General features: G+C 66.3%; 48 protein-coding genes (2 of these 48 cut by a window edge). 17 read left to right on the top strand and 31 right to left on the bottom strand.

Translation table 11 applies throughout. From position 1 onward, the window contains the following. Positions 1 to 551 carry the 5' portion of a type I glyceraldehyde-3-phosphate dehydrogenase gene (gene gap / locus F7O44_RS00465; RefSeq protein ID WP_162448244.1) on the bottom strand. 451 nt of this gene lie to the left of the window's left edge, so the window shows 551 of its 1,002 coding nt (coding positions 1–551); it begins with the start codon at positions 549 to 551; its stop codon lies beyond the left edge, outside the window. A gap of 218 nt (positions 552 to 769) precedes the next feature. Between gap and F7O44_RS00460 the strand changes: the two genes are divergently transcribed. The 3 genes from F7O44_RS00460 to F7O44_RS00450 are packed head-to-tail and all read left to right on the top strand — an operon-like array spanning position 770 to position 4,821. Beyond that, positions 770 to 2,407 carry an SLC13 family permease gene (locus F7O44_RS00460; RefSeq protein WP_222850919.1) on the top strand — a complete coding sequence of 546 codons (1,638 nt, stop codon included), beginning with the start codon at positions 770 to 772 and terminating at the stop codon, positions 2,405 to 2,407. 48 nt (positions 2,408 to 2,455) lie between these two features. Continuing rightward, positions 2,456 to 4,147, top strand: a complete 1,692-nt coding sequence (locus F7O44_RS00455) for a sensor histidine kinase (RefSeq protein ID WP_162448242.1) — start codon at positions 2,456 to 2,458, stop codon at positions 4,145 to 4,147. Further along, positions 4,144 to 4,821 carry a response regulator gene (locus F7O44_RS00450; protein ID WP_162448241.1) on the top strand — a complete coding sequence of 226 codons (678 nt, stop codon included), beginning with the start codon at positions 4,144 to 4,146 and terminating at the stop codon, positions 4,819 to 4,821. Before F7O44_RS00455 ends, F7O44_RS00450 begins: the two co-directional genes overlap by 4 nt. Positions 4,822 to 5,104: 283 nt before the next feature. On the opposite strand, the gene F7O44_RS00445 is transcribed toward F7O44_RS00450, so the two are convergent. From F7O44_RS00445 to uvrC, 7 genes are all read right to left on the bottom strand, one after another. Continuing rightward, a complete protein-coding gene (locus F7O44_RS00445; protein WP_162448240.1) occupies positions 5,105 to 5,998 on the bottom strand; it encodes a hypothetical protein in 894 nt (297 codons plus the stop codon). Then, positions 5,995 to 6,639 (bottom strand): sigma-70 family RNA polymerase sigma factor, encoded by a 645-nt coding sequence (locus F7O44_RS00440; protein WP_162448239.1) that lies wholly within the window; start codon positions 6,637 to 6,639, stop codon positions 5,995 to 5,997. Before F7O44_RS00440 ends, F7O44_RS00445 begins: the two co-directional genes overlap by 4 nt. 257 nt (positions 6,640 to 6,896) lie before the next feature. Beyond that, entirely contained in the window at positions 6,897 to 7,619 is a 723-nt protein-coding gene (locus F7O44_RS00435) for a hypothetical protein (RefSeq protein ID WP_162448238.1), read from the bottom strand. Continuing rightward, positions 7,616 to 8,596, bottom strand: coding sequence for a DNA-binding protein WhiA (gene whiA, locus F7O44_RS00430; RefSeq protein ID WP_162448237.1), 981 nt, complete (start codon positions 8,594 to 8,596; stop codon positions 7,616 to 7,618). The genes F7O44_RS00435 and whiA overlap by 4 nt, the downstream gene beginning before the upstream one ends. Next, entirely contained in the window at positions 8,587 to 9,618 is a 1,032-nt protein-coding gene (locus F7O44_RS00425) for a gluconeogenesis factor YvcK family protein (RefSeq protein ID WP_162448236.1), read from the bottom strand. Before F7O44_RS00425 ends, whiA begins: the two co-directional genes overlap by 10 nt. An 18-nt stretch (positions 9,619 to 9,636) precedes the next feature. Continuing rightward, positions 9,637 to 10,530: an RNase adapter RapZ gene (rapZ, locus tag F7O44_RS00420; protein ID WP_222850918.1), complete on the bottom strand. Its 894-nt coding sequence runs from the start codon at positions 10,528 to 10,530 to the stop codon at positions 9,637 to 9,639. 103 nt (positions 10,531 to 10,633) lie between these two features. Further along, positions 10,634 to 12,646: an excinuclease ABC subunit UvrC gene (gene uvrC / locus F7O44_RS00415; protein WP_162449233.1), complete on the bottom strand. Its 2,013-nt coding sequence runs from the start codon at positions 12,644 to 12,646 to the stop codon at positions 10,634 to 10,636. A gap of 357 nt (positions 12,647 to 13,003) precedes the next feature. Between uvrC and F7O44_RS00410 the strand changes: the two genes are divergently transcribed. From F7O44_RS00410 to F7O44_RS00380, 7 genes are all read left to right on the top strand, one after another. Then, the gene (locus F7O44_RS00410; protein ID WP_162448235.1) at positions 13,004 to 13,750 is read left to right on the top strand and encodes a mechanosensitive ion channel family protein; all 747 of its coding nucleotides are present in this window, start codon (positions 13,004 to 13,006) and stop codon (positions 13,748 to 13,750) included. A gap of 358 nt (positions 13,751 to 14,108) precedes the next feature. Continuing rightward, positions 14,109 to 15,473: an ABC transporter substrate-binding protein gene (locus F7O44_RS00405; protein ID WP_162448234.1), complete on the top strand. Its 1,365-nt coding sequence runs from the start codon at positions 14,109 to 14,111 to the stop codon at positions 15,471 to 15,473. Between the two features lie 21 nt (positions 15,474 to 15,494). Then, the gene (locus F7O44_RS00400) at positions 15,495 to 16,457 is read left to right on the top strand and encodes a carbohydrate ABC transporter permease (RefSeq protein ID WP_187361033.1); all 963 of its coding nucleotides are present in this window, start codon (positions 15,495 to 15,497) and stop codon (positions 16,455 to 16,457) included. Between the two features lie 10 nt (positions 16,458 to 16,467). Continuing rightward, on the top strand, positions 16,468 to 17,391 hold the full coding sequence (locus tag F7O44_RS00395) for a carbohydrate ABC transporter permease (protein ID WP_162448232.1): 924 nt from the start codon (positions 16,468 to 16,470) through the stop codon (positions 17,389 to 17,391). After that, positions 17,388 to 18,815, top strand: a complete 1,428-nt coding sequence (locus F7O44_RS00390) for a GH1 family beta-glucosidase (RefSeq protein ID WP_162448231.1) — start codon at positions 17,388 to 17,390, stop codon at positions 18,813 to 18,815. The genes F7O44_RS00395 and F7O44_RS00390 overlap by 4 nt, the downstream gene beginning before the upstream one ends. A gap of 7 nt (positions 18,816 to 18,822) precedes the next feature. After that, entirely contained in the window at positions 18,823 to 19,869 is a 1,047-nt protein-coding gene (locus tag F7O44_RS00385; protein WP_162448230.1) for a substrate-binding domain-containing protein, read from the top strand. 26 nt (positions 19,870 to 19,895) lie between these two features. Then, complete coding sequence (locus F7O44_RS00380) at positions 19,896 to 20,216, top strand: L-rhamnose mutarotase (RefSeq protein ID WP_162448229.1); 321 nt, start codon at positions 19,896 to 19,898, stop codon at positions 20,214 to 20,216. A 39-nt stretch (positions 20,217 to 20,255) separates the two neighbouring features. Here F7O44_RS00380 and F7O44_RS00375 read toward each other — a convergent pair whose 3' ends face one another. The 3 genes from F7O44_RS00375 to uvrA all read right to left on the bottom strand — a co-directional run bounded on the left by F7O44_RS00375 (position 20,256) and on the right by uvrA (position 24,809). After that, entirely contained in the window at positions 20,256 to 20,798 is a 543-nt protein-coding gene (locus tag F7O44_RS00375; protein ID WP_162448228.1) for a dihydrofolate reductase family protein, read from the bottom strand. Positions 20,799 to 20,869: 71 nt separating this feature from the next. After that, entirely contained in the window at positions 20,870 to 21,928 is a 1,059-nt protein-coding gene (locus F7O44_RS00370; RefSeq protein ID WP_222850917.1) for a sigma-70 family RNA polymerase sigma factor, read from the bottom strand. A 16-nt stretch (positions 21,929 to 21,944) separates the two neighbouring features. After that, a complete protein-coding gene (gene uvrA / locus F7O44_RS00365; RefSeq protein WP_162448227.1) occupies positions 21,945 to 24,809 on the bottom strand; it encodes an excinuclease ABC subunit UvrA in 2,865 nt (954 codons plus the stop codon). A 133-nt stretch (positions 24,810 to 24,942) separates the two neighbouring features. Here uvrA and F7O44_RS00360 point away from each other — a divergent pair, with 133 nt between their 5' ends. Together F7O44_RS00360 and F7O44_RS00355 are read left to right on the top strand one after the other, a co-directional pair. Then, the gene (locus tag F7O44_RS00360) at positions 24,943 to 25,674 is read left to right on the top strand and encodes a maleylpyruvate isomerase family mycothiol-dependent enzyme (protein ID WP_246220652.1); all 732 of its coding nucleotides are present in this window, start codon (positions 24,943 to 24,945) and stop codon (positions 25,672 to 25,674) included. Continuing rightward, positions 25,674 to 26,330, top strand: a complete 657-nt coding sequence (locus tag F7O44_RS00355; RefSeq protein WP_162449231.1) for an MBL fold metallo-hydrolase — start codon at positions 25,674 to 25,676, stop codon at positions 26,328 to 26,330. The genes F7O44_RS00360 and F7O44_RS00355 overlap by 1 nt, the downstream gene beginning before the upstream one ends. Positions 26,331 to 26,337: 7 nt before the next feature. Here the strand turns inward: F7O44_RS00355 and F7O44_RS00350 are convergent, their stop codons facing one another. From F7O44_RS00350 to F7O44_RS00330, 5 genes are read right to left on the bottom strand one after another with little or no spacing between them, the layout of a single operon-like run. After that, positions 26,338 to 27,918 (bottom strand): ABC transporter ATP-binding protein, encoded by a 1,581-nt coding sequence (locus tag F7O44_RS00350; protein ID WP_222850915.1) that lies wholly within the window; start codon positions 27,916 to 27,918, stop codon positions 26,338 to 26,340. Next, positions 27,915 to 28,826: an ABC transporter permease gene (locus F7O44_RS00345; protein ID WP_222850914.1), complete on the bottom strand. Its 912-nt coding sequence runs from the start codon at positions 28,824 to 28,826 to the stop codon at positions 27,915 to 27,917. Before F7O44_RS00345 ends, F7O44_RS00350 begins: the two co-directional genes overlap by 4 nt. Next, positions 28,823 to 29,770, bottom strand: a complete 948-nt coding sequence (locus F7O44_RS00340; protein WP_222850913.1) for an ABC transporter permease — start codon at positions 29,768 to 29,770, stop codon at positions 28,823 to 28,825. Before F7O44_RS00340 ends, F7O44_RS00345 begins: the two co-directional genes overlap by 4 nt. Continuing rightward, entirely contained in the window at positions 29,767 to 31,389 is a 1,623-nt protein-coding gene (locus F7O44_RS29505; RefSeq protein ID WP_162448224.1) for an ABC transporter substrate-binding protein, read from the bottom strand. Before F7O44_RS29505 ends, F7O44_RS00340 begins: the two co-directional genes overlap by 4 nt. Further along, entirely contained in the window at positions 31,386 to 32,675 is a 1,290-nt protein-coding gene (locus F7O44_RS00330; protein WP_162448223.1) for an MFS transporter, read from the bottom strand. Before F7O44_RS00330 ends, F7O44_RS29505 begins: the two co-directional genes overlap by 4 nt. Positions 32,676 to 32,750: 75 nt before the next feature. Between F7O44_RS00330 and F7O44_RS00325 the strand changes: the two genes are divergently transcribed. Continuing rightward, entirely contained in the window at positions 32,751 to 33,656 is a 906-nt protein-coding gene (locus F7O44_RS00325) for a LysR family transcriptional regulator (RefSeq protein ID WP_162448222.1), read from the top strand. A gap of 109 nt (positions 33,657 to 33,765) precedes the next feature. Here F7O44_RS00325 and F7O44_RS00320 read toward each other — a convergent pair whose 3' ends face one another. From F7O44_RS00320 to pdxR, 9 genes are all read right to left on the bottom strand, one after another. Further along, complete coding sequence (locus F7O44_RS00320) at positions 33,766 to 36,810, bottom strand: alpha-mannosidase (RefSeq protein WP_162448221.1); 3,045 nt, start codon at positions 36,808 to 36,810, stop codon at positions 33,766 to 33,768. 69 nt (positions 36,811 to 36,879) lie between these two features. Further along, positions 36,880 to 37,764, bottom strand: a complete 885-nt coding sequence (locus F7O44_RS00315) for a carbohydrate ABC transporter permease (RefSeq protein ID WP_162448220.1) — start codon at positions 37,762 to 37,764, stop codon at positions 36,880 to 36,882. Between the two features lie 2 nt (positions 37,765 to 37,766). After that, a complete protein-coding gene (locus tag F7O44_RS29855; protein WP_162448219.1) occupies positions 37,767 to 38,729 on the bottom strand; it encodes a carbohydrate ABC transporter permease in 963 nt (320 codons plus the stop codon). Between the two features lie 3 nt (positions 38,730 to 38,732). Next, the gene (locus tag F7O44_RS00305; protein ID WP_222850911.1) at positions 38,733 to 40,091 is read right to left on the bottom strand and encodes an extracellular solute-binding protein; all 1,359 of its coding nucleotides are present in this window, start codon (positions 40,089 to 40,091) and stop codon (positions 38,733 to 38,735) included. A gap of 227 nt (positions 40,092 to 40,318) precedes the next feature. Next, positions 40,319 to 41,569, bottom strand: a complete 1,251-nt coding sequence (locus F7O44_RS00300; protein ID WP_162448217.1) for an ROK family transcriptional regulator — start codon at positions 41,567 to 41,569, stop codon at positions 40,319 to 40,321. 121 nt (positions 41,570 to 41,690) lie between these two features. After that, the gene (locus tag F7O44_RS00295; protein ID WP_162448216.1) at positions 41,691 to 42,698 is read right to left on the bottom strand and encodes a TerC family protein; all 1,008 of its coding nucleotides are present in this window, start codon (positions 42,696 to 42,698) and stop codon (positions 41,691 to 41,693) included. A 218-nt stretch (positions 42,699 to 42,916) separates the two neighbouring features. Further along, positions 42,917 to 45,025 (bottom strand): excinuclease ABC subunit UvrB, encoded by a 2,109-nt coding sequence (gene uvrB, locus F7O44_RS00290; protein WP_162448215.1) that lies wholly within the window; start codon positions 45,023 to 45,025, stop codon positions 42,917 to 42,919. A gap of 111 nt (positions 45,026 to 45,136) precedes the next feature. Continuing rightward, positions 45,137 to 46,672 carry a golvesin C-terminal-like domain-containing protein gene (locus F7O44_RS00285; RefSeq protein ID WP_162448214.1) on the bottom strand — a complete coding sequence of 512 codons (1,536 nt, stop codon included), beginning with the start codon at positions 46,670 to 46,672 and terminating at the stop codon, positions 45,137 to 45,139. A gap of 153 nt (positions 46,673 to 46,825) precedes the next feature. Continuing rightward, on the bottom strand, positions 46,826 to 48,268 hold the full coding sequence (gene pdxR, locus F7O44_RS00280; protein ID WP_162449228.1) for a MocR-like pyridoxine biosynthesis transcription factor PdxR: 1,443 nt from the start codon (positions 48,266 to 48,268) through the stop codon (positions 46,826 to 46,828). A gap of 70 nt (positions 48,269 to 48,338) precedes the next feature. Between pdxR and F7O44_RS00275 the strand changes: the two genes are divergently transcribed. Beyond that, the gene (locus F7O44_RS00275; RefSeq protein ID WP_162448213.1) at positions 48,339 to 49,049 is read left to right on the top strand and encodes a pyridoxamine 5'-phosphate oxidase family protein; all 711 of its coding nucleotides are present in this window, start codon (positions 48,339 to 48,341) and stop codon (positions 49,047 to 49,049) included. A 103-nt stretch (positions 49,050 to 49,152) separates the two neighbouring features. Here the strand turns inward: F7O44_RS00275 and F7O44_RS00270 are convergent, their stop codons facing one another. Together F7O44_RS00270 and coaE are read right to left on the bottom strand one after the other, a co-directional pair. After that, a complete protein-coding gene (locus F7O44_RS00270; protein WP_162448212.1) occupies positions 49,153 to 49,623 on the bottom strand; it encodes an NUDIX domain-containing protein in 471 nt (156 codons plus the stop codon). Continuing rightward, positions 49,620 to 50,801, bottom strand: coding sequence for a dephospho-CoA kinase (gene coaE, locus F7O44_RS00265; protein WP_162448211.1), 1,182 nt, complete (start codon positions 50,799 to 50,801; stop codon positions 49,620 to 49,622). The genes F7O44_RS00270 and coaE overlap by 4 nt, the downstream gene beginning before the upstream one ends. 171 nt (positions 50,802 to 50,972) lie before the next feature. Here coaE and F7O44_RS00260 point away from each other — a divergent pair, with 171 nt between their 5' ends. Genes F7O44_RS00260 through F7O44_RS00250 form a run of 3 tightly spaced genes read left to right on the top strand, consistent with a single transcriptional unit; the run spans position 50,973 to position 53,052 of the window. Next, a complete protein-coding gene (locus F7O44_RS00260; protein ID WP_162448210.1) occupies positions 50,973 to 51,590 on the top strand; it encodes a hypothetical protein in 618 nt (205 codons plus the stop codon). A 6-nt stretch (positions 51,591 to 51,596) separates the two neighbouring features. After that, the gene (locus F7O44_RS00255) at positions 51,597 to 52,460 is read left to right on the top strand and encodes a S26 family signal peptidase (RefSeq protein ID WP_162448209.1); all 864 of its coding nucleotides are present in this window, start codon (positions 51,597 to 51,599) and stop codon (positions 52,458 to 52,460) included. Continuing rightward, positions 52,453 to 53,052 carry a hypothetical protein gene (locus tag F7O44_RS00250; RefSeq protein WP_162448208.1) on the top strand — a complete coding sequence of 200 codons (600 nt, stop codon included), beginning with the start codon at positions 52,453 to 52,455 and terminating at the stop codon, positions 53,050 to 53,052. Before F7O44_RS00255 ends, F7O44_RS00250 begins: the two co-directional genes overlap by 8 nt. Here F7O44_RS00250 and F7O44_RS00245 read toward each other — a convergent pair. From F7O44_RS00245 to polA, 4 genes are all read right to left on the bottom strand, one after another. After that, positions 52,988 to 53,638, bottom strand: coding sequence for a hypothetical protein (locus F7O44_RS00245; RefSeq protein WP_162448207.1), 651 nt, complete (start codon positions 53,636 to 53,638; stop codon positions 52,988 to 52,990). The two genes, F7O44_RS00250 and F7O44_RS00245, sit on opposite strands and share 65 nt — an antisense overlap. A 219-nt stretch (positions 53,639 to 53,857) precedes the next feature. Beyond that, on the bottom strand, positions 53,858 to 55,348 hold the full coding sequence (gene rpsA / locus F7O44_RS00240) for a 30S ribosomal protein S1 (protein ID WP_162448206.1): 1,491 nt from the start codon (positions 55,346 to 55,348) through the stop codon (positions 53,858 to 53,860). Between the two features lie 432 nt (positions 55,349 to 55,780). After that, positions 55,781 to 57,127, bottom strand: a complete 1,347-nt coding sequence (locus tag F7O44_RS00235; RefSeq protein WP_162448205.1) for a lytic murein transglycosylase — start codon at positions 57,125 to 57,127, stop codon at positions 55,781 to 55,783. 347 nt (positions 57,128 to 57,474) lie between these two features. Then, a protein-coding gene (gene polA / locus F7O44_RS00230) for a DNA polymerase I (protein ID WP_222850910.1) crosses the window boundary here: on the bottom strand, positions 57,475 to 57,671 show its 3' end. 2,488 nt of this gene lie beyond the right edge of the window; only the last 197 of its 2,685 coding nucleotides appear in the window; its start codon lies off the right edge, out of view; its stop codon occupies positions 57,475 to 57,477.

The raw sequence follows: 57,671 nt of genomic DNA, 5'->3' as shown, positions 1-57,671 counted from the left end.
TCAGCGGTGTACGCGTGGATCGTGGTCATCAGGCCGCGCTCCAGCCCGAACGAGTCGTTCAGCACCTTCGCCATCGGCGCGAGGCAGTTCGTGGTGCACGACGCCATGGAGACGACGTGGTGCGCGGCGGGGTCGTAGTCCTGGTGGTTCGCGCCGAGGACGAACGTGCCGTCTTCGTTGGACGCGGGCGCAGAGATGATGACCTTCTTGGCGCCGGCGTCGAGGTGCGCCTTCGCCTTGGTGGCGTCGGTGAAGAACCCGGTGGACTCGATCACGATGTCAACGCCGAGGTCTTTCCACGGCAGGTTGGCGGGGTCACGCTCAGCCAGCACCTTGAAGGTCTGACCGCCGGCACTGATCGTGTCGTCTCCGGCGGTCACGTCCTTCTGAACACCCAGAATGGAGTCGTACTTGAACAGGTGCGCCAGCGACTTGGCGTCGGTGAGGTCGTTGACAGCGACGATCTCGATGTCCGAGCCCTGCGCCAGCAGAGCACGGGAGTAGTTGCGTCCGATTCGTCCGAATCCGTTGATCCCTACACGAACGGTCACGGTGGATCACTCTCCTTCTCACGTCTCAGGGTGTTTTACGTGCCGTGGTCGTCCACCCCGTCGTGGTGACCCGCAACAGACCTTAAGGCATACCCGCAAAGCATGCGTCATCACGGGTCACACCAACTTCTCACGACCGTTAAGAACACAACCACGACACTCTAGTGTGACCTGGGCAACATCTGCGGCATCCGTTCAGTAACTCCCAGGTGAACACGATGTTGCCCCGGAGGGTCATCATGGCTATCGGCACGAGGACGACCAGCCCGACAGAGGACCACCCGCTCGATGCCCAGCACGACACACCCGAAGACGTGGAGACACAGGCGCGCGCCTCGGCGGGACCCCGGCCCGGCGCCAACGAATCCCAGCTGTCCCCGCGGCGGCTCTGGATCGGCCGGGTTCTGGGCCCGGTATTGGCCGTGATGACCTACGTGCTGCTGCCAGTAGACGCGGACCTGTCGAACCCGGCCCGCACGACCGCCGCAGTTGCGGTGCTCGTCGCCGTGTGGTGGATGACGGAGGCACTTCCGCTGGCCACCACCGCACTTGTTCCGCTCGTCGCGTTCCCGCTACTCGGCGTCCTGGAAATGGAAGACGCAGCGGCGCCGTACGCCTCGCCGACCGTGTTCCTGTTCATGGGCGGATTCATGATCGCGCTCGCGATGCAGAAATGGAACCTGCACAAACGGATCGCGCTGCACGCGATGCGCATCGTCGGCACCAAACCCCGCCAGATCGTGCTCGGCGTGATGATCGCTACGTGGTTCCTGAGTATGTGGGTCAGCAACACCGCCACCACGCTGATGATGATCCCGATCGGGATCAGTGTGCTGGCGTTGGTAGGAACCGGCGATGGCAGCGAGGAGTCGAGAAAGAACGTCCGCAACTTCGGCGTCTGCCTCATCCTCGCGATCGCGTATGCCGCCACCATCGGCGGTACGTCGACGTTGATCGGCAGCCCGCCGAATCTGATCATGGCCGGCTTCGTGGAACAGAACTACGGCTTCTCGATCAGCTTCGCGGACTGGATGAAGATCGGCGTGCCATTGTCGGCCGTCTTCCTGGCGATCGCCTGGGTCCTGCTCACCCGGGTGTTCTACCCGACGAAGATTGCCGAGATCGCCGGGGGCCGGCAGGTCATCCAGAGTGAGCTGAGCAAGCTGGGCCGGATGTCACGCGGCGAGTGGAACGTGCTGGTCATCTTCGTCGGCACGGCCGCTCTGTGGGTGTTCCGGGAGCAGATCACCGGCTTCGAACCGCTGACCTCGGCGTTGCCGTTCATGGCCAACCTGAGTGATGCCAGTATCGCCATCGCAGCCGCCGTCGCTCTGTTCTTGATCCCGACGTCGTTCCGGCGAGCCGAAGGAACACTCGACTGGCGCACGGCTCAAGCCGGCATTCCGTGGGGCGTGCTGCTGCTGTTCGGCGGCGGCCTGAGTTTGGCCAAAGCAGTCCAGGACACCGAACTGAGCACGTACATCGGCATCAAGGTCGGCGAACTCGGTGGGCTGCCCACGGTCTTGCTCATCGCGGCCATCTGCCTCGTCGTGCTTCTCTTGACAGAACTGACCAGCAACACCGCCACCGCAGCAACCTTCCTGCCGGTCCTGGGTGGAGTGGCGGTCGGACTGGGCCTCGACCCGCTCCTTCTGCTGGTGCCCGCAGCCATCGCCGCTACCTGCAGCTTCATGCTTCCGGTCGGCACCCCGCCGAACGCGATCATCTTCGGAACCGGCCGGGTGACGATGGGCCAGATGATCCGGGCCGGGTTCTGGCTCAACCTGATCGGTGTCGTGCTGATCACCGGCGCTGTGATGCTGCTGGGCGCTTGGGCGATGGGAATCAGCTTCTGAATCGAGAAGCCGGACCCCGTGTGCCCGCTTCCTGCCACACTTGAACGCATGAACACGCGGCTCAGGGATCGCGTCCCCGGACGGGCGCGGTCCCTGCTCCCGAGGAGCCTGGCGCAACAGCTCTTCGCCCTCCAACTGGCGCTGATTCTCCTCCTTGTCATCGCCGGAGGGGTTCTCGCCTACCTCAACGCCCGCCATGACAGCGAGGCGGAAGCAGAGCGTCGTGCCCTGAGTTTGGCTCACGCACTGGCCGAACTCCCGGACGTGCACACGGCTCTCGCCGACGGCAATCCGGCCGCCTCGCTGCAACCGCTGGCCGAGTCGGTCCGGGTGGCCACCGGCACCGACTTCATCGTGTTCATGGGCACCGACCGCACCAGATACTCGCACCCGACCCCGGACCGAATCGGCGAGCAGTTCCTCGGCACCGTGGAGCCCGCGCTGGCCGGACAGAGTTTGACCGAGACCTACCAGGGAACACTCGGTCCGTCCGTTCGCGCCGTCGTTCCGATCTACCTCGAGGCCGACGCCGAGCCGGCGGCCCTGCTATCCATCGGGATTCTCCAGGACAGGATCTGGGACGAGCTCCGCCCCAGACTGTTCTCCATCATCGGCATTGCGCTGCTCGCACTCGGCGTGGCCGCGCTCGGTTCACTGGCTATCAGCCGCCGGCTCGACCGGCAGACGCTGGGACTAGGACCCGTGGAGATCACCCGGATGTACGAGCACCACGAGGCGGTATTGCACTCGGTCCGGGAGGGACTGCTCGTGCTCAACGCCGATGCCGAGGTGGTGCTCGCCAACGACGAGGCCGTCCACCTGCTTGGCCTACCCGACGATCACGAAGGCCGAACCGTCCGAGAACTCGGAATCACCGGCGCGTTAGCCGACACACTCACGGCGGGCGAGCCGGTCAGCGACCAGCTCCACGTCTTCGGTGACCGCGTGCTTGTCGTCAACCAGCAGCGCACCTCGAAGGACGGCCGGGAACTCGGGGCCGTCGTCACGCTGCGTGACCATACCGAGCTGGAATCGCTGACGGGTGAACTCGAATCGGCGCGCGGATTCGCCGACGCGCTCCGGGCTCAGGCCCATGAAGCCGCCAACCGATTGCACACCGTCATCACCATGGTCGAAATGGGCGAGCCGGAACGCGCCGTCGAATTCGCCACGGCCGAACTCGAGTCCACCCAGCAACTCGCCGATCAGCTCATCGGCGCGGTGACCGAACCGGCGCTGTCCGCACTGCTTCTCGGCAAAGCCGCGCAGGCACATCAGCGCGGCATCGATTTCACGGTCACTCCCGACACTGTGGTCCCGGATACGTTTCTCCCGTCCCGGGAGCTGGTCACACTCGTCGGCAACCTGGTCGACAACGCGATGGATGCCGCGGCTACCGGACCGCCCCCGCGCGCGGTGACCGTGACCGCGCGGCTCGACGAGGCCGAACTGGTGATCAGGGTTGGCGATTCCGGCCCAGGGTTCGACCCTGCGAATCTCGACGATGCGTTCGCCTGGGGCTGGTCGACCAAGGACACCGGCCATACCCGCGTCTCACCCGGCCGCGGCCTGGGGTTGGCGCTCGTTCGGCAGATCGTCACCCGATACGGCGGTCAGGCGTATGTCGAACACGAAAGCGGCTCCGCCGTCATCGTCCGCCTGCCCCGTCCCCACGACGATCGGCCGGCAGCCGCACCTGAGCCGCCGGCCCTGGACCAAACACTGGAGCGAGGGCCATGATCGCCACGTTGGTGGTGGAGGACGACCCACGAATCGCCGACGCACACGCACGCTACGTCCAGCGCGTGCGCGGTTTCACCGTCGCGGGTATCGCGCACAGCGGCGCCGAGGCACTGCGATTCCCCCGCCTGGACGACGTCGACCTCGTGCTGCTGGACTTCTATCTGCCGGACATGACCGGCCTCGACGTGTGTCGCACCCTGCGTGCGCACGGCCGGACAGTGGACATCATCGCCGTGACGTCCGCGCACGACATCGAGATCGTCCGGTCCGCCGTCGCACACGGCATCGTGCAGTACCTGCTCAAGCCGTTCACGTTCGCCGCGTTCCGCGACAAGCTGGAACGTTATGCCGAATTCCGGCAGCGCCTCCAGTCGGGTGGCCGCACCGCTGCCCAACAGGATGTGGATCGCGCGTTAGCCGCCCTCCGGGGCACCGCCGGCGGGCCGTTGCCGAAGGGCATGAGCACGGAAACGCTCGAGGCGGTGACAACGCAACTCCGCCGAGCCTCACACGGCCTCTCGGCCAGCGAAATGGGCGAGCTGCTCGGGACCGCGCGTGTCACGGCCCGGCGATACCTCGAGTTTCTCGTCGAGAAGGGCTCGGTCTCCCGGGAGCCGCGCTACGGGCAGACCGGCCGTCCTGAGCAGCTTTACCGATGGACCGCCTCCTGAACCAACCCCACATCACCCCCACCCCACATCACCCCCACCCCACATCACCCCCACCCTCGTCGGTGATCGACAGTGCGCTGTGGTCGCTCATTGGTGATCGACAGTGGAGTGTGGCTGCGGCCCAACGACCACAGCGCACTGTCGATCACCGACGAGGGTGGGGTGGGTCGATGGGAGGTAAGGGGTTGCGGCCCCGGCCCAAGGGGATAAACCAGGGCCGCAACATGACCCGACGCGTGGTGGGGGTTAGCGCGTCGGGCGTTGGTCGCCGTCCTGATCGGGGTCAACTCCCCCGGTCAGGACGGTCGGTCTTGTGTGGTGGTGACTCCGGGATACCGCCCTGGTTCTGCCGGCCGTTCTCCTCCGAACCAGCTGGCCGGTTCTCCCGGCCATGCTCACCCGGATCCTCCGGCCGATTTTCCCGGCCATGCTCACCCGGATCCTCCGGCCGGTTCTCCCGACCATGCTCACCCGGATCCTCCGGCCGGTTCTCCCGACCATGCTCACCCGGATCCTCCGGCCGATTTTCCCGACCATGCCCACCCGGATCCTCCGGCCGATTTTCCCGACCATGCTCACCCGGATCCTCCGGCCGATTTTCCCGACCATGCTCACCCGGATCCTCCGGCCGATTTTCCCGGCCATGCTCACCCGGATCCTCTGGTCCCGAACCATCTGGTGATCCCGCGGGGTTCTTCCCCGGCGCTTCGGTGATGTCGCCCGTCTCGTTCTCCGCGATCTCGCCGCCCGTGTGTTCCCCGTCGGTGAATTTGATCGGCGTGACGGCCTCGACGACGGTTTGGACCCGGTCCTGCACGGCATCCGGGAAAGCACCCGCTGCCACCGCCCCTGAGAGCCCGGTGAAAACGATTGCCACGCCGGCGGCCCAGCGTGCTCGCGGACCTGCTGCCGCCACAATGTCGCGCACCCATCCGCGGCGCCGGGCCGGATACCGCGCAGCGGCGACATCGTGGAACTGACCCGAGGCCATCCGCCGGGCGAGCTCAGCACTGGGCCGGACCGGCTGGTCCGCGGTCCGGCGAATCGCCCGCGCGGCCTCCGCCAACGACGAGTGTTCGGGCGCCACTGTGTCGCCGCTGAGGATGACCTCAGCGGTGGCGTCGTCGATCACCGGGAATGAACGCATCTCGTTAACGTCATCGCTGGAGCGGCTCATAGGGTTACGCCCTCCCGCGACAACTTCTTCCGGAGCGCGGTGAGCCCTCGCCGCTGCAACGCTTTGATCGCACCAGGCGACTTGCCCACGACCTGGGCGACCTGTTCGACCGTCAGGTCGGCAACGACGCGCAGCAGCAACACCTCGCGCTGATCGCCGGACAGTTCCGCGCACAATGCGTGCACGCGACGTTTTCCGAGCACGTCGAGCGCATCTTCCTCGACGTCGCCGCCCGGGCGGTCGAAGGCCTCCACGTCGGCGATGGGTGTGCTGTGCCGACGTGACCTGCGCCGCCGTTCGTCGACCAAACGGCGGTGGGCGATGGTGAACACCCAGGACCGGAACTGTTTCTCGGATCCGGAGAACGACGGGAGGCCCGCGAAGACCCCCATGAACACGTCGCTGCACAGGTCTTCCGGCTCAGCGGAGCCTTGCATCCGGGCATAGCCGGCAACGGCGGGTGCCAAATCACCGTAAATGCGCTCAAATGCCCACGGCGCGCCTGTGCGCGCCGCGCCGAGCACAGCATCGAATTCTTCGCCGAGCGACAGCTGAGCCTCCCCTTGAGCGCTGCTCTGCCTGAGAGATCGACCAATGAGGGAGTCGTCGGGCTCGTGTGCCCGGACACCCTGGATGGCCACGCCGAAAGTCAGTCGTCACACGAACCCCCCGTGCGACGCCCAGCCTTTGCCTCGCCCTCCAGGCGTCCGACCCCACTCACGATCCAACGCCCTATTGCGCGAACTCTCATTCGAGTAATCGCACAGGATGTCCCGAAGGGTACGGATTGCTGGAAGAAACATTCAACAAGCATCTATCGTCCATATTCTGGACCATATTGCGAACGCGGAGGACCGCGGCAGCGAGTAGCTGACACCCACGCCAGCGGAAATGCCGCCTACGGGCGCAGTTCCTTGATCAACGCATCCGCCTCGGCTACGTTGCCGGCCAGTCGCCGGGCCAGCTCGTCAGCACGCTGATGCACTGTCGCCTCGTGGCCGCGGATATACAGAAACCCCAGGACGTCGCCTGCCGGAATCGCGACGATCAGTCCTGGCGCCTTGGCGCCTTCCGGATAGGTCCACTCGTCTTCGAGCGCAACCGCGCCCGCCGGAAACGATGCCGGCAGCTGAGTAGCAGCGAAGGTCGCGGTGGTTCCACTGGCATAGTGGGCCTCGGGGCACCGCTCGGGGACCTGGCCGAACGCCTCCATGGTCTGCTCGACGCCACCCGGCTCGTAGTAGACGATCTCCACGCCAACGGTATATCCGCCTTCATCAGGCCACGGCCAGGCGTCGTTCTTCCACCACCGCTGCGTGCGCGCCAGACGTAGCTGATCCACGGGGTCGGCGTGGTCGCCGCAGTACGCGAACGTGGGGGTCTGCAGCCCCGACTCACGCCGGTAGGACTCGTCGGCAGCCATGCCGAGCTGCTGCTCGGTCAGCCGCGCGTCGTCGAGAACCTGTTGTACGTGCTCGATCGGCGGCGCCGTACTGGTAGGCAGTACACCGCCATCCGGATTGGAGGAGGCGCCGCCAGGTTGCCCGTCCGCGGGCTCGTCGCCGGTACATCCGGTCAGCGCCAGCCACGCTGTGACGAGCACCGCGAGCCACGGTCTCATGGTGCAAGCATGTCCGACGTCAGGCTCGATTCGGTGCCGGGTATACCCAGATCGGATGCTTTTCGATCAGCCATCGCCAGCAGCCGCCGGATCCGCCCGGCCACCGCGTCCTTCGTCATCGGCGGGTCCGAGAGCTGACCGAGCTCTTCCAAACTCGCCTGTTTGTGTTTCAGGCGCAGCTCACCGGCTTTGCGCAGATGATCGGGGACATCGTCGCCGAGTACTTCGAGCGCACGCTCGACCCGAGCGCCGGCCGCCACGGCTGCCCGAGCCGAGCGCCGCAGGTTCGCGTCGTCGAAATTGGCGAGCCGGTTGGCGGTAGCCCGGACCTCCCGGCGCATCCGCCGCTCTTCCCAGGCCAGCACGCTGTCATGGGCTCCGATGCGGGTCAGCAGCGCTCCAATGGCCTCGCCGTCGCGCACCACCACCCGGTCGGTCCCCCGCACATCCCGGGCCTTGACCTGGATACCCAGGCGCCGGGCCGCGCCCACCAGCGCCAGCGCCGCCTCCGGTCCCGGACAGGTCACTTCCAGCGACGACGAACGGCCCGGCTCGGTCAGCGACCCGTGGGCCAGGAACGCGCCCCTCCACGCCGCCTCGGCGTCACAGGTAGCACCATTCACCACCTGCGGTGGCAGGCCCCGGACCGGTCGCCCGCTGCCGTCGATCAGGCCGGTCTGGCGAGCCAGGTGCTCACCGTCGCGGGCCACTCTCACCATGAAGCCAGTCCCCTTGCGCAATCCCCCCGCGGCGACCGTCGCCAACTCGCTTTCATGTCCGAACACGTCGGCTATGTCACGCCGCAGCCGGCGGGCCACGACCCCCGTATCAAGCTCTGCCTCGATGACGATCTTGCCGCTGACTATGTGCAGTCCACCACCGAAACGCAGCAGTGCCGACACCTCTGCCTTCCGGCAGCACGTCTTGGTCACGTCGAGGCGAGCCAACTCGTCCTTCACCGAAGCTGTCATCGCCATGGTTCGATCCTGCCACGCCCGAGGGTCTGAACGAACGTCCCTCCCAGCAACTCGGGGTCGTGTCTGGATGAGCCGTCCGGCGCCGCGACGTCGGCGATCACCAGTTCGGCTCCCATCTCGGCGGCTACCCGGCGCAGCAACGGCTCGTCCGGAACCGAACCGCGGTCGGCCACGACGAGATCGATCCGCAGGTCCGGGGCGTAGGCGCCGAGCACCTCGAGGTGCATCTCCGGGGTGAAGTTCGAGGTCTCACCACCCTCCGGCGTCAGGTTCAGCGTGATCGCTCGTAGTGCAGGCGTGGTCACGAGCGCCTCCCGCAACTCGGGGACGAGCAAGTGAGGTATCACGCTGCTGAACCAGGATCCAGGCCCCATGACGACCCACTCGGCCTCAGCGATCGCGGCCAGCGTCTCCGGACAGGCCGGTGGATCCGGCGGCGTCAAACCGACCGCGACCACATCGCCGTCCACGGTGGCTACCGCGTGTTGCCCGGAAACGGTCCGGATATCACGGTAGCCGTTGGCCGACCGGCGCGAACTTCCCACCAGCGCTTCGATGTTCATCGGAACCAGCGCCATCGGCAGTACCCGGCCCTGGGCCCCGAGGAGCCTCGCGACCCAGTCCAGTCCCTCGATCAAATGGCCGCTGGAACCGGCGAGGCCATCTTCGGGTGGCCGGCGTGCCGTCCCGTACTGACCACCCAGCAGATCCCACAGAGCGACGATCAGCAGGTTTCCGGCAGCGTGATTGTGCAGCTCACCGCCGCTGAAGCGGTGCTGGAGCACCCTGGCCCAGGTGCGGCCCCAGTCGTCGTCGCCGCACAGCGCCGCCAGCGCCATCCGCAGATCCCCCGGCGGAAGAACACCGAGCTCACGCCGCAACCGGCCGCTGGATCCGCCGTCGTCGGCGACGGTGACCACCGCGGTCAGCCGTCCGGCCATCCGGCGCAGTGCGGCCAGCGAAGCCGCCAGGCCGTGACCGCCTCCAAGGGCGACAACCTTCGGACCTGCCAGTGTGTCCATGGTCAGGACGGGGTCCTATCACTCGCGGCCGAGATCGCGGTGCGCGACCAAGGTCTCGACTCCTCGCTGACGCAGGCGGATCGCCAGCGCCTCGCTCATCGCGACGCTGCGGTGTTTCCCGCCGGTACATCCGATGCCGATGGTCACGAATCGCTTTCCCTCGCGCAGGTACCCCTGTGACACAACGCCGACGAGTTCGCTGTAGCGGTCGAGGAAGTCTTCAGCCCCGGGCTGATTCAGGACATAGTCGCTCACGTCGGCGTCCAGGCCCGTCTGCGGCTGCAGTTCGGGAACCCAGTGCGGGTTGGGCAGGAACCTCATGTCCGCGACCAGATCGGCGTCGACCGGCAAGCCGTACTTGAACCCGAACGACACGATCACCGCTCGCAACCCCAGTTCCTCACCGGCGAATGCCGTGCGAATCCGTGCGCCGAACTCGTGGATGTTGAGCAACGACGTGTCGATGACGACGTCGGCCCCACCGCGCAGCGTGGCCAGCTCTGCCCGCTCTCGTTCGATCGCCTCCACCACACGTCCGCCCCCTTGAAGCGGATGCGGGCGACGCGCCGATTCGAACCTGCGCACCAGGACTTCGTCGCTGGCTTCCAGGAACAGCACCGAAGGCCGCACACCTTGCTCGGTCATCGCTTCCAACGCGCCGCGGAGTTCACCGAAGAAGGCGCCGCCGCGTACGTCGGCGACGACGGCGAGACGGCGGATGTCCTCGTCTTTGCCCACCATCGACACGAGGTCCATCAACAACGCCGGCGGCAGGTTGTCGACCACGAACCACCCGAGGTCGTCGAGCGCCGCCGTCGCGGCGGTCTTACCGGCCCCGGACATTCCGGTCACGATCAGCACCTCGGGCACGGCAACGGCACCCACTTCCTGAGGCTCATCCTTCTCTGCCACCTAATTCCTCCCCCGTTATCAACCATACGAACCGCAGGCCGCCATGATTCCAGCTTCCACCGCCACGCGCACGACGCGGTCGTGATCCAGCACGGCGGCCCGCTCAGCCCTCGCTGATCTCACCAGTGGCGGTGTTGACCGAACGTGCGGGCTGGCTTCGAGCGAGTGCGTGGGCGATGTTCTCAGCCAAGGCAGGACCGATGCCCTTCACCTGACTGATCTCCTCGGGACCGGCGGCGCGGAGCTTCTTCAGCGAGCCGAAATGCGCCAGGAGCGTCTTTCGCCGGGCCGGGCCAAGGCCGGGAATGCCGTCGAGCAGGCTATCGGTCATCGACTTCGAACGTCGCTGCCGGTGATACGTGATGGCGAAGCGGTGCGCCTCGTCGCGCACTCGCTGCAGCAGATACAGCCCTTCGCTCGTCCGCGGCATGATGACGGGATCTTCGGTGTCCGGCAGCCAGACTTCTTCCAGGCGTTTGGCCAGGCCGACGACCGGTATATCAGGAACGCCCGACTCGTCCATGGCCTGGCGGGCGGCATTGACCTGGGGCTGCCCACCGTCGACGATGACCAGACCGGGGGTGTACGCGAATCTCTGCGGCCGGCCGGTCTCAGGGTCGATCCTCGACGGCCCCCGGTTTTCCCGGGCGTCGGGCTCCGATATTTCACCGTCCTCGACGGACACGCCCGGATCGCCGGCATCGTTGACGGCCGCGACGTGCTGCCGGCGGAATCGGCGCCGCAACACCTCCCGGATGGATGCGACGTCGTCGATCCCCTCGGTTCCCCGAACGCCGAACTTGCGATACTCGCTCTTGCGCGGCAACCCGTCCTCGAACACCACCATGGACCCGACCACCTCGGTCCCGGCCAGATTCGAGATGTCGTAGCACTCGATCCGCAGGGGCGGCTCGTCCAGTTCGAGCGCCTCCTGCACCTCTTCAAGCGCCCGGCTCCGGGTGGTCAGATCGCTGGCGCGCTTCGTCTTGTGCAATTTCAGGGTCTGAGCGGCGTTACGCGAGACTGTCTCGAGCAGCGCCCGCTTGTCGCCACGTTGCGGGACTCGCAGATCCACCTTGCCACCACGCAACTCGGCCAGCAGCTCGCGCAGCGCATCGGCCTCATCCGCGTCCTCCGGCAGTTCCGGAACGATGATCTCGCGCGGGACGGTTTCACCACCGGCCTCACCATAAAGCTGCAGCAAGAACCGCTCCAGCAGCTCGCCCGCAGGAACGTCCTCGGCCTTGTCCGCCACCCATCCTCGCTGCCCACGCACCCGGCCGCCGCGTACGTAGAAGATCTGCACCGCGACCTCGAGAGGGTCATCCGCGAGAGCCACGACGTCGGCGTCGGTACCGTCACCGAGCACCACCGCGTTGGCCTCCATGGCGCGCTCGAGCGCGGCGATGTCGTCACGTAACCGGGCTGCTCGCTCGAAGTCGAGTTCGGCGGAGGCGGCTTTCATCTCCCGCTCGAGGCGTTTGATGTACGTGGCGGTCTTGCCCTCCAAGAACGCGACGAGATCCTCGACGATCTCCCGGTGCTCCTCAGCGCTGACCCGGCTCACGCACGGGGCCGAACATTTGCCGATGTACCCGAGCAGACACGGCCGCCCGATCTGGCGCGACCGGTTGAACACACCCTTCGAGCAGCTGCGGATCGGGAAGACACGCAGAAGCTGATCGAGAGTCTCCCGGATGGCCCAAGCGTGTGCGTACGGGCCGAAGTACCGGACGCCTCGCTTCTTGGCCCCGCGCATGACGAGCGCCCGGGGATATTCCTCGTTAAGTGTGATGGCCAGGTACGGATAGGACTTGTCGTCCCGGTAGCGCACGTTGAACCGCGGATCGTACTCCTTGATCCACGAATACTCGAGCTGCAGGGCTTCGACTTCGGTGCGCACGACGGTCCACTCGACCTTCGCGGCGGTGGTCACCATCGCCAGCGTGCGCGGATGCAGCGCCGAGAGGTCCTGGAAATACGACGAGACGCGCGAGCGCAGGCTCTTGGCCTTGCCGACGTAGATCACCCGGCCGTCGCCGTCACTGAACCGGTAGACGCCGGGCTCGACCGGGATGGAGCCGGGCGCGGGGCGGTAAGTCGAAGGGTCGGCCACGTGTTCCAGCCTACGAGTCAGCACAGACACCCCCGCACCCAAGGTGTTGATCATGGGCGGATGACACCTATTGGGCGCCCGATAGGTGTCATCCGCCCATGATCAACACCTTGGGTGCGGGGGTGTGGGTGGGGTTGTCAGGCCGGGCGGGTGGGGTTGTCAGGCCGGGCGGGTGGGGTTGTCAGGCCGGGCGGGTGGGGTTGTCAGGCCGGGTGTGGGGATATTTACCAATTCGTGCCGAAAACAAGTGCCTGCTGAGTTCTCAATTCGCGTGTTCTCCCCGACACACAAGGTCATCCTCGGTTATCTTCGTGACACGCCATGGGCCGAGTTTTACCAAGAGGATGTGAGCGGTAAATGACTGTCAACTTATCTAATGTCGATTTTGTCGATGAGCTTGTCGATTCTTTCGCTGAGCTCGGGCGGGATGTCGGCGAATTCATCCCCCGCCTGATCGTCGCCCTACTCCTACTCCTGGTCGGGCACTGGATCGCCAAGCTGATCCGTCGCCTGCTGATTTCGGTGCTCGAACGGGTCGGCGCAGGCCGCCTGACCGAGGCGGCTGGCCTTGAGCCGATGCTGCAACAAGCCGGAACATCCGGAATACGGCTAATCGGCCAGGTCGCCTACTTCCTCATCTTCCTGATATTCATCCAAATCGCTGCCGAAGTTCTCGGAATCGAACAGCTCACGCAGCTACTCAGCGACCTGATCGCATACCTGCCACTTGTTCTCATCGCGCTTCTTGTCCTGTTCGTCGCGGCCGCGATTGCCAATTGGGCATACGGCGTGGTCCGGCCATTTGCCGAGAGCCGCAATATGGGCTGGGTGGCTACCGCGGTCCGCATCGGTGTTCTCGTCGTCGGTGTTCTGGCCGCTCTCGACACACTGAACTTCGCCCCTTCGGTCACCGACAAGATCGAGAACACACTGCTCCAGTTCCTGCCACTGTCGATCCTCCTGGCCGGCGTCATCGCATTCGGCATCGGCGGAATCGACACGGCGAAGAAGTGGTGGACGAAACTCGCACCCCGTCCGGGAGGCGGCGGCCGCGAGCCGCAGAACACCCCCGAACCGCCGCGACAGGACCCCCCGTCCTTCTGATTCGGGACAAGTTTCGTAGCTTCGGACGACCCCGGGGCGGTCGCACCCAACATGGTGCGACCGCCCCGTTTTCGTGCGCCATCTCGCTGTCTCCGCAGATCCGGGCGCGAACTTCACTCGTGCCGGCCACCCCGGCCGATCAGGGATGAACCGGGCCAGGACCGGACTCCGGTAGCCCGTGGGCACCGGACCGGTCGGTTATAACAGATTGGGAACGCTCCCAAGAATGCTCTTGATCTCGTGGTAATCCTGCGGCAACGCTAATGGGAGCGCTCCCGTACGGCACGAGGGACGCTTCGCCTGCGGCCGACGGTCCGCGCCGGACGCATGCCGACATCACACGACCTGGAGGGTCAGGATGAGCGTCAGACCAACCCGAACCCGAACTATTCTTGCCACCCTCGGTGTCGCCACGCTGCTCCTCGCTGCCTGCGGCGGCGACGACAGCGAGCCTGAGGCCTCCGACGCCGAAGCGCCGGAAGCGGCAGCCGAGGACGACGACGGAGACGACGCCGACACCACCGACGCCGAACAGATCACGCTCGTGGTCGACGTCTTCGGCGAGCAAGGCTTCGGCTACGAGGCTCTGTACGAGCAGTACATGAGCGAAAACCCGCACATCACCATCGAGGAACGCGGCGCCGGCCTCGGCCTGGGCGACTACAACGACCGGCTGGTCCAGCAGATCACCGCCGGATCCGGCGCCGGAGACGTCGTCGCGCTCGAAGAGGGCACCATCGTTCAGTTCTACGCACAGCTGGACAAGTTCGTGAACCTCGCCGATCACGGCGCGGCCGAGCTGGAGAGCAACTTCCTGCCGTGGAAGTGGGAGCAGGGTGCCCCGGGCGGCTTCGTACTCGGCCTCGGCACCGACGTCGGCTCGATGGCCATGTGTTACCGCAGCGATCTCTTCGAGGAGGCCGGCCTCCCCACCGACCGGGACGAGGTATCCGCGCTGTGGACCACCTGGGAGGACTACATCGCCGTCGGCGAGGAGTTCGAGGCAGCCGACACCGGTCAGGGGTTCCTGGACGCGGCCACCAACGTCTACAACACGATGCTGATGCAGATCGCCGGCAACAACTCCGGCTACACCTACTACGACCCGGACAACAACCTCGACCTCGACAATCCGGACATCAAGGCTGCCTGGGATCTCACCATCGAGATGATCGAGAAGGGTCTCTCCACCGGACTCAACTCGTTCTCGGACGAGTGGAACGCCGGGTTCCAGTCCGGTAGCTTCGCCACCATCGCCTGCCCCGCGTGGATGACCGGAGTCATCTCCGGCGCCGCGGGCGACGACGCAGCCGGGCTGTGGGATGTCGCAGACGCACCTGGCGACGGCGGCAACTGGGGAGGATCCTTCCTCGCGGTGCCGGCCGAATCCGAGCACCCGGCCGAGGCCGCGGCATTGGCCGCGTACCTGACCACGCCGGAGGCACACGTCGAGGCGTTCGAAGCGCTGGGCAACCTGCCGTCCTCGCCGCAGGCACTCGGTGACGATGCCGTGCTCGCCGCCACCAACGAGTACTTCAACGACGCTCCAACCGGGCAGATCTTCGGCGCCGGGGCACAGGACCTGCAGCCAGTCGTCCTCGGGCCGCAGAACAACGCGATCCGCACGGCCTACGAAGACGCATTGCGTTCGGTCGAACAAGGCGAGCGCACACCGGACGAGGCCTGGCAGAACGCGCAGGACACCGCGGCTGGCATCGGCTAGTGGGTTCGTGATCCTGTGAAGCTGAAGGATCGGGCCGATCCGCATGTGAGCACGGCGGGCGGACGGCCCGGGGGACTCCGCCGCCCGTCGTGGGCACGGCTGGACCAGAAGATCTCGCCGTACCTCTACGTGCTGCCGTTCTTCGTGTTGTTCGCGATCTTCGGGCTGTATCCGCTGGGGTACACCGTCTGGATCTCGCTGACTGATCAGTCACCGATGTCCCCCGAGACGAGCTTCGTCGGCGCCGAGAATTTCACCCGGTTGCTCGAGGACTCACGGTTCTGGAACTCGGTCGGCAACACGATCGGCATGTTCATCGTCGCCACCATTCCCCAGCTGATGATGGCGCTGATCCTGGCGAACTGGCTGAACCGCAGGCTCCGTGGCATCGGCTTCTTCCGGATGGCGATCGCGATACCGATCGTCACCTCGACGGCCGTCGTCGCGCTCGTGTTCGGCATGTTCTTCGCCCGCGACTACGGTCTGGCCAACGGCATCCTGGAGATGTTCGGCATGGAGCGCATCGACTGGCGGGCCAGTAGATGGACCTCGTGGATGTCGATCGCGTCGATGGTCGACTGGCGCTGGACGGGATACAACGCGCTGATCTACCTCGCGGCGATGCAGGCGATCTCCCGCGACATGTACGAGGCCGCGGAGCTCGACGGCGCGTCCCGCATGCGGCAGTTCTGGCAGATCACGGTGCCACTGCTCAAGCCCACCATCATCTTCACGGTCACCATCTCCACGATCTACGGCCTGCAACTGTTCACCGAGCCGCTGATGTTCACCAGCGGATCAGGTGCTCTCTCCGGTGGCAGCACCGGGCAGTTCCAGACCATCACGATGTACCTCGTCCAAGTGATGCGCACGTATCACCAGTGGGGCTATGCGGGCGCGATCGCGCTGGTTCTTTTCCTGCTCATCGTGGTCATGTCGGCGATCAATTTCCTGCTGGTCCGCCGGATCAGCTCGGACCGGTGAGAGGACGGCGATGACAGCCCCAACCATGAGTGCTCCGCCGCACGACACCAAGCCGGCTCCGGCCAAGAAGGTCCGCGGCCGCAAACCTCAGCACGACGACGGCGGTCCCGTCCGGCGGGCCGGACCACTGACCGTCGGCGGGCTGATCGTGGCCGCGTTCCTGTCGATCTTCCCGTTGTACTGGATGGTTGTTGTCGCGTCACGTTCGAGTGAGGCGGCCTACAGCTGGCCGCCTCACCTCCTGCCAGGCGGGAACCTCGGCGAGAACGTCCAGCGGGTCCTCGACAACCCGGACGCGGCGATCGTCCGAGGCCTGGTGAACTCCATGATCGTGTCCGGGACCATCACCGTGACCACGGTGTTCTTCGGGGCGCTGGCCGGTTTCGCCTTCGCCAAGCTGCGGTTCCGAGGCAAGAACGTGCTGCTGCTGGCGATCTTGCTGACCATGATGGTGCCGATTCAGCTCGGCATCGTGCCGCTGTACATCATCATGAGTGAGCTCGGCTGGCTCAACGACGTCAAAGCCGTGATCGTGCCGTTCCTGATCAGCGGATTCGGCATTTTTCTGATGCGCCAATACAGCATCCAGGCCATCCCGGACGAGCTGATCGAGGCGGCCCGGGTCGACGGCTGCTCGACCTGGCGCATCTTCTGGAACGTCGCCGCGCCCGCGTTGCGACCCGCGGCTGGCGTACTCGGCCTGCTGACCTTCATGCAGTACTGGAACGACTTCTTCTGGCCGTTCATCGTGTTGGCCGACCCCGGCAACCCCACCGTGCAGATCTCGCTCAAGACCTTGAATTCGGCATACCACCAGGACCTGTCTCAGGTCTTCGCCGGCATGGTCATCGCCACCGTGCCCCTCGTCGTCGTCTTCATCCTGTTCTTTCGGCAGATCATCAGCGGAATCATGGAAGGTGCAACCAAAGGATGACCATCGACAAGCCAGCACCCCGGCCTCGGGCCACGTCCAGTATCGAGTTCCCTGCCGGATTCCGGTGGGGTGCTGCCACGGCGGCCTACCAGATCGAAGGCGCGGTGGCCGAAGGCGGGCGCGCCCCCTCCATCTGGGATACGTTCAGCCGCGTTCCCGGAGCCATCGCCGATGGTTCCACCGGAGACGTGGCGTGCGACCACTATCACCGGTTCCGCGACGACGTCCGGCTGATGGCCGATCTCGGGCTCACGTCGTACCGCTTCTCCATCGCTTGGCCGCGCGTGCAGCCACCCGGAAAGGGACCGGCGAACCAGGACGGCCTGGACTTCTACCGGCATCTGGTGGACGAACTACTCGCGAACGACATCGAGCCCTGGGCGACGCTCTACCACTGGGATCTCCCCCAACCGCTCGAAGATGCCGGAGGCTGGCCGGAACGTGAGACCGCGGCCCGCTTCGCCGACTACGCCAGCCTGGTTCATGGGGCACTCGGCGATCGAATCCGTAACTGGACGACACTCAACGAACCCTGGTGCTCGGCGTTTCTGGGATACGGCTCCGGCGAGCACGCCCCTGGCCGCCGGGACGGCACCGCAGCCGTCCGGGCGGCGCATCACCTCCTTTTGGGCCATGGTCTGGCGACCCAGGCGATTCGCGCCGATGACGCCAGCGCCGACGTCGGCATCACCGTCAACCTCTACGGCGTCTCGGCCACTGGGTCTCGTGCCACAGACCTGGACGCCGCCCGGCGAATCGACGGTATGGCGAACCGCATCTTCCTGGATCCGCTGCTCCGGGGCGAGTACCCGGCGGACGTCCTGGAAGACCTCGGTCCGGTATCCGACTTCAGCCATGTCCACGACGGCGACATGCCGACAATCGCGACACCAATGTCCTATCTGGGTGTCAACTACTACAGCCGCTACTTCGTTGCCGGACCACCCGACGGTGACACGTCCGCATCACCGCCGTCGGACTGGTCGGGGGCGTGGCCGGGTAGTGAGTTCGTCCAGTTCAGCACCCCCGACCAGCCGGTGACCGGCATGGGCTGGGCGATCGACGCCGACGGGCTGGCCGAGATCCTGGTCCGGCTGCATCGCGACTACACGTCTCTACCGATATACGTCATGGAGAACGGTGCCGCCTACGACGACGTCGTCGACGACGACGGCCAGATCAGCGACCCCGAGCGGCTGGCGTACATCAAAGCGCACCTCGGTGGTTGCCACGAGGCGATCACCAGCGGTGTCCCGGTGCAGGGTTACTTCGTGTGGTCTCTGATGGACAACTTCGAATGGGGCTACGGCTACAGCAAGCGATTCGGGATCGTCCACGTCGACTATGCCGATCAACGCCGTACGCCAAAGAAGAGTGCCCAGTGGTACGCCGATGCCATCAGCCGTAACGGCTTCGACGCATAATGACCGGGTGACAAGTCAACGCAGCCGCACGGCCGGGCGGCCGACCCTCGAGCAGGTCGCCGCCCGCGCCGGCGTCGGCCGAGGCACGGTCTCCCGGGTGGTCAACGGTTCAGATCAGGTCAGCCCGCATGCCCGCGAAGCCGTGGAACGAGCCATCGCCGAGCTCGGCTACGTCCCCAACCTGGCCGCTCGCGCCTTGGTGACCCAGCGCACCGACGCTGTGGCGCTGGTGGTGTCCGAGTCGGAGGAGCGAGTGTTCGGCGAGCCGTTCTTCGCCGGAATAGTGCGCGGGATCAGTTCAGGACTCGTCAACGCCCAGCTTCAGCTCTGGCTGGCCATGGCCCAATCCGCGGCTGAACGCGAACGTGTGGAGCATCACCTGACGTCCCAGCACGTCGACGGGGTCATGTTGTTGTCGCTGCACGACGCCGATCCGTTGCCATTGCTGGTCGAACAGCGCGGTCTGCCGCTCGTGCTAGGTGGTCGGCCGGCACGGCTGACACGGCCTGGTGCGTCGGCGGGCTGGTTCGTCGATGTCGACAACATCGGCGGAGCCCAGCGCGCCGTCGACCACTTGCATGCGTCCGGACGAAGGGTTGTCGCCACCATCGCCGGCCCGCAGGATATGGGCGCCGGATTGGCCCGGCTGGCGGGCTACCGGGAAGCATGCCGGGCTCACGGACTCGCCACGGACGACGGCCTCGTCGCCTACGGAGACTTCAGCTATGAGGCAGGCGTCGCGGCGATGCGGCAGCTCCTCGAACGGCGCCCGGACATCGACAGCGTCTTCGTCGCGGCTGATCTGATGGCCGCCGGAGCGCTGCGGACCCTCCGCGAGGCCGGCCGGCGCATCCCGGACGACGTGGCCGTCGTCGGGTTCGACGACTCCGGCGTCGCCCGGCAGACCGATCCGACACTCACCACGGTGCGCCAGCCGATCGAGGAGATGGGCCGGGAAATGGCCCGGCTGCTCATCGCCCGGATCGCCGGGGAGGAACCCGAAGAGTCCTTCACGGTGCTGGACACGACCGTCGTCGTCCGCGAGTCCGCCTGAAAGCCGATCCGCCAAAGGGAGATGAGATGGAACGCGTCTGCTTCACACTCCAGGTCCGTCCAGATCGCCTGGACGAGTATCGTGAGGCTCACCAGCATGTCTGGCCGGAGATGCTCGACGCGCTCCGGGATGCCGGGTGGCGTAACTACTCCCTGTTCCTGCGCGACGACGGCCTGCTGATCGGCTACGTGGAGTGCGACGATTTCCAGGCGGCCCTGGGCGCCATGGCCGGCACGGACGTGAACAACCGTTGGCAAGCAGCGATGTCGGAGTATTTCACCGACATGGGCGGTGACCGGGCCGACGAACGTATGCGCCGGCTGCCGGAGGTCTTCCACCTCGACTGACCACACGTGCGGCGACCCGGTCCACCAACGGCCGTTGAGCTATGACACGACGCGGAAACGCAGGTTGGTCACCTGGCCCGAGGCATGAGTGCCGATCAGCTCAAGGTTGCTACGGCGGAACTGCCGTCGCTCGAAGAAGCGGACACCGTCACCGAGCAGAACCGGCAGTACATGCACGAAGATCTCGTCGACCACACCCGCTTCGAGGCACTGCTTGACCACGTTGGCACCGACCACTTCCAGATTCTTCCCGCCGGCTGCGGCCAGCGCCTGGGCCACGGCGGCACGGACGTCGCCGGACAAGAACGTGATCGCCGCGCTCGGAGGCCGCTCGGGCGGCTCGTGTGTGAGCACGAACCCCCGTCCGTGCCACGCGCCCTCATACGCGTCACGGTCGTCCCTGGCGCCGACGTCGTAGCTGCGCCGTCCGCCCAGCATCGCGCCCGTGGCGTTCATGAACTCCGCTATGACGTCGTCTTCGACGCCCAGGTACTCGAAGATCCACTCCATGTCGTCACCCGGCGCGGCGATGAATCCGTCCAGGGACATCGTCGCGTGTGCGACGACCTTTCCGACAGCCATCCTGATGCTCCTCTCGGCAACCACCGCTCACGGTGAGCGGTTCAAGGTTGAGACGGCTGCCGGCACAAAACTCATCGGTCGGGCATGTCCAGCACCCTCGGCAGGCCGAACGGCTCGAACGGGATGTCGTGGATCGCGGTGATCTCCACGATCCGGCCGTGCTCGAAACGCAGCAACTCAATGGCGAAGGCGCGATAGAGGGTGTCTCCCGGTCTACGAACATAGGCAGCGGCCGCTGGCTGACGGTTGGCGCCGGCCGCAAGCATCCGGAAACGCCCAGGGATTCCGGCACCAAGGCCCGCTGTCATGGACTCGACCACAGCGTCTTTACCGGCGAACCACATCGGCCATGGGGGCATCGTCGCCCGGACATCGTCGGCCAGGAGTTCGGCGATGGCCGCGATGTCGGCCCGCTCGGTCGCGTCCATGAACCGCCGGAGCATCGTGCGCTCTTCGGCAGTCACTTCAGTGGTCCGTGCCCAGCCGTGCCGTTGCTCGGGCAACTGCCTCCGGAGTGTCTCACGGGCCCGTTGCAACGCGCTGTTCACCGCCGGCACCGAAACATCCAGGAGATCGGCGACCTCTCTGGCTCGCCAGCCCAGCACGTCACGCAGGATCACCGCGGCACGTTGTCGGGGCGGCAGATACTGAATGGCCGCCAGGAAGACCAGCTCGATCGTCTCCCTGGTGACCACCACAGTGTCCGGTTGTTCACCAGGCGGTGCGGCCACCTCGAGCAGCTGATCCGGAAACGGCTGCAGCCAGGGCTGATCCGCCGGGGGCGGCAGCTCGGCATCGGGAGACCAGGGAGGCGTCACGTGGTGCGGAAGCGTCCGCCGCGACCGACGCTCCAGCACGTCGAGACAGGCGTTGGTGGCGATGCGGTAGAGCCACGCGCGAACCGATGCGCGGCCCTCGAAACTCGCCCGTGCCCGCCACGCACGCAGAAACGTCTCTTGGACGAGGTCTTCGGACTCCTCGAACGAGCCCACCATCCGGTAGCAGTAAACCTGCAGTTCACGCCGCAACCGCTCGGCCAGCGCGGCGAACACCGGCTCGTCACCCGCGCGCAGCGCCGCCGCCACCGCGCCGTGGTCCGGCTCGGTGGGGGCAGCGCCGGTATCGGTCACGACATGGTCCTGAACGTCACCCCTGAAGAATGGGACGCAGGAACGCTCCTGTGTGAGAACCCTCGATCTGGGCGACCTGCTCCGGGGTGCCGGTGGCCACCACCGTTCCACCGCCGGTACCACCCTCAGGCCCCATGTCGATGATCCAGTCCGCGGTTTTGACGACGTCGAGGTTGTGCTCGATGACGACGATGGTGTTGCCCTTGTCCACCAGGCCCTGCAATACCCCGATGAGTTTGCGGATGTCTTCGAAGTGCAGCCCGGTGGTGGGTTCGTCGAGGACGTAGATGGTCCGGCCGGTGGAGCGCTTCTGCAGTTCGGCCGAGAGTTTGACCCGTTGTGCTTCACCACCGGACAGCGTGGGCGCGGGCTGACCGAGCCGGACGTAGCCGAGGCCGACGTCGACCAGCGTGCGCAGGTGCCTGGAAATCCGCTGGACCGGTTCGAAGAACTCGACGGCTTCCTCGATCGGCATCTCGAGGACCTCGGAGATGGTCTTGCCCTTGTAATGGACTTCGAGCGTCTCGCGGTTGTAGCGCGCGCCGTGGCAGACCTCACACGGCACGTACACGTCCGGCAGGAAGTTCATCTCGATCTTGATGGTGCCGTCACCGCTGCATGCCTCACAGCGCCCACCCTTGACGTTGAACGAGAACCGGCCGGGTTGATATCCGCGGATCTTGGCTTCCTGTGTCTCGGCGAAGAGTTTGCGGATGTGGTCGAAGACACCGGTGTACGTGGCCGGGTTGCTGCGCGGGGTACGTCCGATGGGTGATTGGTCGACGTGCACGACCTTGTCGATCAGCGCCATCCCGTCAATACGCCGGTGCCGCCCCGGCACGGCCTTGGCGCCGTACAGCTCCTTGGCCAGCGACGTGTAAAGGATGTCGTTGACCAGGGTGGACTTGCCGGAGCCGCTGACGCCGGTGACCGCGACGAACAGCCCCAGGGGGAACGACACGTCGACTCCACGGAGATTGTGCTCCCGGGCTCCGACGACGGTGAGCGCACGATCTTCGGTCGGTGGCCGCCGGACCGCCGGCGTCGGGATCTCCCGCCTGCGCGAGAGGTATTCACCGGTGATGGAGCCCTCATGTGTCATGAGTTCTTCCACCGGACCACTGACGACAATCTGCCCACCGTGCTCACCAGCACCGGGTCCGATGTCTACCACCCAGTCGGCGGTGCGGATGGTGTCTTCGTCGTGCTCGACCACGATCAGGGTATTGCCGAGGTCGCGGAGCCGGACCAGGGTCTCGATCAACCTATGGTTGTCCCGCTGATGCAGGCCGATAGAGGGCTCGTCGAGAACATAGAGCACGCCGACCAGACCGGAGCCGATCTGCGTCGCCAGCCGGATACGCTGTGCCTCGCCTCCGGCCAGGGTGGCCGCCGGGCGCTCGAGGCTCAGATAGTGCAGCCCGACGTCCACGAGAAACTGCAGCCGCTCGTTGACCTCCTTGAGCACGCGAGCGGCGATCTGCTCCTCGCGCTCGGACAGCTGCAACTCTTTGAGGAATCGCGCGCACTCGCCGATGGGCAGCGCCGCCACCTCGGCGATGCTGAGCCCGCCCAGAGTGACCGCCAGCACCACGGGCTTGAGCCGGGCACCCTTACATGCCGCGCACGGGATCTCGCGCATGAATCCTTCGAACCGCTCCCGGCTGGCGTCGGACTCGGCCTCGGAGTACCTGCGGCGGACCCACGGGATGACGCCCTCGTACGACGTGTAGTACGAACGTTCACGTCCGTAACGGTTCCGGTACCGCACGTGGATCTGGTCGTCATACCCGTGCAAGATCGCATCTCGCGCCTTCTTGGGTAACTTCTCGAACGCCACATCGGTACGGAACCCGATGGTCTCCGAGAGCGCCGTCACCAGCCGCCCGAAATACTCCGAGGTCTGAGCCGGCGCCCACGGCGCGAGCGCGCCGTCGTTGAGACTGCGCTCGGGGTTCGGCACGACGAGTTCCTCGTCCACCTCCATGCGGGTCCCCAAGCCGGCACACTCGGGGCACGCGCCGAACGGCGAGTTGAACGAGAACGTCCTCGGCTCCAGCTCTTCGAACGAGAGCTCGTCATATGGGCAGTACAGATGCTCGGAGAAGACCCGCTCGCGGTGCTCGTCGTCCTCCGGGAGATCGACGAAGTCGAGAGTCACGAGGCCACCGGCCAGCCGCAGCGCCGTCTCGATCGAGTCGGTCAGCCGTCGCGATCCGGATCGCTTGACGGTCAGGCGGTCAACCACCACTTCGATGGTGTGTTTCTCCTGCTTCTTCAGCTTGGGCGGCTCTGCGAGCTGGTGCACCTCACCGTCGATCCGGGCCCGGGAATAGCCCTGAGACTGCAGTGTGCGGAACAACTCGACGTACTCACCCTTGCGTTCACGCACCACCGGCGCGAGCACCTGAAACCGGGTTCCCTCATCGAGTTCGAGGATTCGGTCCACAATGGACTGCGGAGTCTGCCGCCCGATGGGCCGCCCGCACTCCGGGCAATGCGGCCGCCCGGCCCGCGCATACAGCAGGCGCAGATAGTCATAGACCTCGGTAATGGTGCCCACGGTGGAGCGCGGATTGCGTGAGGTGGACTTCTGGTCGATGGAGACCGCCGGGGACAACCCCTCGATGAAATCAACATCCGGCTTGTCCATCTGGCCCAGGAACTGCCGAGCGTAGGCCGACAACGACTCGACATAGCGACGCTGGCCTTCGGCGAAGATCGTGTCGAAAGCCAGACTGGACTTGCCCGACCCGGACAATCCGGTGAAAACGATGAGTGAGTCCCGGGGCAGATCCAGCGACACGTCCTTGAGATTGTGCTCCCGAGCACCGCGTATTACGAGGCGCTCACCAGCGTGGCTGGTGGTCAGTTCGGTCATCAGCGGCCTGTTTCTCCGATCAAGCACAGTGTTACGGTCACAGCTTTCGACATACACCACGCATAGTAGGCACGTGCACTGACAAGGTGGCTTCCGCGAGCTTCCCCACAGTAGATTCGGACCCGTGCCTTCCATGTCTTCCAAGAACTCCGAGAGCGACAACGTGGAGTCCACCGGGCCCATTACCGCGGCGACCGACAGGCTCGTCGCTACGGCCAGCACCTTCGACGTCGAGGCGCTGGCCGCTCCTAGCTTATGTCCGGGCTGGACCCGAGCACACGTGCTTGCCCATGTGGCCCGCAACGCCGACGCGCTCACGAACCTGCTCAAGTGGGCTCGTACCGGCGTGGAGACTCCCATGTACCCGAACCGCCAGACCCGGAACTCAGACATCGAGGCCACGGCCAAGCAACCTGCGGACGAGCTGATCGAGGACCTCCAGAAGGCTTCGGACCGGTTCGCCTCCGCGGTCACCGAGCTGCCGGCCGAGCACTGGCAGCGTGAAGTGGTGACCGGACCGGCCGCCTCTGGCCAGGCGATTCCCGCGCGCCGCACGCTTTGGCTACGGCTGCGAGAGCTCGAAGTGCACCACCTCGACCTCGACGCCGGCTATACCGTGGACAACTGGCCCGACATGTTCGTCCGCCGCGCGCTGGCCGAGACCATCCGCGGTTTCAACCAGCGCGAGGACACTCCCCATTTCACCGCCGTGATCGACGGTGCCACCACCCGTATCGGCTCCAGTGGGCAAGTCGTCGTCAGCGGTTCGGCTCGCCCCATGCTCGCCTGGCTGATGGGGCGCACGTCCGGCCAGGACCTCCAGACCCAGAACGGCCCCGTCCCCGATCTTCCCGCGTGGCTCTGATGTCTTACACCGGTCATGCTCGTCCTGGTGGGCCCCCAGCGGTCCGCGAACTGACCCATCTGATCGTCAACAAACTGTCGGTCGGCGGGAGCTGGGACAACAACGCCTATGTCCTTCGCTGCCGCGACACCGGGCAGGAGCTACTGATCGACGCGGCAGCAGAACCGGACCGCATCCTGACCACCTGCGGTGACGGCCCGCTGACGCGGATCGTCACCACTCATCGGCACCGCGATCACTGGCGCGCCCTCGCCGATGTCGCCCGCACCACCGGAGCGATCACCGTCGCCCACGTCGACGACGCTCCGGCTATCGATGTGCCGACCGCTGACGAAGTCCGCGACGGCGACCGCATCCGGTTCGGGCAATGCGAACTCGAGGTCGTTCACCTGGTCGGCCATACCCCCGGCAGCATCGCCCTGCTCTATGACGACCCCAACGGGCAGCCCCACCTCTGGACCGGCGACTCCCTGTTCCCGGGTGGCGTCGGCAAGACCACGTCCCCCGAAGACTTCGACTCGCTGATCGGCGACGTCGAGCGCAAGCTCTTCGACCGGCTCCCGGACGAGACCTGGGTCTACCCCGGCCACGGCGACGACACCACACTCGGCCACGAGCGCCCCCACCTACCAGAGTGGCGTAGCCGGGGCTGGTAGCCGGGGCTTACCCGGAGAACGACTCCCTCACGTCGAGGACGCGTCCGTCAGCGATCTCCACGACTCGGTGCGCGAGCCGCCGCGCCACCGCAGCCTCATGGGTGACGACGAGGAGCGCCAGACCGTCGTCGCGCAAGGAGGCGAGCAACCCCAGGACGTGTTCGCGGGTCACCACGTCCAGGCCTGAGGTGATCTCGTCGCACACCAGCACCTTCGGCCGGGCCAGCAGGGCGCGGACCAGCGCCGCCCGCTGCAACTCGCCGCCGGACAGCTCGTCCACGTGACGGCTCAGCAGTTCACGGCCCAGGCCGACCCGATCCGCCAGCTCCTGTGCCTCCGCATAAGCGGCACGGTGCTCGAGGCCGCGTAATCGCACGGCCGTGCGCGCCGCCTGATCCCCGACGGTACGGAACGGCGCGAACGACGCGCGTGCGTCTTGGAACACGTACTGGCACGCCGCCAGGTCGTTCGCCGATCGCCTCGCGGCGTGCGCGGCGACAACCCGCCCCATAATCTGGACGGTCCCCTCCGACGGAGGACGGAGCCCGGCAATACACCGGGCCAGCGTGGTCTTTCCCGCGCCGGACTCCCCCACGACGGCGACACACTCCCCGTCGCCGACGGTGACATCGATGCCGCGCAGCACCTCGGTCACCCGGCGGCCCGAACCCAACTGCACCGCTAGACCCGCCGTGCGCACGACGATGGTCCGTGCGCGAGCAGGGAGCTCAGCGGACATACCGGCGCCCAAGCCTGACGCCTCGATCAGCTGGCGGGTGTACTCGTGCCGCGGTGCGGTCCATACCCGGGCACCGCGCTCCACCACCGCGCCGCGGCGCAACACAATCGACTCCGAGCTGAGCCTACGGACAACCTCGAGATCGTGGCTGAGCAACACGAGAGCGACCCCTTCGGAGAGCAGACGCTCGAATTCGGCCACGATCGCGGCCCGATTAGCGGGGTCCTGTCCCGTCGTCGGTTCGTCGGCGACGACGAGCGCCGGATCCCCGACCAGTGCCTGGGCCAGCACGATCCGCTGCTGCTGCCCGCCGGAGAGCTCATGCGGGTAGCGGCACAACAGCACGTCGGCACGGCCCACCCGGGCCCGCTCGACTGCCCTGCGCACCAGCCGGTCGATCCTTTCACGCCGCGCCCGGCCCCGACACCCACGGGGCACGTGCGTGGCAGCCGCCTCGCGGAGCACGGCGCCGACGCGCCTGGCCGGGGCCAGCACCGATGCGGGGTGTTGTGGGATATACCCGACCCTCGACGACGCGTTCGCTGAACGCTCGTCTCCAGGGTTCTCGCCGCCTGGGTCCTCGATGACGATCTCGCCATGAACCGTCACCCCGTCGGCATGCTCCCCGGCGATCGCCAAACCGGTTGTGGTCTTTCCACTGCCCGACTCACCGACCAGGGCCAGCGCCTGCCCTGGCCGTACCTCGAAGGACAACGGCCGCACGATCGGCTCGCCGCCGACCTCCGCACTGAAGTTCCGCACGATCAGCACCGGGCGATCGTGCGGCCCCTGTCGCCCGGATCCGCCGCTGGGTGCGGCGACCGTCGTCGCTGGTCGATCCATATTCATCGGCTCGTCCTGTCGATTCGGAGGCGCCGTGACGGGCCGGCCGGGCGAGCAGCGCCACCTGGGGGCTGCTGCGGTACCTTCAGGCGATGCGTCGCTCGGTCCGCCGATCGCAGTCCCACCTCGTCCACCAGGAGATTCAGCCCGACGGCCAGCGAGACGATCAGCGCCGCTGGGACCACGGTGCCGGCCGGTTGCAACATGAGCCCACCTTTGTTCTGGTTCACCATCACACCCCAGTTGGCCGCGTCGGGATCCACTCCGACGCCGAGAAAGCTCGCCGACGCCACCAGATAGAGGGCGCCGATGAATCGCACCCCGGAGTCGGCCAGAATGACCCGCAGGATCGACCGGCCGACGTATTCGACGACCTTCCGGGTCCATGTTTCGTTCTGCAGCACCATCGCCTCGAACGCCGCACTCGAGGCCGGGCTCAGCGCCGCGGCACGCACCACCCGCGTGGCGTCCGGTGCGAGGATCACCACCACGATCGCCACCAGGGTGAACATGCCCGGAGAGCTCAGCGTCGCCAGCAGGATGAGCAGCAACAGTGATGGGATGGCCAGCAACAGGTCCAGCGGTCGCATGATGACCTCGTCGACGAAACGCCGGCCGGACATCGCGGCCACCAGCCCAAGGGGAAGCGCAATCACATAAGCGCAGACGGTGGCCACCAGCGTGATCATCACGATCGGCGCTCCACCGTGCAGGACCTCCGCAAGCACATCCCGGCCGGCGAAGTCGGTACCGAGCGGGCCGTCGTCGACTGAGAATGAGAGGCCACGGTGCACCGATCGGTCGGAGACGATGGGCCCGACGACGGCGAGCACTCCCGGCACGGCCACCAGCACCACCGCGACCCACCGCCGGATCCGGCGCCGGCCGCTCAGAGCCATCTGGTCGCTGGTCATCGCGCCACCGCCTGCGGGTTCAGCCGATACGTGACCACGTCGGCGGCGATGTTCACCGCGATGGTCGTGGCCGCGAAGAGCACCGCGAGGCCCTGCATCACAGGGACATCGCGGTTGCCGACCGACTCGACGAGCGTCGTCCCGAGCCCCGGGATGACGAAAATGGCCTCCACCACAATGACCCCGCCCAGTAGCCAGTCGGCGGTCCGCGCAAGCTGCTGCACGGCCGCCCCGCCGCTCGACGGCAACGCATGCATCCAGAGCACCCGCCAGGAGGAGATGCCGAGACGGCGCGCATGTGCGACGTACGGGCTCTGCAACGCATCGATCAGCCCGGCTCGCACCAACCTCGACACCGAGCACAAGGGCCGGATGAGCAGCACCGTGATCGGCAGGATCAATACCGGTGGGTGCTGTGCCAGTTCACCGACGTACCCCAGGGCATTCGCCGGCAAGATGTTCAAGTGCACCGAGAACACAGCGATCAGAAGCACACCGGCAGCGAATTCGGGCACCGAGTAAAAACTCAGTGTGATCCCGCTGATCACCCGGTCGGCCGCTCCCCCAGGCCGGCGGGCCGACACCACTCCGAGCAAGAACGCCGTGGGGATCAGCAGCACCATCGTCACCCCGGCCAGCAACACCGTCGGCGGCAGGCCCGAGCGTATCGTGTCCGTGACCGCCCGCTCGGAAATCAGCGACGCGCCCAGGTCGCCGCGGGCCAGCCCGCCCAGCCAGCCCAGGTAACGTTCGACGACCGGCCGGTCCAGCTCCATCGCGGCCCGCAACCGCTCGATCCGCTCGGCGTCCGGGGTATCCCCGGCCACGACCACGGCAGCGTCGCCCGGAAGCGCTTCGGTCAGAACGAACACCAAGGTGGCGACGCCCAGCACCTGGACGACGCCGAAAGCAATCCGCTGCAGCGCATAGGCGCGTAGGCTCACGCCACCCAGACCTTGTCGAAGCGGGCCCAGTCCAGCGAGTTCGCCGGCGACGGCTGCACTCCGTGGACCTTGCTTCCGGTGGCGACGATCCAGTCGGCGAAACCCCAGACGGCGAGGCCGCCCTCTTCGTGCAACGTCTCTTGAAGCTCGTGGTAGATCTCGGCGCGGATGCCGGCATCGGCCGTGGAGATCGCTTCCTGGTAGCGGGCATCGAATTCCGGGCGCTGCCATCGCGTGGCGTTCGTGCTCGAGGTGCTCAGCAACCGTTGCGAGATGTGTGACTCGATGGGCATGCCACCCGAGCGGAACGTCGCCAAGTGTCCCTCGGTCAGGATGTCCGACCAGTAGGTACCGCCGTCGCGGTTGTTGACCGTCACATTGAGGCCGGCAGCCCGCATCTGGTCGGCGAACACGCTGGCGGAGGCCACCATGCCGGTGCCGACGTCGGCGGTGTCGATGGTGATCTCCGCCCCGGACGCACCGGCCTTCTCGATGAGTCGCGTGGCCTCGTCGAGATCCAACTCACGCTGCGGGATGTGGTCGGCGTAGTACTCGTAGCCCTGGCCGAAGAGGTCGTTGCCGATGGTTCCGGCGCCGCCGATGGCCGCGTCCACCAGTTCCTGGCGGTTCGTCAGGAGGAACAGCGCGCGGCGCACATCGGGGTCGTCGAACGGGGCGCGGTCGACCTTCATCACGAACCCGTTCATGCCGCTGTTCGGGAGGTTGATGAAGATGACGCCGTCGCGATCCTGGTGGCTTTGCCCGGATGCCGGGGAGATGTCGTGGGCGTACTCGACCTGCCCGCCCAGCAGCGCGTTGATCCGCGCGGTTTCCTCGTTCGTGATCAGGTATTCGAGTTCGTCGATGTACGGTCGTCCCTCCCAGTAGTCGTCGAACGAGACCAGCCCCAGCGAACTGCCGGGGGTCCACTCCTCGAACCGGAACGGCCCGGAGCCAATCGGGTCAGCGAACTCCTCGGCACCGCTCGGCACGATGAACGCACCGAAGGCCGCCATCGAGTTGGGAAATTCGGCGTACGGCCGGGACAGGACGAGCCGCACGGTTCGTTCGTCGACGGCCGCGCTCTTGGCGATGTCGAGCATCTCCAGGTTGGCCCGGGCCCGGAAGCCCTCATCCGGGTCGACGATGCGAGCGTAGCTGTACAGGACGTCGTCTGCCGTCACCGGAGAACCGTCGTGGAACGTCGCCTGCCGCAGCTTCACCGTCCACTCGGTCAGCTCGTCATTGTGGCTCCATTCCTCTGCCAGGCGCGGCACTGCCGCCATGTCGTCGCCGTAGTCCGCGAGCTTCTCGAAGATCATCTTCGACCGCGACCCTTCCAGGAAGAGGTTGGCGCGGTGCGGATCCAGCGTCTCCTGTGCCCCGCCGCCCGCGAAGGCAGCCCTGATACGGCCTCCCCGGCTGGGGCTGGCCGCCGCACCCGCGGTCTCGCCGGCGCTCGTCGTTCCACTGCTGTTCGACGAGCCACAAGCGGCCAGGGCGGCAGACATCGCCACGGCCGCACCACCCAGAAGCGCCTGACGGCGGGTCAGCGCGCGATTGGTGGCGCGCAGCCCGGTTTGGTACACATCGTCGCGATGGTCAGGAGTGACGTTCATCGGTTCCTTCCTTGATGGGTTGTGTAGACGGCCGGCGCGGCGACCGGGCGGGGCCGGGGCGACGTCACGCGGCACGCCGCCAGGAGCGCACACGCGCCGCCCGCCAGCGTGCAGAGCAGCCACGCACCGGTGCCGGATCCGTCGTCGTCGCTCAACGCGCCGACGGCGACGCTCGACCCGGCCGCTGCCAGGCCGGAGACCAGATAGAACAGTCCGTAGTAGGTTCCGGTCAGACCGGTGCGCGCATGCTCCGCGATCCGCTCGAGCACGAATGGCTGCGCCATCGCCATGCCGAGTGAAAGGCAGGCGGCACAGATCAGCACCGGCACCACAGCGGCTGGGCCCGATGACGACGGCAACGCCGGCACCGTGGCGAAGCCCGTGGCGATCGTCGCCAGCCCGAGCCAGATCGCTCGATGGGCCCCGACCCTTCGGGCCAGCAGACGGGTCAGCGGGATCTGGACGGTCAGCGACACCACGGTCGCCACCGCGAAGACGATGGCGATCCCGGCCGAACCGCCCAACGCGGCGTTGGCGCGCAGCGGCAGCAGTAAGTACAGCTGGTTGTGCAACGCGAAGAGCGAGCTGCCCGCCAGGGCGAACAACACGAACCTCACGTCGGTCACCGCCGTGCGCCAGTCGGCCAGCACGGTGTCGCCCGTGGGCGCGACCGGTTGTGGCGGCAGGTTCCGGGCCTGGGCGACGGTCAAGAGGAGGAATACCGCCGACGCCACGACGGCCACCAGCCGGAAGTCAACCGCGAGGAAGGCCATCCCGACCAGCGGCCCGACCAGCATGCCTGCATTCGCCGCGACGGTGAAGTGTGCGAACGCCTCCGCCCTACGGTCAGCGGCGGATTCGGCGATGTAGGCCCGCACCGCGGGGTTGAAAAGAGCGCCGGCCAGCCCGCTCACCATAGCGCCGGCGATCAGCAGGGCCGACACGCCGCCGACGGCCAGCAACCCGAAGCCAACTGCCCGCAGCGCGCAGCCCGCGATGATGACCGGCCTGGCACCGAGCCGGTCCGTGGCGGTGCCTCCGAGCAGGAACATCCCTTGCTGGGACAACGTCCGCAATCCCAGCACGAGACCCGCGAACACCACGCCGTGCCCAAAGTCATCCGCTATGACGTATGCGAGGTAAGGCACGAGCATGTAGAAGCCGAGATTGACCCCGAACTGATTGATCACGAGCAGCCGGACCGCGCTGGGGAAAGTGGCGAAGGTAGCGAACGATCCCGGCTGTGAAGCGCCGGAACGTCTGCTGAAGCCGATAACTATTCTCATTGCGTGCCTATTGTCACGCAGACCCGAACTGTGCTGAAGACAGCTGATGCAACGGTAAGGCTATAGATTCACACTATGGCTAACCGCGCAACGGCGATGGCTTCCATCGACGATCTCCGCCTAGTCGTCGCACTCGAGAAGACCGGCTCGCTGACGGCGGCCGCGGCGCAGCTCCACGTAGCCCAGCCGTCGGCCAGCCACCGGCTCAAGGTGCTCGAGCGGCGGCTCGGGGTCTCGCTCTTCACCAGGCACGCCACCGGCACCATGCCCACCCAGGCCGGCGTCGAGTACCTGGCCCACGCCAAGGAAGCTCTGGCCACGGTCCAGGCCGCGGCAGATGCGGCGCGAGCGGCGGCCAATCTCGACCGGCTCCGATTCGGAACCTTCACCAGCCTGTCGGTGCCGGTCTTCACCGCGCTCGACGGCTTGCTTCCGGCCAGCACGGTCGTGGAGCAGCATGTACGCAGCGGCATCCTGCTCGTCGCTGACATCGTCGCGGGCCGTGTCGACGGTGCTGTCGTGGCGCTGCCGGCGGGACGCATCAGCCAGCCAGGGGTACACCGGCAACGTCTGGGGATCGATCCCCTAGTACTGGTCGCGCCGGCGGAGGTGCCGCTGCCCTCCCGCGTCGGCCCCACGCACCTGAGCCGGACAGACGTGGTCCTGGCAAGCTTCAGTTCCCAGCCCGACGACGTCGCCCAGCTGCTTGCACAGCGGGGCGCCCGGGTGCACATGGCCGGCACCGCCCCGATCGCGCTGGCGATGGCACGAGGGCGTGGAGTTTACGCGGCGATACCGCGATCCTGCTGGCTGGCCGACCGGCACGACGGCGAAGACGCGCTGCGGCTGGGCCAGGCATTCGACGCCACGCTGAGCATGGTGACCGGACGGCCGGCACATGCGAACTTGACCGGCCTCGCCACCAAGTTGGCCGACGCGCTGGACCTTCAGGCGCGACACCGCCCATCAGCGGATCGTTAACTCCCGAACTCCGTTCCACGCTCCGGCGATCACAGCATGGCACGTTGAATACACGTTGAGCGGCGCGAGAGACCGGTTCCCAACGTGTATCCAACGTGCCATGGCGGTCTCACGCCGATCCTGCCAAACGCGTGAAACGCAGCGTGACGATCTGGAACGGCCGCAGCTCCACCGTCGGCGCGCCGTCGTCCACCTCGAATCCGGCCGGCGGATCCACCGGGCGTTCCAATAGATCCGTGCAGTACACGTCCGTGACCTCGAACGACGGCGTGACCCGAGCCGTCGCCCGGCCACCCAGTGACTCGTAGAGCCGGACCACCACGTCGCCCGACCGGTCTTCGGCGAGCTTCACCGCCTCGACCACCACGGCTGGGTCGTCTACCGTGAGCAGCGGCGCCACCGGATCGCTCCCGCTCACCTCACGCATGGGCAGGTTGAGCCGGTACCCTTCCCGCACTGCGTCCGCGATCGACGCACCGACCACCAGCGAGCAACGCATGGTGTGTTCGCCCTGATCGGCGTCGGGGTCCGGAAACAAGGGAGCACGCAAGAGCGACAGCCGCACCGTGGTGGTCGTGCCTCCGTCGTCACGGCTGGACCGGGTCACGTCGTGACCGTAGGTGGAGTCGTTGGCGATCGCGGTGCCGTAACCCGCCTCGCCGACATGTATCCACCGGTGCGCGCAGATCTCGAACTTCGCGGCATCCCACGACGTGTTCATGTGCGTCGGACGGAACACGTGCCCGAACTGGATCTCCGCTGCCGACCGATCCGCATGGATATCCAGCGGGAACGCCAGCTTGAGCAGCTTCTGGCGTTCACGCCAGTCGATCGTCGTCTCGATGTCGATCGACGACGACGCGGCGGCCAGCGAGATGACCTGAGTAAGCGCCGACGCTCCGAACTTCCGCGTCACTCGGACCGCGACCCGCTCATCCGAGTCCGCACAGATCTCCACGGCTGAGGCGTCTGCCAGGTCACGCACCGTATGCCGATAGTGCTCATCGACGTCCCACGCGTCCCATTGGTTGGGTGTGTCCCGGTGCAGCTGCGGCAGGTTGGCCACCGCGCCCGGGGGCAGCAGCTCCCTCCCGGCCGTCAGGTCACGGACCGATGTGATCAGCCCGCGCCCGTCCACCTCGACCCGGACCTGATCGTTGACCAGCACAAATTCCGACTGGCTCGGTTCGAAACGGGCGCTGGTGGCCGGCTCGGCCGGGCCGGCGCCCAAGGCCGGGACGCCCGAGAGCGCGAAAGGACTGGCATTGAACGTGACCGTCCGCTCCCCCGCACCGGCGAGCACCCGGGTGGACGCGTCGACGATCTCTTCCAGGTCCGTCGCGACACGCGCATAATTTCGCTCCGCCTCGCGGTGCACCCACGCGATCGACGAGCCGGGCAGAATGTCATGGAACTGCTGGAGAAGGACGGTCTGCCAGGTCCGCTCCAGATCGTCGTACGGATATTCGGTGCCCTTCCGCACGGCCGCGGTGGCGGCCCAGAGCTCCGCCTCCCGCAGCAGGTGCTCGGCACGGCGGTTGCCCCGCTTGGTGCGGGCCTGCGAGGTATACGTGCCCCGGTGAAACTCCAGGTACAGCTCCCCCGACCAGACCGGCGGCCGCGGGTACTCAGCCTCGGCAGCTTCGAAGAAGTCGGTGGGCGACCCGAGCCGGACAGCCGGCGATCCCTCCAGCGAAGCCGTGCGGCGGGCCGCGGCCAGCATCTCCCGGGTGGGCCCACCGCCGCCGTCGCCATAGCCGAAAGGCACCAGCGACATGGTCGCCGCGCCCTTCTCCGCGAACTGCCGCTGGGCCCGGGCCAGGTCTGCGGCGCCCAAGTCGGAATTGTAGGTGTCGACCGGCGGGAAATGGGTGAACACCCGGGTGCCGTCGATGCCCTCCCACAGAAACGTGTGATGCGGCATCACGTTCGTCTCGTTCCAGGAGATCTTCTGCGTCAGGAACCAGCGCGAACCCGCGGCCCGCACGATCTGCGGCAGCGCCGCGGAATACCCGAACGAGTCCGGCAGCCACACCTCCAGCGGCTCGACCCCGAGTTCTTCCATGAAGAACCGTTTGCCGGCCACGAACTGCCGGGCCATCGCTTCCCCACCGGGCAAGTTGGTGTCGGATTCGACCCACATGCCACCCACCGGCACGAATTGACCGGCTGCCACCTTGGCCCGGATCCGTTCGAACAGTTTCGGGTAACGGTCCCGGATCCAGGCGTACTGCTGCGCCGACGACGCCGCGAAGACGAAGTCCGGATTCTCCTCCATCAACGCGATGACGTTGGAGAAGGTCCGGGCGCATTTGCGTACCGTCTCCCGCACCGGCCACAGCCAAGCCGAGTCGATGTGCGCATGCCCCACCGCCATGACCTGGTGTGCGCTGGGGTACGAGGGCTGGTCGAGCACGGCACGCAGGATGTCCCGGCCGTCCCCGGCGGTGCCAGCGATGTCATCGGGATCCATGACGTCGAGCATGCGTTCCAGCGCGCGCAGGATCTGCGCTCGGCGCGGCAGGTCCCGGGGCAGCTCCCGCATCAGTCCAGCGAGCGCCTGGACGTCCTGCTCGAGCTCCCAGACGGTCCGATCCAGCAACGCCACGTCGACCTGCTGGAGCCGGTACAACGGCTCGGCACCGGCAGTTGCCTTATCGCCCATCGGCGTGGGCCGGAACGAAAAGCCCTGAGCGACGTCCGGGTTCGCGGCCGCCTCCACGTAGATGTCGATGCGCCCACCGGGGCCGGCCTCCACCGGCACATGCTGCGTCCTCGGCTCGATCGCCTTGATGATCGCCCCGTCCGGCGTGTATGCCGTGGCCTCGGCCTGAAACCCCGGGTTCGCCTCGCTGAATCCGAGGTCGATGACCACCTCGAACGAACACTGCTCGGCGCCATCGCTGGCGGCCCATTCGACCGGTATCTGGCCGGTGACATGGAACCACACCGTCTCCCATGGTTTGCCCCACGGCTCTCCCACAGCTGCCGGGCCGTACGCCTGGCCGACGGCATCGTCGAACGGGACAGGCTCGTCCGGCACGGCCCACGCCTCGACTGTCAGCGGCGCGGTCCGCCGATAACGCGCTGTCTGGATCCGCTCCCGGACGAACCGCTGTAGCCGCGCCTCGACCAGCGCCGAATCATCGTGCATCGATGTCTCCTCGTCACTTGCACTCGAACGTTGCATTTCAGGGAGAAGGGCCGGCGCACTGCGACTCGCTCAGCCCTTCACCGCTCCTCCCATGGCGAACGACCCGCCCAGCACGCGCGAGACAAGGACGTACAACATGAGCACCGGTACGGCATACAACAGCGAGAACGCCGCCAGCTGCCCGTATGCCACGGAGCCGTACTGCCCGAAGAAGGTGAAGATACTGACAGCGGCCGGCTGCTTGTCCGGGCTGAGCAGGAGGACGAACGGGACGAAGAAGTTTCCCCAGGCCTGGATGAAGACGAAGATGAAGACGACGGCGATGCCGGGCCGCATCAACGGCACCACCACTGCCCACAGTGCACGCATCGACGAAGCGCCGTCTACCCAAGCGGCCTCTTCGAGGCTGACCGGCACGGAGTCCATGAAGTTCTTCGTCATCCAGACCGCCATCGGCAGCGACGTGGCGGCCAGGAAAAAGATGGTCCCGGTCATGGAGTCCAGCAGGTTCAGCCGGACGAACAAGCCGTAGACCGGCACCATCATGGCGGTGATAGGCAGCCCGGTGCCGAACAGGATGCCGTACATGAACGGCTTGTTGAACCGCATCCGGTATCGCGACAACGGATAGGCCGCGAGGATCGCCACCACCACCGTGATCAGTGCACATCCGCCGGAGAGCACCACGCTGTTCCAGAGCGGCCGGAAGGTCCGGTCAGCGCTGAGGACGGCTTCGAAGTTCTCCGTCGAGAGCTGACCGGGCACCCGCACGGCGAGTGTCGCGGCCGGATCGACCGATGCGAGCACCAGCCAGCCCAGAGGCAGCAGGAAACACAGCCCGATCAGGATCAGGATGGTGTTGGACGCCATCCGGGCCGGTGCCCGGCGGGCGGAGGTGAGCTGCCAGCGACGGCGTGCGCCCGGAGATTTGAGCTCTGTGACGGTGACCGGCATGATCAGTCCACCTCCGGCTTGAGCATGCGGATGTAGATCACCGAGAACACCGCGCCGATCAGCAGCATGATGGTGGCGATCGCGGTTCCGTAGCCGACCCGGCCGAAGCTGAACGCTTCCTGGTAGGCCAGGATCGGCAGCGTCGAGCTGTCGGTACCCGGTCCGCCGGCGGTCATGACGTAGATCAACGTGAAGACGGACAGCGTCTGCAGCGTGGTGAGCATGAAATTGGTAGAGATGCTGCGCCGGATCATCGGCAGGGTGATGTAGACCAGTCGTTTCGGCCCGCTCGCTCCGTCCATCGTCGCCGCTTCGGTCACATCCGGCGGTACGGCGGTCAGGGCGGCCGAATAGACCATCATCGAGAATGCGGTGCCCCGCCACACGTTGGCGAGAATGACCGCGAGCATCGGCAGGTCGTACAGCCAGTTGGTGCCGTCCAGGCCGACCAGGCCGAACACGTTGTTCAGTGTGCCGTCGGCGTGGAAGAACGCGTAGGCGGCGAACGCAGCGACGATCTCCGGCAGCACCCACGCGGTGACAACGAGAGTCCCGACCACACTGCGCACCACCCGGTTGGCGCTGCGCATCAACATGGCCAGCGCGAGGCCGAGAATATTCTGGCCGACGATCGCCGAGGCCACGACGAAGACGATCGTCAGCCAGACAGATTTCGGGAAGTTCGGATCGGAGAACAACCCGGTGTAGTTGTCCAGTCCCACCCACGTGCTCTCCCGGGCAGCCGCGCCGGTCAGCGCCGCGTCGGTGAATGAGCCGTAGAAGGACCACACCACCGGGCCGGCCATGAACAACCCGAGCAGCACAACGGCCGGTGCCAGTGGGAGGATCCGGGTGAATGTGCGGCCGAATGGATGGCCGGGGCGCGCGCCCGGCCCTCGTCCGCGAGAACGCCTGGAGCGCTGGTCCGGCCCGGCGGCAGGCGCGGCACCTCTTGTCACAGCCATTCGTCAGCGGGCGCCGGTGATGCGGTCCGCGCCGACGATGCGTTCCACGGCCTCGTCGTACACCGCCGCGGCCTCGTCAGGAGCCTGCTGACCGGTCATCACCGACTCCATTGCTACCTGGATTTCATTCGAGATCTGCGGGTAGTCGGAGGTGGCTGGCCGGAAATGAGTGACGTCGACGATCCCGGAGAAGAACTCGAAGGACGGATTCGCCTCGACGTATTCGGGGTCCTCAGCGACGTCTTCGCGCACCGCGATCTGACTGGCGGCCTTGTTATAGCTCAGCGAGTTGGGCTGGTCCAAGGACAACTTCACGAACTCCCACGCCAGTTCGGGCTCCTTGGTCTGGGCGCCGATCGCGAGCGTCCAACCACCGGACATGCTGACCGCGCCGGGCTCCTGGCCATGCTGGGTGGGCATCGGAGCCTGCGCCATCACGTCGTTCCATTCGGGCCAGGCACGCTCCCCGGTCTCCAGCCATACGCCGGACAGCCAGGATCCGTCGAGTGCGATGGCCAGCTCACCTTCCGGCAGCCATTGGGCGCCGACGGTGCTGCCCATGTTGGAGTCCAGTGCCTGCTGAGGTGTCGGAGCCAGTCCTTCGTCGAAGATGGTCTGAACGAATTCGAGTGAATCGGTGAAGCCCTGCGATCCGACGATCCAGGTCTGCGTCTCCTCGTCGTACAGGCGGTCCTCGGTGCCATAGAGCAGCATCTGGAAACCTTGCATCGCCGACGCCTCGCCCATCGGCTTTCCGGAGTACACGTTGAGCGGGACAACATCAGGGAGCTCGCGCTGGATGGTCCGGGCCGTGTCGAGCAGGTCCTCCCACGTCGCAGGCTCCCAGGGCAACGGGATGCCGGCCTGCTCGAACAGCTCGGTGTTGTACCAGAGCGCTCGGGTGTCGGTGCCCATCGGTATGCCGTAGATGGAGCCGTCATCGCCGGCACCCGCCACCTTCGCATTGTCGAAGAACTGGTCCCACTCGTCCCACTCGTCCAGGTACTCGTCGAGTGGCAGCAGATAGCCGGCGTCGACGTCAGATTTGATCATGAACGTGTCTTCGTACATGACGTCCGGCGCGGTCGACTCCGAGCCATGCATCAGAGCGAGCTTGGTGAAGTAGTCGTTCTGGGCCGCCTCGATGGGTACCAGCTCGACCGTGACATCCTCATGGACGGCCTCGAACTCGTCCTTGACCCGGATGAAGTGATTGTCGGCATGAACGAAGTTGCCGAACTTCTGGTAAGCGATGGTCAGTGTCCGGTCGCCGCCGGCCTGCCCCGCGTCGTCGGACCCGCAACCTGCAACAACCATCAGCCCAGCAGTGAGCATGAGTGTGACACCGGTTCTGAGACGCATCATCTCTCCCTGTTCGGTACCCGCCTCGCTGGCGAGGCGGCCCCGTGCCGGCAATATGACGAGTAAATCAATCAAATTGGCTAATTAGCGTCAAGGCTCATAACCGCCTCGTTACCGTTTCGAAACATTGCCTACCCTGACGCAGCCCGGCACCGCCATCTATCGGGAGCGTTCCCACAGCTACGGCGGCTTCGGCCGCTCTCGAACGACCGGTCGAAGACTGCTGCTCAGGAGCCGATCAACAACGACGACGGGCGGGGCGAAAGGCTGTTGTCCAGCACCAGGCAGGCGGCGCCGATGGCTCCGACGTCCTCCCCCACGCTGGTACCGACGACGTCGACCGCATGGACGTTGCGCATCGTCGCTTCCGCCTCCAGCAGCGGCGGGATCACCTGCAGGTAGCGCTGCTCGAGCCGGCTCCAGAATGGCCCGCCGAAAACCACCCGGTCCAGGTCGAGCAGGTTGACCACGTCCGTCGCCGCCTTGGCGACTCGAACGGCCGAGCGGTCGAGGATGGCTACGGCCCGGGCGTCGCCCGCCGCCGCTCGCTCACAGAGGACGGTGAACCACCGATCCACCTCGCTCGCGTCCTCCTCGTTCGGCACATGATCGAGCACCCCGGCCTCAACGGCCTCGACCACCAGCCGGTATGGCATCGCCGCGCCTCCAACACAGCCGCGGCGACCGCACAGGCACACCGGGCCGGTTGGGTCGACGAGGAAATGCCCGATCTCTCCGGCGTTATCGGAGACGCCCCGCAGCACGCTGTCGCGTACCACCATCCCCGTTCCGATCCCAGTGCCCAGGTAGAAAAAGACGAAGCTGCCGCTGCCGGAACCGCCTGCCCACATCTCGGCCACCGCCGCCGCGGTCACGTCCTTGTCGAGCAGCACCGGCAATCCGGTCGCTTCGTTCAGCGCCGCCCGCAGCGGCACGTCCCGCCAGCCGAACAACAGCGGCGGGTCGACCACCACACCGCGGACCACGTCGATGGGCCCCGGCGAAGCGATCCCGAGGCCGAGCAGCCGGTCGGCGGGCACGTCGGCCTCGTCCACCAGTTGGTGCAACGTCTCGGCCATCCCAGCGATCACCTGATCCGGATCGGTGACCTTCGGGGTAGGGCGCTGGGCGTGTGCGACGACGTTCCCGACCAGATCCAGGATCACGAACGTGAGAACCGCCGGATCAAGATGCACTCCGAGCGCGAACCGCCCGGCAGGCTGCAGCCGCAGGATGGTCCGCGGCTTCCCCGGCCCCGAACTCTGCTTACCGGCCTCGGTGATCAGACCAGTACCGAGCAGCTTCCGGCAGATGTTGGTGACCGTCTGCGACGACAGCCCGGTCGCCTCGACCAGCTCGACCCGGCTGAGACCTTCGGCGGAACGCCTGATGGTGTCGAGAATGACCGCCTGATTGAAATCGCCGACGCGTGGCAGGTTGCTCCCGCGGCGCATCGACGCCCCCCAGCTCAGCGTCATGCGCACCGCTCTCGGTGAAGGCGCATTGGTCCACGATAACGCCACCCCCGGACACGAGCCGTTGCGTCCTGCAGAGTGTGCCCTACCGCGCTCACTCTGCAGGACGCAAGAAGCGGGAGCGCTAGTCGACGGCGTCGAGCTCCAGCTCCCCACGCCGGTCGCGGCGGGTCTTCAGCAGGCTGGCTACGGTCGTCACCGCCAGCGTCGCCATGATGAAGACCAACGACGCGACGATCGGGATCTCCGGAACGTGCAGCGGCTGTCCATCATTGACAAACGGCAGGTTGTTCTCGTGCAGCGCGTGCAGTACTAGTTTGACGCCGATGAAGGCCAGGATCACCGCGAGACCGGCCGCCAGGTACACCAAGCGCTCGAGCAGTCCCCCGAGCAAGAAATAGAGCTGGCGCAGCCCCATGAGAGCGAACACGTTCGCGGTGAACACGATGAACATCTCCTGGGTGATGCCGAAGATCGCCGGGATGGAGTCGACCGCGAACAGCAGGTCGGCCGAAGCGATCGCGACGAACACGACGAGCATGGGGGTGAACATCTTTCGCCCGTCGACTCGCGTGCGGAATTTGATGCTGTCGTACTCGTCGGTCACCGGGAGCCGTGCGCTGATCTTGCGGAGCAGGGCGTTGTCGTACGAGTCGTCGTGGACCTCGGTCGCGGCTTGCTGCTGCGCGAGCTTCACCGCCGTATAGATCAAGAACGCCCCGAAGAGATAGAACACCCACGCGAACTGGTTGATGGCCATCGCGCCCAGAACGATGAACGCACCTCGCATGACGATGGCGAGCAGGATGCCGAACATCAGGACCGACTGCTGGTACTGCCGCGGCACCCGGAACTGAGTCATGATGATCACGAAGATGAAGAGATTGTCGACGCTGAGACTCTTCTCGGTCAGCCAGCCGGCGAAGAACTCACCCGATGCCTGTCCTCCGCTGACGAACAGCAGGAGAAAACCGAACAGGATCGGCAGGGCGATGTAGAAAGTGACCCATGCGCTGGACTCACGCATCGAGGGCGCGTGCGGGCGGCGAGTGACGATCAGCAGGTCCGCGATCAGCAGCAGGGTGATGACGACGAGCGTGCCGATCTCGAACCACACAGGAAGGTCAAGCAACGGGCGAGATTCCTCTCCGGTCGTTTAGACACGCGAACGTTTGCCGCGTGCGACCGGAGGTCTCTTCCGCCCAGCTCTAACTGGGCCGACGTCGCCGGGTTCCGTTTCCAGATCCGAGATGACGACTACGCCGCGAAGGAATACTCCCCTCCAACTGGTCCTAGTATCGCATGCTTTGGGCTACGCCGCGCATCCGGCGCACCCAAGCCCGCGTCGGCTCAGCCGACACCAGCCTCACGCATGCCGCGCAGTTCTTTCTTCAGCTCCGAGATCTCGTCTCTCAACCTGGCCGCCAGTTCGAACTGCAGCTCTGCTGCGGCGTTGTGCATCTGCTGGGAGAGCTGCTGGATGAGATCAGCCAGGTCGGCAGCGGGCATGCCGGCCAGCTCGGCCGCGTGCCGGCCGGCCTCGGACGTGCTCTGCATCCCGGGAACCGGGGCTTTGCCCCGGCTGGCGGTGCGCCCCGAGCCGCCGATGAGCTCGTCCGTGTCGGCATCCTCGCGTGCGAGCAACTCGGTGATGTCACCGATGCGCTTACGAAGCGGTGTGGGGTCGATGCCGTGCTCGATGTTGTAAGCGACCTGCTTCTGACGCCGCCGGTTGGTCTCGTCGATCGCGTTCTGCATGGACGGGGTGATGGTGTCGGCGTACATGTGCACCTGCCCCGACACGTTCCGCGCGGCCCGCCCGATGGTCTGGATCAGTGATGTTCCCGAGCGCAGGAAACCTTCCTTGTCCGCGTCCAGGATGCTGACCAGGGACACCTCCGGAAGGTCGAGGCCCTCACGGAGCAGGTTGATACCGACCAGCACATCGAACTCGCCCATCCGCAGCTCGCGCAGCAGTTCGACGCGGCGCAAGGTGTCGACCTCACTGTGCAGGTAACGGACGCGGACGCCGTTCTCCATGAGGTAGTCGGTGAGGTCTTCGGCCATCTTCTTCGTCAGAGTGGTGACCAGCACCCGCTCGTTCTGAGCGGCGCGGCGATTGATCTCGTGCATGAGGTCGTCGATCTGGCCCTTGGTGGACTTCACCACTACCTCGGGGTCGACCAATCCGGTGGGCCGGATGATCTGCTCGACGGCGCCGTCGCTCTTACCGAGCTCGTACGGTCCGGGGGTGGCAGAGAGGTAGACCTTCTGCCCGACTCGTTCGAGGAACTCCTCCCAGCGCAGCGGTCGGTTGTCCATCGCGCTGGGCAGCCGGAAGCCGTGCTCGACCAGCGTACGCTTGCGGCTCATGTCGCCCTCGTACATGCCGCCGATCTGCGGCACCGTGACGTGGGACTCGTCGATCACGAGCAGGAAGTCTTCGGGGAAGTAGTCCAGCAGGCAGTTGGGCGGTGAGCCCTGCGCGCGGCCGTCGAAGTGACGTGAATAGTTCTCGATTCCCGAGGTGAAACCGACCTCGCGGATCATCTCGAGGTCGTAGCTGGTGCGCATCCGCAACCGCTGAGCTTCCAGCAGCTTGTTCTGCTTCTCGAGCTCCCCGAGGCGCTCGGCCAGCTCCGCCTCGATGGCCTGCAGGGCTCGCTCCTGCGTCTCCGGTGCGGCCACATAGTGCGAAGCCGGGAAGACATACATGAGGTCTTCCTCGCTGATGACCTCTCCTGTCAGCGGATGCAACGTGGTGATGCGCTCGATCTCGTCGCCGAAGAACTCGACGCGGACAGCGAGCTCACCGTACTGAGGAATGATCTCCAGGGTGTCGCCGCGAACCCGGAACGTACCCCTGGTGAAATTCTGATCATTCCGGGTGTACTGGATCTCTACCAGCCGCCGCAGCAGCGCCTCGCGATCGCGTTCCTCACCCACCCGTAGCCAGACCATGCGGTCCGAGTACTCCTGCGGATTACCGAGACCGTAGATGCAGGACACCGTGGCCACGACGACCACGTCTCGACGCGTCATCAACGAACCGGTGGTCGAATGGCGCAGCCGCTCGACCTCATCATTGATGGATGAGTCCTTCTCGATGTATGTGTCAGTCTGCGGGACGTAAGCCTCGGGCTGGTAGTAGTCGTAATACGACACGAAGTACTCGACGGCGTTGTTGGGCAGCAGCTCTCGAAACTCCGTGGCCAGCTGCGCCGCGAGTGTCTTGTTAGGCGCCATCACCAGGGTGGGTCGCTGTAAGCGCTCGATCAGCCACGCCGTGGTTGCGCTCTTTCCGGTTCCCGTGGCGCCGAGCAGGACGACGTCGTTCTCACCGGCTCGTACCCGCCGCTCCAGCTCATCGATGGCCGCGGGCTGATCACCCGAAGGATCCCACTCGCTGACAACTTCGAACCGGCCCTCGCGGCGGACGATCTCGGTGGTAGGACGCATAAGGACTACGGTATGCCGTGGCACCGACAACGTCACCGCCACCGCCGAGCGGCTTGCGTGGAGCGGGCCTTTCAGGGGGCCAGAGGCCCGCTCCACGTTCGCTACCCAGGGCTAACCGAGCAACGAAATCCGGACCGCGTCGGCGATGACGTAGCCAGAACCCGATGTCCACCGGCTGACACCGACCACCTCGCGATAGCCGGCGGCCAGGGAGAAGTTCCCGATCGAGCGCCAGGCGCCACCGCCGGTCCGCTGGTTCACGTGCACCGACTGGTTGCCGCTCGTGGTCGCCACGACGTACGGCGTCCGGTCGTTGTAACCGGAGTCGGACGGATGCCAGACCTCGACGCGGTAGGTGCCAGCTTCGGGCAGGTTGGCGCGGAACCAAGCGGCGTCCGACACCGGCTCAGGCGTGTTGAACGAGTACGCGTCGCCGTACTTGTTGGCCGCCCACGACGACTGCTGCCAGCTGTTGCTCGCCACGAAATGATCCGACGAGGTCGATTCCACGACGACGTCCCACACGGGATCGCCGCCCTCGTCTTCGGTGACGTAGCCCATGTACCTGCCCCAGTCCCATATCTGGCCGGGGCACGGCGTGGACGACGCCTGGTTGTGGCCGATGATGCGAGACCGTTCTTTGGGGATACCGTGCATGTCGCAGATGTGGCGGGTGAGCGCCGCCGAGGAGCGATACATGGCCTCGGTGTACCACTGCGGCTGGTCGAACCAGCCTTCGTGCTCGATGCCGACCGAGTGGCGGTTGTACGTCGAGTTGCCGGCGTGCCAGCCGATGTCACGATGCCGCACCATCTGAGTGACCTGCCCGTCCGACGAACGTACACAATAGTGTGCGGACACGTTCGACGACGGGTTCTGGAACCACGAGATGCTGCCGGCATACGTTCCCTGCATCACGTGGATCACCACGTAGTTGATGGCGTAACTGCTCGGCCGATTCGACGACGTGTAGTTGCTCGAGTGGGCAGCCGCCCACTGCGCCGGTGGGTAGTCGACATGGTTGGACATGGCCCGGAAACCAAGCGGCACGGCGTCACGGTCCGGGTCCACCGGATCGGGTTCGAGTACCACTCCGGACTTCTCGAAGCCGGTCCACAGCGCATCGTAGACCCCGTCAGCGTACAGACGCTGGACGAATGGGTCGCTGGCGCCGGAGTAACGGGCCACGACGGGATACCAGGCACCGATGTCTCGGCGGGTGCCTTCGGAGAACCCTTGGTCGTCGGCGTAGGCGCGCAACACGGCGGCGGCGCCGTCGATGTTGGCGTCGTTCTGGTTCTTGAGAGCACCTTTGGAGTGGTCGGTGAGGCGAGCGGCTTCGGCGAGAGTGCGGTGCTCCGGATTGTTGACCAGATGCATCATGCCGAAACCATTGGCCTGGCTGGGGCCGTCGTGCCGGGTCAGCCGGGTTTCGGCATACCCGATCGCCACGAGTAGGTCACGAGGAATTCCGTGCTTGGCGGCGACGGCCTCGAACGTCTCCGCCAGCTTGCTGGCCGTGCGCGCCTGGGCTGGGAGCGTGAACCCGGCACCGCCGAGGGCAGCACCGACCAGCGCACCACCGCCGAGCGCCAGAGCGCGGCGTCGTGTGAAAGAGCGCGATGTGGATGAGGGGACAGGGGGCATAGTCACTCCTCCGTTCCGGAAGATCTCCTAGACGCCCTGGAATATATTCGCAAATCTACGCAGCGTCGACCCCCAGAAGAAAAATTCTTTCTGTCTGGCTAGGTCCACGGGGACAACGCCCTGCTCAGCGACGTGACCGGCAGTCACAGGTTTTCATTCCGTGCGGACAAGGCAGCCCACAACTCGATGTATAGCATTCTCCAGGTCGCGACGCCGCGCCGGAGCGGAGTAACCCAGCGTCACCCCGAACCGGTTCGACGGCCCGGCAAAACACCTCCGCAAGCCATCGAGTTGAACACCGGCATCGGCCGCCCGGACCACCAGGTCGAGTTCCGCGTCAGCATTCTCTACGAGCAGCACCACATGCGCTCCGGCCCGATCGCCGATGACTCGCGCGCCGGCCACCTCCAGCGTGGACACCACCAACGCGCGCCGGGCCGCGAGCTCCCGCCGTACCCTGCGCAGGTGCCGCCCGAGATCACCGAGTTCCGCCATCGCCGTCAGCACGCGCTGGCCAGCGGGACTGGGCCCGGTCCCGGTCTCCTCGCGGTAGGCGGCGACGGCTGCGCTCACCTCGCGGCGCGCCACCATCCATCCGGCGCCGAGGGTCGGCGAGATCACCTTGCTGGCGGTTCCGAGATGAATCACGACGTCCGGCCCGATCGCGGCGAGCAGCGGCAGTGGAGCGACGTCGTAGCGCAGTTCACCGTCGTAGTCGTCTTCGATGATCAGTGAGCCGGAACGTCGGGCCCACTCCACAAGCGCCGAACGACGCGTCGCCGGCAGCCGTCCACCCAGCGGGAACTGGTGGGCCGGCGTGCAATAGACGGCGGCCACCCGGGCCGGGATGGCGTTGACGACCACGCCTTTCGAGTCAACCGGGACCGGTAGCACCTCGACACCGGCCGCCCGAAACGCCCCTACGGCGCGGGGATAGCCCGGCTCTTCGACGGCGACCTTGCTGCCTCGCCCCAGCACAGCATGGGACAGTTCCGTCACCGCCGCGGTAGTCCCGGCAGTGGCCAGAACAGCGCTGCTCTCGACCGCCAGTCCTCGGTGCCGCAGCAGGTGCTCTTCCACGGCGGCGCGGTAGCCCTGGAAGCCTTCTCGGAGCGGACGCCGGTCCGGCTCGAGATCAGCGGCGCTCCGCCACGCCCTGCGCCATACGTCCGGGCGCATGCCCGCGGCCCAAGGTGATCCTGGCCGAAGGTCCAGTTCAGAACTCACCTCCCAGCCTGGCTCACGCATTGCGCCAGGTGCCGTCCGCGGGCCACCGGGCCACGGAGCACGAAGATCACCGGGCGTGTGACGTGCTCTGATACCGTCTCGCGTGGCTGCCACATCGGGCGGGACAGCGGCGACGTACGTCCCCGAACCGCGCCGGCCGGTGATCCAGCCCTCCGCGTGCAGCTGTTCGAAGGCCGACTCGGTCACCGTCCGGCTGACACCAAGCGAAGACGCCAGGGCGCGGGTGGACGGCAACCGGTCGCCGACCCGGATGAAGCCCCGCGCGCAGATCGACCGAATCCCGTCCGCCACCTGGCTGGCGAGAGGGAGCGATGCTCCGCGGTCGAGGGTGATCGGCAGCTCTTTCATCCAAGTGGCCTTCTGGTATTGGCTGGAATTGGCCATTCAAGCCTGCCACATGTCGGGGAATCATGGAGGCATGGATAACGCTCCACCGCTCTCCCCCACGGCCCGCAGCACGATACGGCGAGGCGCCAAACGTGCCCGAACTGATCGGGCGACCCTGTATGCGCTGCTCGACTCGTGCCTCATATGTCATTTCGCGACGATCCGCGACGGCGTTCCCCTCGTCGTTCCCACCGGTTATGGACGCGAAGGCGATAAGTTGTACCTGCATGGCTCCACCGGAGCCGCGAGCCTGATGGACGCGGCCGGCACCGCCCCGATCAGCATCAACGTCACCCGCGTCGACGGTGTGGTCTACGCGAGGTCGGTGTTCCATCACTCGATGAACTACGCCAGCGCGGTGATCATCGGCGAAGCGGTCCCGATCACCGCAAGCACGGACAAACTGGCTGCCCTACGGGTGATCACCGAGCACATCGCGCCCGGTTCGTGGAATGCCACCCGGCAGCCGACGCGCAAAGAACTCGCCAAGACCGGCGTGCTGGCGATCTCCTTGCACGAAGCTTCGGTGAAAATGCGTTCCGGACCCCCCGGTGACGACGAGGAAGATCTCAGCGCTCATCGCGAGTGGGCCGGTGTGTTGCCACTTCACCAGCAGTGGGGCGCACCGCAGCCCTGCCCGCTGCTTCCGGCGGACACACCGGTTCCCGACCGCGTCTCCAAACGACCGCTGCCCGGTGAGCCAGCACCCTCGCCTTCCGGGACCGGCCACCGGCTCACCTGACAACCCAGCCCCTGACCCCGGTGATCGTGAGTAGGTTCTGGTTGTCGCCAGGGGCAAATCCGCCCGATTTGTCCCGTCGTGAACAACCACAACGTACTCACGATCACCGAAGGGAGACCACCTCGGCCAGGCGATCGAGGAAAGCCCGCTGGCCTTTGACGATCTTCTCGTGCGCGGTGCGCAGGTCGAACCATGCGGCGCGGTCGATCTCGGGAAACTCCCTGATCTGCCCCGACCCCCGCGGCCATTCCATCTCGAACGTGCCCGGGGAGATGCCGTCCGGATCGACATCGGTCTCGGCAGCGAACACGGTCACGATCTTTCCACCGGCTTGCCGGACGTAGCCGAGCGAGAGAAATTCGGCTTCCGGCGCCGGCAGGCCGAGTTCCTCCTCGAATTCACGGCGGGCGGCCGCCAGGGGTTCTTCTTCGGGTGAGTGCTCACCTTTGATCACCGACCAGCCGCCGGCGTCGCGTTTGGCCCAGAACGGGCCGCCCATGTGACCGAGCAGCACCTCGAGTTCCGCATCAGTACGGCGAAACGGCAGGATACCGGCGCTCTTCTTGGCGCTCACCCGCCGAATCTCCAACCGGTCCGCTCGGCCCAAGACTCAGCTCTCTCCAGGGCCGCGTTCACCCACGGCGTCTTCTCCCGTGCGTAATCATCCATCAACGCGTACTCGGCCGCCGCCAGCCGGCGCTTCAACGCCGCGTATTCAGTGACCTCTGCCGGACTTGCCCGCAGCCAATCACGAAACAGCAGCGTATCCCGGCACACCGGCGATGGCGCTGGTCTCACGTGTACGTTGACCGCGCGGCCCGGATCAGCGTTGCACGCTACCGCTTTGTCAATCTCCGAGCCGTCGCGTGCTACATCGAACCACCGGTCAGGCATCCGGACGAAGCCCGCCTCCAGCAGGTCCGCAGCTGCCCGGCCTGCTGCGCCGAGATCGTCGACAATCACTTGGAGGTCGATGACGTCCTTGGCCGGCAACCCGGGCACCGCCGTCGAACCGATGTGGTCGATCCGTCGGGCGCCCTCCCCCAACGCCGTGGCGATTCGGGCAACCAGCCGGGCGGCCTCATCCGGCCAGCTCGGGTTGGCGTCCACAATCTCCGGCTGCTGGGCACGTGCTGCCGGGCGCCTATTCCGGCAGTTGGCCTCGAACGGGACCAGCCGGTGCTGCCAAAGCTCCTCGAGCTCAGCGACCACGGGCGCCCTCGAGCCGGTGTTGTCCAGCCAGACGTCCGCGGCCGCCCGACGTTCGTCATCGCTGGCCTGAGCCCGGATGCGAGACCGAGCCTCGTCGACCGTCATGCCGCGGGCGGCGAGCCGCTCGATCCGGGTGGCCTCGGTCGCATATACAACGATCACCAGCGGATAGGACGGCCCCAGCCCGTTCTCGATCAGCAACGGGATGTCCTCGACCACGACCGCATCCGCAGCTGCCTGCGCGACCAGTTCGCCGCGTCGCTGGTACACCAGCGGATGGATGATTGCGTTCAAGGCCGCGCGGCGCTCGTCGTCGCCGAAGACAAGTGTCCCGAGCGCACCACGATCGAGCGAGCCGTCGGCGGCCACGATGCCGCTGCCGAACTCACTGATGACCGCTTCGAGACCGGGAGTGCCAGGTGCTACGACCTCACGGGCGATCTGGTCCGCGTCGATGACAACTGCACCCAGCTTCGCCAAGCGACGGGCCACAGTCGACTTGCCGGCACCGATCCCGCCCGTCAGGCCCACACGCAACACGCGCCTCACTATAAGGCAGGAGTTGGTTGACATCGACCAACCGGTCGGCAAAGGTATATGTCTCAGATCGTGCCCTTAGGGGCGCTTGGGGGGCCGCTGGGTACTCGGGAGGCATTGGGGGGCTTTCGGGGGGCACTGTCCTGTTTCCGCACCAAGGGAAAGGGTGGGCACGTGTCCAAGGCGGAGCACAACCCTGCAGAAAACTCCATCAATAGCCGTAACGGGAAGGTCAGGTCCTTTCTCGCTCTCGGTACCGTCGTCGGCATCGGCGCGGTCGTCACTCTCGCACAGTTCACCGATTCCGGCGATGTAGCCGCCGAATTCTCGACCGGCTCGGTCAACATCCAGTTCGACGGTGACAACGACGGCGACCCGGAACCCTACGCATTCACGGCACTCTCTATCGAGAATGCCGGTCCTGGTGATCAGACGATCGCCGCTATCGAGATCAACAACAACGGCTCGCTCGACTTCGACTACACCATGGACACCACGATCGAACCACTCGATGGTGACCAGGCCGAGGCCGACGCTCTCGCGGCAGAACTGGAGCTCGCGATCGTGGGCGTGGCCACGGCTGGTGACTGCGATGCCGGCGCGTTCGACGCTCCCACCGATCCGGTCTACGGCCCCGCACCGCTGCCCGGCGGCGAGATCGGTGAACCCGGCCGCTTCCTCGAGACAGCCGACTCCGAGTTCCTCTGCTACAGCGTGACGTTCGGAGACGACGTGCCGCAGGGTACCGGCGCCATCGCGGTGTTCGGCTTCCTCGCGACGCAGTCCGGCTAACGGACGGTGCCGGCAGCAATACCCGCGTGGCGCCGTGCCGCCCGGGAAACATTGCTCACCGCGGCCGCGGTCATCGGCGTGATCTGCGTCGTGGCCGCGCTCGCCGCGGTGGTGTTCGACGTACGCCCGCTGATCTTCAGAACCGGCTCGATGGCACCGGAGATGCCGACCGGTGCCCTGGCGTTGGCGCGCACCGTCCCGGCCGACGAGATCGCCGTGGGCGACGTGGTCAGCGTGCGGCGCGCGGACGGGGTCCGGGTCACCCACCGGGTCGTCGGCCTCCAACCCGCCGGTTCGGCCGTCGAGCTCACCCTGCAAGGCGATGGGAACACCGAACCCGACGCGGTTCCCTATCCGGCGCGGGAGGCAGACCGCGTCTTCTGGTCGCAACCCGGGCTGGGCCGGGTCGTTCATCACCTGGAGTCCACACCGGTGGTGTTTGCCTGTGGGGCGATCGTCGGTGCGGTCTTTGCCACGGCCGTCCGCCACCGACGCCGGCTACCCACGAGCGGGCAACCACCCCGCGCCGCTGGCCCAGAGCCTCCGGATCCCGCGCCTGACGATCCGCGACACGAGCACGCGGACGCCCGTGACGATCAGCGGTCCGGGCCGCATCGATCGAGGGCTTCGGGGCCGGTGCCGACCGGTTACCGGGTACGAGTCCGCAGCAACGTCACCGGCAACATCATCAGGGAGCAGATACTGGGGCCGGCTGCGCGGTCCTATCAGATACCGGCCGACCTGCTCCAGATCGGCACCTACCGGGTGTCCGTACGTAGCTTGTACGGCTCGTGGGTCGCACCTGCACCCTCGACACCCCCGTTCGTCCTGGTCACCGTCCTCACCGCATTGGCGTCCAGCTGTGGCTGAGAACACCAATACCCCAGAGTGGCTCGAGGTGAGCTCTGTGCCCGCCGAGCCTGAGTTCACCAACTTCGCCCCTGGATCGACGGCGGAGTGGCTGGCGATCGTCACCAACACCGCCGATCAACCTGTCTCGCTCGCTGTTCAGGTGGTCGGGGATCCGAGCCCGCTGATCGGCCCGGGAGGCCTGCACGTCGCGGTCGAGGCCTGCACGGTCACCTGGGATCGGCCGGAAGACTCGCGCGGATCGTACTCGTGCGCAGGGGACACGAGTACGATCCGCGCCTTGACCGAGATCGGCGACGCAGGAGCGATCGGCCTGCGGGACCTGCCCGCGGGTGAGACTCGGGAATACCTCGCCAGGGCTGTCCTTCCGGAGGACAGCAGCAACCGCCTGCAGAACGAGCATGGCGAAGTTCGTCTACATTTCAGCAGTGTTCTCAGCGACGACCGACCCGACATTCCCGATACCGGAGCCGACCCTCTCGCCCTCATCCTGCTGGCGGCGCTGTTCGTGGTGGTTGCCGCCGTGTTCAAGACTCCGGTGTGGGCGTCGGCACCGGGACGTCGAGCATCTCGGCGGCGAGCTCGAGGATGACCACCACTTCAGCGGCTTCTGGCACCAAGCCGCGCCGCAACGAGATCACATAGGTGCGCACCCCCTCGGCGGCGATGAACGTAACGTCGTCGTCGCCAGTCAGCAGATAACCCTCGTTGCCGCCGATCGTCTGCGGGTCGATGTCACGCGACGTCGAGCCCAACGTGGCCTCGATCCGGCCCGCCGCCGTCTCAGCGTCGACGTACGAGCTCACCGCGATCTCCACGGCCGGTCCCTGTTCGTCCCCCGAAGGAGTCGGCGAGGCGGTGGAGTCGGCAGTGGGGACTCCGTACTGACACGTCAGCCGACCGGTGCGGCCCGAGCTCTCGAGGAACTCGTCGTTGTACACCCGGCGGGTCTCGCCGTCAATCGAGGTCTGCACGATCTGTACCACGCGGCCGGCCGTCAACAGCTCACTACATTCGAACGGCACGTCCAGCTCAGTGGGATCTGCCGTCGGATTCGCCGCCTCGGTCGCCTCCGCGCCGTCCGTCGGCTGTTCCGTTCCCCCCGGCACCTCAGGGACCTCAGGCTCTTCTTGGTCGGTGCAACTGGCCACCAGCAAGGCCAACGGAAATACGCCCACGGCAGCGCACCTACGCAGAACTCGATTCACGGCGATAACCGTACCCGCTGCCAGCGGCCGACTTTCATGATCGCATGTCACGATTCCCATACATCCTGCACAGCCTTCCGAGAACCGTCAGGAACGCCAAAGCGGTGGCGCGAGCTGAAGACACTCACGCCACCGCTTCGATGACTGCTTCGCGCGGGCGGGCTATGACGACGACGGCCCGCCTGGCGATTAGTTACCCGTCAGCTTCTCCCGCAGAGCCTGCAGGGCCTCGTCGGAGGCAAGCGTGCCGCCCTCGTCCGGCTTGGGCTCGGCCGGCGCGGACGAGTACTCGGAAGGTGCGTCGTCGACCTTTGCCTCGACATCCGCGGCCTGGGCGGTCTCGATCTGGCTCTTGTGAGCCTCCCAGCGTGCGTGTGCCTCGGCGTACTGCCGCTCCCACTCGGCCCGCTGCTCGTCGAACCCGGGCAGCCAGTCGTTGGTCTCCGGGTCGAAGCCCTCGGGGTACTTGTAGTTGCCTTGGTCGTCGTAGTCCGCGGCCATCCCGTAGAGCGTCGGGTCGAAGTGCTCCGACACGTGCTCGGCGGTATCGCCCTCGTTGGCCTGCTTCAGCGACAGCGAGATCCGGCGACGCTCGAGGTCGATGTCGATGACCTTGACCATCGCGTCGGCGCCGACCTCGACCACCTGCTCGGGAACCTCGACGTGGCGCTCGGCGAGCTCGGAGATGTGCACCAGGCCCTCGATGCCGTCGTCGACCCGCACGAAGGCGCCGAACGGAACCAGCTTGGTGACCTTGCCGGGCACGATCTGGCCGATCTGGTGGGTACGGGCGAACTGCTGCCACGGGTCTTCCAGCGTCGCCTTCAGCGACAACGAGACCCGCTCGCGGTCCATGTCCACGTCGAGGACCTCGACGGTGACCTCCTGGCCCACCTCGACAACCTCCGACGGGTGGTCGATGTGCTTCCAGGACAGCTCCGAGACGTGCACCAGGCCATCCACGCCGCCGAGATCGACGAACGCACCGAAGTTGACGATGGAAGACACGACGCCCGAGCGGATCTGGCCCTTCTGGAGCGTCTGCAGGAAGGTCGAGCGGACCTCGGACTGAGTCTGCTCGAGCCACGCCCGGCGGGACAGGACCACATTGTTGCGGTTCTTGTCAAGCTCGATGATCTTGGCTTCGATCTCCTTGCCCACGTAGGGCTGAAGATCACGAACACGGCGCATCTCCACCAGCGAAGCGGGCAAGAAGCCACGCAGGCCGATGTCGAGAATGAGCCCACCCTTGACGACCTCGATCACGGAACCGGACACAACACCGTCCGCCTCCTTGATCGCCTCGATCTTGCCCCAGGCGCGCTCGTACTGCGCGCGCTTCTTGGACAGGATCAGGCGGCCTTCCTTGTCCTCCTTCTGCAGGACCAAGGCCTCGACCTCGTCACCAACAGCCACAACCTCATGAGGATCGACGTCGTGCTTGATGGAGAGCTCACGCGAGGGGATGACACCCTCGGTCTTATAGCCGATGTCGAGCAGGACCTCGTCCCGGTCGACTTTGACGACGGTGCCAGAGACGATGTCGCCGTCATTGAAGTACTTGATTGTTTCGTCGATCGCGGCGAGGAAGGCCTCCGCGGACCCGATGTCGTTCACGGCGACCTGCGGGGACGCAGGTGTGGTAACGGTGGGTGTTTCAGCCTCGATGCTGCTCGTCATGTGGAAGCGGGCTCCGGACAGGGTTGGTTGCGCTACTTTACGCTCCGGGCCCTTTGGATCGCCGTGCCGAGGGACGGAGAACCTTCATAGATACCGGCCGACCGACATGTACGAGCGCGAGCCTGCTCTGTCTGAGGTTGCGCAGGCCCACAGCGCAAGGGAAAGGTTACCTGCCCACTGGGTTCACGGTCAATCGAGCAGGCCGAGTCTCGGCGAAAAATGCCTGAGGTTCCCTGGGCATCTTATGCCACTCTGAGAACGACCTCGCCCGATCCTGAGTTCCCGCGTGGCCGCGGTAATGCGGCAACAAGGACAAGACCCGATGTCCTTACACGTCACCGGAGTCGCGCCGAAGAACGTTCGGTGTGTTCTCGCGCAGAAGCGAGAGCTCAGGTACGGCCGGGCAGACCGGTCCGCGGCGGTGTCAGCCGATCAGTCGCGTCTGGCCAATCCGGGCTTCTCCACCGCGCTGGCCGAGCCTGACCCGTCGCCTTGCCCGTCGGACTCCTCGTCGTCATCGTCCTCGCCGTCCCCCGAAGCCGCGGTCGGCTCCGGGCACTCCTCCGGCGACTCAGGTGACGCGGTAGGCTCGGTCGGCTCAGGAGATTTGGCCGGCTCGGGGGACGTGTCCGAGTCCTTGTCGGCGTCGACCTCCCCTTCCTCATCGCAGTCGGGCGACTCGGTGGGCGTCGGCGTAGGTGATTCCGTCGGCTCCGGGGTCTCCGTCGGCTCCGGGGTCTCGGTCGGCTCCGGCTCGTCGGTGGGTTCGGGCGATTCCGGAGGAGACGTGGGGGTCGGTGTCGGCGTGGGGGTAGGGGTGGCGGTCGGCTCGGGAGTCTTCGTCTTGGTGGGCGAGCTCGTCGGCTCAGGTGTCTTCGTCTTCGTCGGCGACTGGGTCGGCTCCGGCGACGTGGAGGGCGGCTTGGTCGGCTCGGGCGAGTTGGTCGGCTCGGGCGAATTGGTCGGCTCGGGCGAGTTCGTCGGGCGCGGCGACCTGCTCGTATCCGTGCCATTATCGGGCCTGGCGCCATCGGCGGGTGGCGCTGCGTCGTAGACCGTCTCGCCCGGCCGGTCCGGGCGGTCCGCGCGGTCCGGTCCGGGACCGGATGCGTCGACGACTGACAACTGCCCGTTGTCGTAGGCCTCGATCCAGGCACGAACCTTCAGCACGTACACCGAGGAATTGTTGTATCGCCGCAGCGCGGCGTTCAAGCCGCTGTCGGTTGACAGGTCAGATCCGCCGAAGCACAGATAACGGGCGGCCGACAGTGTGGAGTCGAAGAGGTTGTGCGGATCGGCCTCCCCGCTACCTGTGGCGTCGACGCCGAACACCCGCCATGTGCCGGGGATGAACTGCATGGGGCCTACCGCACGATCCCAAACGGTGTCTGCGTCCCAGCGACCATTGTCGGTATCTCTGATGGCCCGGATGCCGGGGCCGCCGTCAAGGGCTGGTCCGTAGATTCGCGGTTGGGTGTCACCATTCGGCGCGGCCTGGCCGCCGCGAGCATGGTCGGACTCGATCTTGCCGACACCAGCGAGAATCTGCCAGCGGATGTTGCAGCTGGGCTGCCGCTCGTTCCACGTCTCGGCCGCCTGCTGGTAGGCCTGGAGTACCAGGCCCGGGATCCCGGCGCCGCCGGCGCCGGTTACTCCAGCACCCGTGAAGTCACCGGTGGGGAACATGCTGGATTGATCAGACACGGCGAACTCGTCGTCCGGATCGGTTTCGTCGATCCTCGCCTGCGCGCTGCCCCCAACGACGCGCGCATCACTCACGCTACCGCCGGGGTTATCGGCAACGACCCGCTCAGAACTACTACTCGACGCCGCCACTGACGGATCGTTCAGCTCAAGGGCCGGATCGGTCAGCGCCGCTGCTCCCCCAAGACAGAAAACGCTTGCGACTGTGGCTATGCCAACTGTCGCCCGTACCGTACGTTGCACCCAGACCTCCGCTCGCCGCGCGGACTACGGCCCCTCGACCATGAGCTTGTCACGATCGGATCAACTTCGCTACCCCTTGTGAGTAATGTTCTGAGATTCGTCCGATGTGAGTGGCGGGCAACCCGGAGAGGCGCTGCCGGAGCATCACATCCGGACGCACGGATGTGCGGCCGGCGACACTAGTGAGCTGCGTCCTGCCACGTGGCACCAGACCCGACAGAAACCTCGAGCGGCACCCGCAGCTGATGCGCGGCGCCCATCTCACGTCTGACCAGCTCTTCAACCGCGTCGCGTTCACCGGGTGCCACCTCGAGAACGAGCTCGTCGTGCACCTGCAGGAGCATTCGCGAGGACATACCCTCCTTGTTCAGCGCAC

Source organism: Phytoactinopolyspora mesophila (genome assembly GCF_010122465.1).
In the GTDB taxonomy this organism is placed as follows: Bacteria; Actinomycetota; Actinomycetes; order Jiangellales; family Jiangellaceae; genus Phytoactinopolyspora; species Phytoactinopolyspora mesophila.
Note: the sequence above shows the minus strand (reverse complement) of the source record. Positions and strands in the feature narration are given on the sequence as shown.

What these genes read in the sequence shown, in the direction of transcription:
- F7O44_RS00460 (WP_222850919.1), top strand. Translation starts at nt 770, where the DNA reads ATGTTGCCCCGGAGGGTCATCATGGCTATCGGCACGAGGACGACCAGC.
- F7O44_RS00455 (WP_162448242.1), top strand. Translation starts at nt 2,456, where the DNA reads ATGAACACGCGGCTCAGGGATCGCGTCCCCGGACGGGCGCGGTCCCTG.
- F7O44_RS00450 (WP_162448241.1), top strand. Translation starts at nt 4,144, where the DNA reads ATGATCGCCACGTTGGTGGTGGAGGACGACCCACGAATCGCCGACGCA.
- F7O44_RS00445 (WP_162448240.1), bottom strand. Translation starts at nt 5,998, where the DNA reads ATGAGCCGCTCCAGCGATGACGTTAACGAGATGCGTTCATTCCCGGTG.
- F7O44_RS00435 (WP_162448238.1), bottom strand. Translation starts at nt 7,619, where the DNA reads ATGAGACCGTGGCTCGCGGTGCTCGTCACAGCGTGGCTGGCGCTGACC.
- whiA (WP_162448237.1), bottom strand. Translation starts at nt 8,596, where the DNA reads ATGGCGATGACAGCTTCGGTGAAGGACGAGTTGGCTCGCCTCGACGTG.
- F7O44_RS00425 (WP_162448236.1), bottom strand. Translation starts at nt 9,618, where the DNA reads ATGGACACACTGGCAGGTCCGAAGGTTGTCGCCCTTGGAGGCGGTCAC.
- F7O44_RS00410 (WP_162448235.1), top strand. Translation starts at nt 13,004, where the DNA reads ATGACTGTCAACTTATCTAATGTCGATTTTGTCGATGAGCTTGTCGAT.
- F7O44_RS00405 (WP_162448234.1), top strand. Translation starts at nt 14,109, where the DNA reads ATGAGCGTCAGACCAACCCGAACCCGAACTATTCTTGCCACCCTCGGT.
- F7O44_RS00395 (WP_162448232.1), top strand. Translation starts at nt 16,468, where the DNA reads ATGACAGCCCCAACCATGAGTGCTCCGCCGCACGACACCAAGCCGGCT.
- F7O44_RS00390 (WP_162448231.1), top strand. Translation starts at nt 17,388, where the DNA reads ATGACCATCGACAAGCCAGCACCCCGGCCTCGGGCCACGTCCAGTATC.
- F7O44_RS00380 (WP_162448229.1), top strand. Translation starts at nt 19,896, where the DNA reads ATGGAACGCGTCTGCTTCACACTCCAGGTCCGTCCAGATCGCCTGGAC.
- F7O44_RS00375 (WP_162448228.1), bottom strand. Translation starts at nt 20,798, where the DNA reads ATGGCTGTCGGAAAGGTCGTCGCACACGCGACGATGTCCCTGGACGGA.
- uvrA (WP_162448227.1), bottom strand. Translation starts at nt 24,809, where the DNA reads ATGACCGAACTGACCACCAGCCACGCTGGTGAGCGCCTCGTAATACGC.
- F7O44_RS00360 (WP_246220652.1), top strand. Translation starts at nt 24,943, where the DNA reads ATGTCTTCCAAGAACTCCGAGAGCGACAACGTGGAGTCCACCGGGCCC.
- F7O44_RS00355 (WP_162449231.1), top strand. Translation starts at nt 25,674, where the DNA reads ATGTCTTACACCGGTCATGCTCGTCCTGGTGGGCCCCCAGCGGTCCGC.
- F7O44_RS00350 (WP_222850915.1), bottom strand. Translation starts at nt 27,918, where the DNA reads ATGAATATGGATCGACCAGCGACGACGGTCGCCGCACCCAGCGGCGGA.
- F7O44_RS00345 (WP_222850914.1), bottom strand. Translation starts at nt 28,826, where the DNA reads ATGACCAGCGACCAGATGGCTCTGAGCGGCCGGCGCCGGATCCGGCGG.
- F7O44_RS29505 (WP_162448224.1), bottom strand. Translation starts at nt 31,389, where the DNA reads ATGAACGTCACTCCTGACCATCGCGACGATGTGTACCAAACCGGGCTG.
- F7O44_RS00330 (WP_162448223.1), bottom strand. Translation starts at nt 32,675, where the DNA reads ATGAGAATAGTTATCGGCTTCAGCAGACGTTCCGGCGCTTCACAGCCG.
- F7O44_RS00325 (WP_162448222.1), top strand. Translation starts at nt 32,751, where the DNA reads ATGGCTAACCGCGCAACGGCGATGGCTTCCATCGACGATCTCCGCCTA.
- F7O44_RS00320 (WP_162448221.1), bottom strand. Translation starts at nt 36,810, where the DNA reads ATGCACGATGATTCGGCGCTGGTCGAGGCGCGGCTACAGCGGTTCGTC.
- F7O44_RS00315 (WP_162448220.1), bottom strand. Translation starts at nt 37,764, where the DNA reads ATGCCGGTCACCGTCACAGAGCTCAAATCTCCGGGCGCACGCCGTCGC.
- F7O44_RS29855 (WP_162448219.1), bottom strand. Translation starts at nt 38,729, where the DNA reads ATGGCTGTGACAAGAGGTGCCGCGCCTGCCGCCGGGCCGGACCAGCGC.
- F7O44_RS00305 (WP_222850911.1), bottom strand. Translation starts at nt 40,091, where the DNA reads ATGCGTCTCAGAACCGGTGTCACACTCATGCTCACTGCTGGGCTGATG.
- F7O44_RS00300 (WP_162448217.1), bottom strand. Translation starts at nt 41,569, where the DNA reads ATGACGCTGAGCTGGGGGGCGTCGATGCGCCGCGGGAGCAACCTGCCA.
- uvrB (WP_162448215.1), bottom strand. Translation starts at nt 45,025, where the DNA reads ATGCGTCCTACCACCGAGATCGTCCGCCGCGAGGGCCGGTTCGAAGTT.
- F7O44_RS00285 (WP_162448214.1), bottom strand. Translation starts at nt 46,672, where the DNA reads ATGCCCCCTGTCCCCTCATCCACATCGCGCTCTTTCACACGACGCCGC.
- pdxR (WP_162449228.1), bottom strand. Translation starts at nt 48,268, where the DNA reads ATGAAAGAGCTGCCGATCACCCTCGACCGCGGAGCATCGCTCCCTCTC.
- F7O44_RS00275 (WP_162448213.1), top strand. Translation starts at nt 48,339, where the DNA reads ATGGATAACGCTCCACCGCTCTCCCCCACGGCCCGCAGCACGATACGG.
- rpsA (WP_162448206.1), bottom strand. Translation starts at nt 55,348, where the DNA reads ATGACGAGCAGCATCGAGGCTGAAACACCCACCGTTACCACACCTGCG.